A 56,813-nucleotide genomic window follows, 5' to 3' on the forward strand; every position below is an offset into this window, starting at 1 on the left:
CGTCGGGCGAGGTTTTGAAACGCTCGGATTCCAGGCGCTTGAGCCAAAGACAGAAGCCGTTGCGCTCCCAATAGAGGATTTTCACCCGGTTGCGGGAGCGATTCAGAAAAACGAAAAGTACCGGGTCGAAGACGGCCACCTTGATATCCAGCTCGACCAGGGCGGCCAGGCCGTCGATGGATTTTCGGAAGTCCACGGACTTGGGGTAAAGGTAAACTTTTTCGACTTTGGCGTCGGGACGCATCATGAGGTGCTGGCTCCAGAAAGAGATCGGGAGCGCAGCATCGGGCTTCAATGGGCGGCTTTGAATGTGTGGGTGATGGATCGGTTACATCTTTTCCAGGGTGGCGGCTTCGTCGCCTTCGTAGGCGCTGATCTCGATTTCAAAGCAACGGGCGGCGTCGGCGGGGAGGGCGTTGCGCAAGGTGAGGGCGGGCATGGGCGTTTCCTGAGGCGCTGAGCGAGAGGCGCATGATAGACAAACATCGACCCGAGCGACACAGATCCCCTGTGGCGAGCAGGCTTGTTGTGGCGAGCGGGCTTGCCCCGCGTTGGGCTGCGAAGCAGCCCCAAAATCGGCACAGGAGAAATACCCGGCACACCGCATTCAACCTTACTGGGACCGCTGCGCAGCCCAACGCGGGGCAAGCCCGCTCGCCACGATCACCTCAACTGCGATGTCCAAAAACCAGAAAACCCGCCAAAGCGGGTTTTCTAACTACTCAAATCACATCAACTCAGAGCTGGGGCATCAAAACCTCGCCGCTCAATCACCGTAAACACATCCGCCACATCCTGGACCATTATCCGGGCGGTATTGGCAACGGTATTGATATCGTGCTCGGCATAGTCCGACACATTGGAACAGGCCATCAGGTGCAGGTAAGCGAGGGCCGCGTTCAGACGCTCACTGGCGCATGCATGCAGCTCGCTGAGAGGAGCGTCGCTGTCTATTAGCAGGACAGGGTATTCGGTTGCGGTTTGGGACATGGGGGTGAAGCGGCGGGGCGGGTGTTGAGTCGTCATGGTGTAAATCCTCAAGTAAGAAGAATTACCACCGGCTCTGCTGCGAAACAGATTGGGTGGCAGCTGTGCGCGGGTTCGCAGACCGGACGATTTACACCAAAACCCGGCAGACCCGAAGGTCTCCCACGCACAACCGCCATAAAACATTCGGCAGCCGGGAGCCGGCTGGGGTATGTCTGACGGTGTCGGTGTGAATCGTTTTAGGGCTGCGAAACCCTGTCCCCAGTTATAGCTAGTGACGGGGCGAACTATAAAGGGCGTTTCGATAGGACGCAACCTGATTAACTAGGCATCAAACACTAAGAGACTTGAACGATCCGTAGTAGTGACTACTACGGGGTCGTTTTTGATGGTTGTCTACAAGACCGGCTTAGTGATTTTTCAATAATTAATAGGGGTCAATAATGGTTTGTTAAAGTTGTTTTATAAGTATGCATTTCTTAGATTTTATATCGTCTTCGACATGTTTGTATTTTTTAACGGTTGGCTCGGATTCACCATATTTAACAAGGACTTTTGTATTTCTGCCCAGGTCTTTGTACTTTAAGGCTTCCCATGTCTTAACAATGTTTTCAGCTTGTTTTCTGAGCGTGTGCCACACTTCGGTTGCTCGTCCCTTTCCTTCCAGATGGTCAATATTGGTTAAAAATTTATGCGCATAAGACAACGCCTCGTCAGTGGATTTTATATTATTTTCGTGGATCATTATTATAAATAGTACTAGTACGGATTGTGAAGGGTCGACTTTTAGTGCTTTTTCTTCAAATTTCCTCCAGATACGTAGGGCTTTATACGTGTCTGACGAATCACTCTGAAATAGTTTGATGATCGCGGTGTTTGCGCTCTCAATGTCTTCTATATCGACTAATTCAGCTGGGCAGTTTTCACTAAGCTCTTCAAGATATTTAAGCGCCCAAGTGTCATTCGACGAGTTATTGCCGTGAGTAGCCAGGGCTCGATATATCTTTAACTTACTTTCTATCGAAGATGCTTCGTTTAGATAAAATTCCGCGCATAGGTCTAATAGGCCGGCTGCAATTGCTGAAGCTTCATTGTCGTACGCTTCTTCGGCAAGGTTTGTTAATACCCCCGATTCGCTTGCGCTCGCCCTATAAAATTTTTCTTTTATAATGCCTAACAGATTCTTGAACTCTCCGACTCCGTTAAGTTGGTGAGTATTAAGAAGTGCCTTCGCAATTGTAGTCTTGTCGAGTTCAAGAGCGGAGTCTGTTATGCCTGATAGCTCAATTTCATTTTCGTCGATAACTTTTCTGAAGGCGATAAGGCTGGATTTTTTATCTGTTGGTGATTTTTGTTGTGAAAGCTGTGCGATTAATAAGAATGGTTTGTATTGCGTTGGTGCAAGATTTATAGCGTTCTGCAACGCGCTTATTGCATCTTCTTTCTGCTGTAATGCTTCGTAGATTGTGGATTGATGATAATATGCCGTAGATAATGCTATGTTGTCACTGTCGGTCGATGCTTCTAATAGGCTAGAAATTAGTTCTGTAGAGAGTGCTAGCGCTGATATTATATTTTTATCATTTCCGGATTTCAAATAAGCTACTAATAGGTTGAGTTTTGCATTGGTCGCTATAATGCTGTCTTCGCCACTCGAGGCTTCCAGTAGATGGGGGGTGCTTTCAATATATTCTTGGTTGGAGATTAGTGTTGTTCCCCAATGTAATTTAATTGATTGTTTGAGTTTAATGTTGTTAGAGTTTTTATAAGCTAAAGCGAATTGCTCAATTGCTTTTTCACTATCTCCATTCCACATGTAAGCGAGACCGATTTCTACTCGTACAATGTCAGTGATTGAAGCTTTCAGGCTTTCATCGCTAAGAGCTTCTTCGTAATGTTTTACGGCGCTTTCGTAATTGCCCGAAGAGTATGACTCATTACCTAAAATTAGTGGTCCTTTTTGGGCTGCGGTTATCTGCTCTATCCACCTGTCAGAGAGAGCTTCGTCAATTACTCTATTTTTTATTTTCAGCTCGCCATGTTCAATGTTTTTTGTTATGCCTGCGAGGTATAATTTGCTCTTAATTTTGTCGTCGGTAATGTCGGAGCGAGAGTATCGGATTGCAATAATCGCATTTCTTATCTGTGTGTCGGACTCCACTAATGTTCTAATGTGGTCCACGGGAGCTCTATCATATTCGCGCAGATAAAGTTTGTTTACAGTTTGGTCTACGGTTTCTGGAGTTATTAATTCTCCAGCAAGTAGTCTCTCTTCTAATTCTGAACAGATATCCCATGTTATTCTAGGATTTCCATTTGCCCAGTCGAAGACGCATTTGGTAACAGAGGGAGTGATAGATAGTCCAGATTTTTCTAAAAAAGCCTCGAATTCAGAGCTGCTGAAATCCTCAAGATATATTTTCTCTCCGATGTTAAAGGGGGAAATATTTTTGTCTCTTATCAGTTCAGCAGGCTCGGCGACCCCTGAAAGTACGTATGTTAGCCTCGAATATTCTGAATGGTTTACTCTCGAAAAGTACATGCTTCGGATTTGTGCTAAAACAACGTCTGAGTAAGTGCAGCCAACTAAGGAGTCGATTTCGTCCAAGACTATAATTACACGCTTGTCGACAGAGCGTAAAAGTGTGCGAAGATGCCGGTCAAACTCAACGTTTGGCTCGTAATTCGAAACTTCCCTTTGTTGTTCTATTTTTTCTTGTTGTTGGTCAAATGAGTCGGGATATGATTCGATGAGTGAGTCGATAACATTTCTGAACCATTTTCGCGCGCTATCAAATCTGTTAGAAAGATCTAGATATAGAACTATATCGTCACTTCTCTCGTGTTTCATGTTGATTAATAGGTTTGTTTTTCCCATTTGGCGTGCTACCAGAATATAGGCTGGTCGCCCCATGTCATTGATCACAGTCCTAAGCTGCCTGTCGGCAGCTCGTTCTACATATAGGTTGCGTGGGATTATCGTACATGGTTTTAAAGTGCGTGAGCTCATACTGCAAGATCTCTTTCCACGGAATTGATTATTTCTGAAATGGGTCGTAAGGCTCCGATTTCGTTTCGTGTTCTGCGAAAAAACATCTTAATAAATCTTGGAGAGCCACTACTTGAATAAAGTATGGATGCTATATCTTCTGGTTCTAATTTTATAGATAGTGTTTCGGTTATGATTTTGATAAGTTTCTTTGTATCGGTATTTGTCCAGGGTGCGAAATTCATAAATTGAATTTTTTCGTAAAGTTTAGGCGAGCCGGGCTTGATGTCGCTTTTAGGGTCGCGCACTGACGAGAATAATAAAACTATTCTTCCTTGGTTGCTGTATGTTTCGGCGAGAAGTGCTAGTTGGTAGCACAGATCTAAGAAATTTGAATACTCAGAGCCAGAGGGTAGTGGTATTTCCTCAATCAATATTGCTATAGTGTTGCTGGTGATAAGTCGGCCAAATACTTTTTTGAATTCGCCTAATAAATCATGTTTGCTGATGTTTTTGGGTAGTACTTCTTCGGATCCTGTTCTTTCAAGTAGTGAGTTACAGATTTCTCTCATTAAATCGAAAGCTGACAAATCTCTATAGCTGTCGAGGATTATATGTTGGAAGTTCCATTTTGAAGTTGATGCAATTCTTCTGAGTACTGCTGTCTTACCCACGCCAGGAGGGCCACTGATCCAAATGTTAGATGACTGAGCTGCTGATGAGGTTACGTTGTCTTCTTTGCGGGTAACATAATATTCTTCTATTGAGTTTGTGTATGAGTCAAATAGTACATCTTTGCAAGCGAAGCTGAGAGTTTGGCTTGGATTCGCTACAGGTACTATTTTTGAAAAATTTTGAAGAATAAATGTTTTTAGATGTTTGAAGCGCAAGTCATCTAAGTTGATAGGTTTTGTTATGTCAATATGGCCGTGCCCTATAATTGTCTGGAAATTGGAGGCGCCGATATAGGGTAAGGAACTTTCTGGGGGGACGATTGCATCAATTCCACCGACGATACTTAGAACTTTAAGTTCTTGCTCAATTTTTAGAATTATCCAATCTTTGTTCATTCCTGTCAGGAAGTCATTTTTTACTCTGAGTTGTTGGAGGTGGATATGGCGCCAGGATAATATAGATGCGAGTGCCCAGCTAGAGCCAGAAAGTGGGGAGGCATATAGCACAAGGCCGCATATTTTATGTTTTTTATTGGCTTTTGTTGATTCTAAAATGTAATGTCGAGCTATAAGTCCACCTAGGCTATGGGCGACAAGGATTATTTTTTTCTTCTCGCTATAGTGTCCATCTATGTATGACTTTAGTCCGTTAGATATCTCTTGTATGCTCGGCATTTTTTTGCCGAACGGTGGTCGTATCATAGTTGTGGGGTATGTGTAGCAATCATATGCGAAATTATCTAGTTCTCGACACTGAAAGAAAATCTGAAACATCGTATCCCAGGTTCCACTTGAACCGGATAGACCGTGGATGAATATAATGATTTCATCACTTTCGTTTTCTCTTTTGGGGGGTGTCACACTTCTCGCTGCCACACTTGAACTCCTTGTGCAATAGCAGGATGTTTTAACTAATAATTTTATTTTTCTAGCGAATTTTTCACTAGGTCTGAAACGTGAACGTTGCCAATGATGGCGATTTGTCATTCATCTGTCTAGACCTGAGGCTATTCAGCGTCCGATTTTGCATCTTGACGGAGGGGCATGATTTAGGTGTGCCCTATGAAGCCTTTTTGGTCGTTTCTGCCATTTGATTGATCGGCCGTGTTTGGCTGAAAACAGTCCAATTTGCGACAGTGTGGGACACGCCTCGATGTTTAGTTTCGAGGTAGGTCGCAGCCTAGCGCGGTGCTAGCTCGCTCATTGCAAAAAAAGATACTTACCCATTCCCTGAAATCAAAAAACCCGCCAAGGCGGGTTCTCAAATCGATCAAGTTATAGACGGCGGTTTTGTCAAACCCCACCCACCAACTTCCCTCCGTCCATCCGGCGCTTATACGCACTGTCTCGACTCGCCAACCAGAAGTACAACGGCGACGTCACCACCAACCCCACCACCCAGGACAGGTCCGCCCCGTTGATGTGCGCCGAAATCGGCCCCACATACAGCGGCGTGTTCATGAACGGAATCTGCACCACGATTCCCACTGCGTAGGCCAGCAGTGCCTGTGGGTTGTATCGCCCATAGATCCCGCCATCCACGCGGAAGATCGAGGCAATGTCGTACTGGCCTTTGTGGATCGCGTAGAAGTCGATCAGGTTGATCGCTGTCCACGGCACCAACACCACCAGCAGCACCAGCACCATGTCGACGAAGTGGCCGATGAAGTCCTTGGAGGCAAACACCGCCGCAATCGCACAGGCCCCCAGCACCAGGATCGAGATCACCGCGCGGCTTTTGGCGGTGGGAATCCAGCGGTACGCAAAGGTCTGCACCAGGGTGATGATCGACAGCACCGCACCATACAAGTTGAGCGCGTTGTGGCTGATCACGCTGAGCAGAAACAGCACCAGCATCAACGGGCCGATGGCACCGGTGGCGAGTTTGACGGCGTCCATGGTGTCCATGCCGACCGGGGTGGCGAGTACGGCGACGGCGCCGAAGATGAACGACAGGCTGGAGCCCAGGGCCGAGCCGAGGTAGGTGGTCCAGAACGTCGACGCTACGGGCACGTCGGCCGGCAGGTAGCGCGAGTAGTCGGAGACGTAGGGCGCAAATGCGATTTGCCACAGCGCCGCCAGGGACACCGTTGCCAGCCAACCGGCGATGTTGAATTCACCGCGGGTCAGGAAGTCGGTGGTCTGTACATGGGTGAAGATGTAGCCGAACCCCAGCACGATCCCGGTGCCCAGCACCCAGGTGCCGATGCGGTTGAGCACGTGGATGAAGCGGTAACCGATGATGCCGATGATGCCGGAGCCGATGGCGCCGATCACGATGCCCACCGGCACGGGCACGGCGTCGACCACGCCGTGCAGGGACTTGCCCGCCAGCACGATGTTGGAGGCGAAGAAGCCGACGTACATGACGCCGGCAATCACCACCACCAGCAGGGCACCGAGTGAGCCGAACTGGGCACGGCTCTGGATCATTTGCGGGATGCCCATCTGCGGGCCCTGGGCCGAGTGCAACGCCATCAACACGCCGCCGACCAGGTGGCCGACGAGGATCGCGACGATGCCCCAGAGCAGGTTGAGGTGGAACAGTTGCACTCCCAGCGCCCCCGTGACGATCGGCAACGGTGCGATGTTGCCGCCGAACCACAGGGTGAACAGGTCTCTGACCTTTCCATGGCGGTCTTCCGGGGGCACGTATCCAATCGTGTGTTTTTCGATAAGCGGGGCGGAGGATGTTGCAGTGGTAACCATGACGAGCTCCAAGGCAAGGTGAGTACGTTGACGTACTTCGCTGTGCGCCACCTGCGCGGCGCTTTGTTGTTGGCGTGATCATCTGCAATGGGCGCGGGGAGGTAAATTAGTAAGTTTGTTGCTATAGACCTTAAAAAATATAGCTCGCGTCTTGTCGCGCTCCGGTATGTTGCCTACACCTGATTGACGGGCGAAGCCCCACGTTTCTGGAGGTCCCGATGGCTGCCTATAACCTGCGCCAGCTCAGATATTTCGTCACCACGGCCGAGTGCGGCAGCGTCGCCGAGGCGTCGCGCAAGCTGTATATCGCGCAGCCGTCGGTGTCCACGGCGATCAAGCAGCTGGAAGACAGCTTTGGCGTGCAATTGTTTATCCGTCATCACGCCCAGGGCGTGTCGCTGACGCCCAGCGGCGCACGCTTCTATCGCAAGGCGCTGGAGCTGTTGCGGGTGGCCCACGAGTTCGAGCAGAACGCCCTGGCGGACAATGACGTGGTGGCCGGGCAGATCGATATCGGCTGCTTTGAAACCGTGGCGCCGCTGTACCTGCCGCGTCTGATAGCCGGTTTCAAGGCGCGCTGGCCGGGGGTGGAAATCCGTATCCGCGATGGCGAACAACAGGAGCTGGTGCAGGCGCTGACGGCGGGCAGTATCGACGTGGCCATGCTGTTCGAGCACGACCTGGGCGCGACTATCGAAACCACCCCGTTGATGCCGCCGCAGCAGCCCTATGCGCTGTTGCCAGCCGATCATCGCTTTGCGCAACAGGCCAGGGTGTCGCTGGCAGACCTGGTGCTGGAGCCGATGATCCTGCTGGACGTGCTGCCCAGCCGCACCTACTTCGTGAGCATTTTCGAAGAGCGCGGGCTGACGCCGAATATCGTGTTCAGCTCGCCGTCGATCGAGATGGTGAGGGGCATGGTGGGGCGGGGGTTCGGGTTTTCGATTCTGGTGACCAAGCCGTTCACCGAATACACCTACGATGGGCAGAAGGTGGTGTGCGTGCCGTTGGCCGAGACCGTCACCGGTTCCGGCCTGTCGGCAGTCTGGCTGCGCCGCGCACCGCTGACCAAGCCGGTGCAGCTATTTGTCGACTACTGCCGCGAAGAACTTGCCCGCTTGCTCGGCTGACATGATCGTTCTCACGCAGAACGTGGGAAAGAGGGTTGAATGTTTTACATCGTGAATGCTCGCAGGGTACTGGGTGTCTCCTGACCGGACTGCTACTCACAGATGTATCAAATTCGTCCTGAGGATGCGTTTCTTTGCGGCACCAGGGAACAATCAATCTTTATTCTGATGGGGCGTAATTCCTGATGCCGGCCTCATCAAGCTTTTGTTGGAACTCTCGATGGAAATCACTGATTCTCATCTGTAAGGCAAGGCTGAAGCTACCGTCACGTGAGTCAGGTTTGAAACTGAAATGAAGTGTGTTGTACATACCAAACCCGCCACCAAAATCATTGAGATCATAGATGTCAGATTGTTGTTTGACACCGATGTCTTTTGACCTGGCGAGTTCATCGAAGATCTTTTTCGCGCTTTGGTAGTCATGCAGTTGTAGCGTGAAGCGCATCCCGGTTTCGTGCAGCATGTTGTAAGGAGTGCGCACGTGCGACGCCTGATGTGCTCCTTGAAGTGACGAAGGAGTGGAAGATGAATGGATACTTGGCATAATCGGACCTATGAGCTGATGGCGACAATAGGTGGCGACTCAACAGGCTTGGTTCCTGATCATTGGATAAAGCCCCGTTTCAAGTGTTTCATCCTTATTCAGAGGCGGGATACTTCAGCTCGGACGTGCTACAGCAATGTTGCCAGCATCCGCTGCAACATCCGATCACAGCCGTCGAGCTGTTCCACACCCACGAACTCATCCGGCTTATGCCCCTGGTCCATGCTGCCCGGCCCGCACACCACCGTGGGAATGCCCACCGCATCAAACAAACCACCCTCGGTGCCAAACGCCACTGTGCCGAATTCCCGTGAACCGGAAAACGCGGCAATCAATTGCGCCGCCTGGCTGCGCTCATCGGTCGCCAACCCGGGGTAGGCCGACAACTCGGTAAACCGGATTACACTCTGCGCGCTCACCGACTGCATACGCGGCAGCACCTGCTGCTCGGCGTAAGCCTTCAATTCGTCAGCCACCTCAGCCGGGTCCTGCGACGGCAACGCGCGCACCTCAAAATCAAACCGACAATCCGCCGGTACGATGTTCAGTGCTTTGCCGCCACTGATCACCCCGGTCTGCACCGTGCTGAACGGCGGGTCAAACCGCGCGTCCTGGGTATCGCGCAGGCGCTGGCCAATTCGCCCCAGCTCACCGATCAACTCGGCGGCATGTTCAATCGCATTCACCCCATACGGCGCATAGGCGGAGTGACACGCCTCGCCATGCACATCGCAACGCATCGCCAACTTGCCCTTGTGCCCGAGCACCGGCTTGAGTTCGGTGGGTTCGCCGATGATGCACAGCATGGGTTTGACCGGGCGTTGCTCCAGCACCGCGAGCAACGAACGCACACCCAGGCAGCCGACTTCTTCGTCATAGGACAGGGCGATGTGCACCGGCACCCGCAGCGGCGCCGCGACCAATGCCGGCACCAGCGCCAGCACGCAGGCGATATAGCCCTTCATGTCGGCGGTGCCACGGCCAAACAGCTTGCCATCGCGTTCGGTCAGCTCGAACGGCGGCACTGTCCAGGGCTGGCCGTCCACCGGCACTACATCGGTATGCCCCGACAGCACAATGCCGGGCAACTCCACCGGGCCAACGCTGGCAAACAGGTTGGCCTTGCTGCGTTCCGGGTTGTAGACCAACTCGCAGGCCACTCCGAAACCCGCCAGGTAGTCGCGCACGAATTCGATCAGTTGCAGGTTGGATTCACGGCTGGTGGTGTCGAATGCAACCAGCGTCTGCAGCAGTTCGCGGCTGGTATTCATCGGTCATCTCCGGCCACGCCGTAACCGGGGGAGCGGTCCGGGGCGAGGGCGCGGTCGATGTAGTCCTGCACCTGCGGACGGTAGGCGTCCCAGAGTGTTTGCAGTGCAACGATCGGCTGTTCATCGACCCAATCCACCCGCAGGTTGATGATCGGCCAGGTCAATTCGCCCACCACCACCAGCGCGGCCGAATGCACCGGGCCGGCTTCGCCACCGGCGGCAATCGCGGCGTGCATGGCCGCCAGCAGTCGGTCGGCCAATTGGCCTTCGCCCTGCTCGAAAGCGCTGACCATTGCCTCGATCACCGCACGGTCGGCCAGCATGTTGCCCGCCGCCACGCACTGCTCGCCCGATACCGCGTTGTGCGTGCCGAGGGTTTCACTGCCGCTGAAATGCACGCTGCGTCCCAGGTGATCAATCGCCGTCAGTTGCCGGTACTGGCTGTAGCCGTTGCGAGTCAGCGCTTTGTCGAGGGCGTCGGCAGGGGCCAGGCCTTGCTCCAGCAGGTCCAGCACGTCCGGGCCCAACGCCGGCAAGGTGATGTTCTGGGTCGACACCGCGCCCACTCCGGGTCGCAACCAAGGGCAGCGGGCGCCCACGGCAATGCTCGAGGAACTGATGGCAATGCCCAGTTGGCCGGTTTCGGCGCACCGACCGACGATTGAAAAGGTCATGTGTGGCTCCTTACTCGGGAATAACGGCGATCACATCGATTTCCATCAGCCACTGTGGCTGGCCGAGGGCCGACACCACCAGCCCGGTGGAGATCGGGAACACACCCTTGAGCCACTTGCCGACTTCCTGGTACACCGGCTCGCGGTAGCGCGGGTCGATCAGGTAGGTGGTGGTCTTGACGATGTGGCTGAGGTCGCTGCCGGCTTCTTCCAGCAGTTGCTTGACGTTTTTCATCGCTTGCTCGGCCTGGGCGCGTGGGTCGCCAAGGCCGATCAGGTTACCCTCGAAATCGGTGCCGACCTGGCCGCGCACATACACGGTATTGCCGGCGCGCACGGCCTGGCACAGGTCGTTGTCCAGGCTCTGGTTGGGGTAGGTTTCTTTAGTGTTGAACATGCGGATTCGGGTGTGAGTGGGCATCGAGAAAACTCCGGCAATGAAGGCTCAGGCGTTGACAGGGGATGGGCGAGCCAGCGGGGCGGCTTCGCGGTATTCAAGGTATTGACGCTGGATGGCGATGTGGTCGGCGACGTATTTGGCGTCGTGCCACACGCCCCAGATGAACGACGACCCCCGGCGCGACTGCCACGGCAACCCGAGGAAGTAGACCCCGGCCTCGCTGGACACGCCGCGCTGGTGCCGGGGCTTGCCGGCCTCGTCGAAGGCTGCGACTTTCAGCCAGCTGTAGTCCACGGCAAAACCGGTGGCCCAGATAATCGAGGTGACGCCGGCCCTGGCCAGGTCCAGTTCCAGAATCGGGTTCTTGATGCAGTCCGCATCTGGGAAGGCGCGACGGGCTTCGGGCTCCAGGGGCAAGTCCAGGCCGTTGCGTTCGATGTAGGCATCGGCGGCATCCAGCAGGGCCAGGTAGTTTTCATCGCCGCGTGCCAGGTTTTCCACCAGGTTCGGCTGGAACGTGGCGACGCTGCCCTTGAACGCCTGGGTCAGGCCCACCAGGGTCATGCCTTGCTGGGCCAGCTCGCGGAAGTCGATGGTCTTGCCGCCGTGCGCGCCGCTGACCGCAATGGTCACGTGCTCGCGGCCGGGCTTCATCGCCGCCTGGTCCCACTCACCCAGCACCCCCAGCCACCAGCAGAAATCGCGGTTGCGATAGGCGCGGGGCGGGCGGTCGTGGGCGCCGACGGAGAGGTACACCTGGCGCCCGGAACGCTGTAATTCATCGGCAATCTGCACGCCGGATGAGCCGGCGCCCACCACCAGCACGGCGCCGGTCGGCAGTTGCGCGGGGTTGCGATACTCGGCGGAGTGGATCTGGTGCAGGGCCGTATCTTTCGGCGCAATCGCCGGGATCACCGGTTTCTGGAATGGTCCGGTCGCGGCCACCACCCGGTTGGCTTCGATCACACCTTCACTGGTGTGCACGGTGAAGCCGGGGCGGCCGACATTGCGTACCACGGACAGCACCTCGACGCCGGTACGAATCGGCGCGTTGAACTTGCGGGCGTAGGCTTCAAAGTAATCGGCCACGCGTTCCTTCGGCGCAAAGCCGTCCGGGGCGACGGTGTCGAATGCGAGGCCGGGAAAGCGGTCATGCCACGCCGGCCCGTTGGCCACCAGCGAATCCCAGCGCCCGGTGCGCCAGCGCTCGGCGATGCGGCTGCGCTCCAGCACCAGGTGGGGCACGCCTTGCTTGCTCAGATGCTCGCTCATGGCCACGCCAGCCTGGCCGGCGCCCACCACCAGCGTGTCTGTTTTTGTTATTGCTTCAGTCATGTCTCTGTCCTTGCGTAATGCCGTTGGATTCAGCGTTGGCATGACTTCAAGGCTAGGGGGAGGGCGGTTATTAATAAAATATTATTAAGCTGGGAAGTGAGCATAAATATCGGATGCAAGAGTGATTGCTCAGGTCAAATGCATGCCGTTACTTAATGACGGTTACCGGCGCAATGCCAACTGGGGTAGGCTTAACCCAAGGAGAACTGTCATGACCGATTTGAAACGTTTTATCAGCGAGCAGCAGGCAAAAAAACAGTCGCAGGAGCGACATGTCGATTGGGCTCAACGCAAAGCGCGATGGCTGGATGAGCTTGAGCAGCTTTTCGTTCGGATCCGCCTGGCATTGGTCGAAGCCGGGCTTGATGAGTCGGCGTTCACGCCCACCACCCATGCTCTCCAGGAAGAAACCCTTGGCTCATATCAGGTCTGTGGGCTGCGTGTTGAAATGCCGACCGGCGTGGTGCAGTTCACGCCAGTAGCCAGCGTGATCATTGGTGGGTTTGGCCGGGTAGATGTGATTGAGGCGGGGCGTGGCGAGCGGGTCAAGTTGATTGCTCAGCAACCTGACGAGTCACCTGTCGACGACACTCGGCCCCCCTACGATCGAGAGTGGGTGTGGCGGGTCTATCCGGGTGTTGGTGCCCGAGGCGGGTTCGACTTCGACGACAAGGGTCTGGTACGCCTGTTTGAATTGATGGTTGGAGAATGAGTGCTGATGACAGAACGATTTCCCACTATTGATGAAGCCCGGAACTGGTACGTCGTCAGCTTGGACGGCCTGCGACATCTCAAGCGTGTAGTGGATGGGGCCAAACCGCAGCATGTCTCGGAAGAAACGCTGGATCAAATCATGTTCATGACCCAGGAAGAGTGGAAAGCCTTCATTCGCCGTCGGGAAGATGAGCATGAAGCGTTTGCATCATTGGCGTTACTGGCAGCCTGTGAAGGTGGGATTCGCAGGGACTGTGCATGGCGGGGCGCAGACAGTAACAGCGGGAACGTCCATCATCGCAGGTTTCAACGTTTGAATAGCGGCGCAGGTCATATTTCCTTAAGAAGTATCATCGATGCCTGGCAGGGGGCGCTTGGGCGCGATAGCTATTTCAAAAACTATCTGGCCGAACTGCGAGGGCTATACGTTGATCGCAATGCGTTGGCACATGGCCGTGCATCCTTGCAGCAATTCAATTTCGCCTTGATCTATGAGCGCCTGAGTCGGGTCAGATCGAAATGGCGACAAGTTGCCTCGGACTTCAAAGGTTTCTAACCACTATGCCCAGCATCCGTTTCATGACCCCAGCCGACTACGACGCCATCCTCGCCTTGATGCAAGGCACCCCCGGCATCTCCCTGCGCGACGCCGACTCCCGTGAGGCCACCGAGCGCTACCTGGCGCGCAATCCCGAGATGAGTTTTGTCGCCGAAGCCGATGGCCGATTGATCGCGTGCGTGATGTGCGGCCACGACGGGCGTCGCGGTTACCTGCAACACCTGCTGGTAGTGCCGGACTATCGCCGCCAAGGCATCGCCCAGATGCTGACGCAGCGCTGCCTAGGCGCGCTGGAGCAGTTGAGCATCTACAAATGCCACCTCGACGTGTTCAAGAGCAACACCAGCGCCGCCCAGTATTGGCAAGGCCAGGGCTGGACACTGCGCACCGATATCGACCGCTATTCGTTTACCCGCACAGGCGACGAAAACGCCTAGAACTCCCCGGAATACTTGACCGCAGCTGCCGCCCGCGAGGGCACATCCAGCGCGCGCAACAGCGACGACACATGGATACGCACGGTAAACGGCGAGATATCCAGGGCCTTGGCGATTTCCTTGTTGGTCTTGCCCTGGGCGATCAGACGCAGCACGTCTTGCTGGCGGGCGGTGAGGGTATGGGTGTCCAGTGGCAGCAGGCCAGAGGGCGCGAACTTGACCAGTACTTCGCCTTCGCGGATCGCCAGCAGCGCCTGGCCGATCTCTTCGGGGGCAATGTTCTTACCGATGAACCCGTCCGTGCCCAGGGCCATGACTTGGTCGATCAGCGCCGGGTCGTCCACCATCGATACCACGATCAGCGTGGTGCGCCGCAATTGCTGGCGCAGTTCGACCAGTTGGCTCATGCAGGTCAGGCCGGGGAAGCGCAGGTCGAGGATCAGCGTGTCGATCTCGCCGCCGTCGCGGATCAGCGCGAGCACACCGTCGAGGTCGCCGGCTTCCTGCACCAGGGCGTCCGGCAGCAGGCGCTGCACGGTGCGCACCATACCTTCGCGGAACATCGGGTGGTCATCGGCGATGATGATACGGCCGGTCATGGGGGTGCTCCTCCCTGGGGCAAGGTTGTGCCGTTGCATGCTACCTTACCACCGTGCCCAGGGCCTGCCTGCGGTGCGTTAAGGAATTGATGACTGCCGCACAAGGACGTAAACCCATGAGTCTTGAGACTAACTCCGAACTCGACCAGGCCAACCTGCGCATCGTGGTCGCCAGCATTGCAATCGTCTACATCGGTGCATTGGGCTTCCTGCCGGGACAGTCGGTGGACACCTACCTGCCGGTGATCCTGTATATCTTCCTGTTCCTGCTGGCCTCCATTGCCTTGCGCCAAGTCATCGTGCGCTGGCCGGGGCATTACCCGGCGCGGCGCATCTTCGGCATGATCCACGACTACACCGGCACCTCGTTCGGCATGGTGGTGGGCGGTGAAGCGGCGTTGCCGTTGTATGCGGTGATGGTATGGGTCAACCTGGGCAACGGCATGCGCTACGGCTCGCGCTACCTGGCGATCGCCACGGCGCTGGCCTTGCTGGCGCTGCTGATCGTGTATCGGCTGACGCCGGTGTGGCAGGCGCAACCCTTCATGGTGCTGATGTTGATGATCACCAGCACGGTGATCCCGGTGTACGCGCATATCCTGCTGGAGCGCACGCGCAAGGCCTCCGAGCAGGCCATTGCCGCCAACCTGGAAAAATCCCGTTTCCTTGCCCAGGCCAGCCATGACTTGCGTCAACCCATCCATTCCATCGGCCTGTTCACCGCTTGCCTGCGCGAAGCCCGGCTGGGTGATGAAGAGCGGCGCCTGGTCGACAACATCGACCGTTCGCTGCTCAACGTATCGCAATTGTTCCGCTCGATTCTCGATCTCTACACCCTCGACAACGGCCGCGTGTTGCCCAAGTACCAGGCGGTGCACCTGGGCGAGTTCCTGGCCGACCTGGTGCGCCAGAACGCCGAGGCCGCGCGTTGGGCCGGGGTGGAGCTGCGCCTGCGGCCCTGCACGCATTGGGTGCTGGTCGACCCTGCGCTGCTGGCGACCATGGTGCAGAACGTGCTGTCCAACTGCTTCAAATACGGCGCGCAACGGCCTGTGCTGATCGGCGTGCGCGTTCGCGACGGCGGCTTGGCGGTGGAGATTCATGACCGGGGCCGGGGGATTGCCGAGGAGCATCTATCAAAGGTCTTCGAGGAGTTTTATCGAGTGCGCCACCTGCGTGACAAGGACGTCGAAGGCGTCGGCCTTGGACTGTCCATCGTCAAGCGCCTGGGGCAGTTGATGGGAGTGCAGGTAGGCCTGCGCTCACGGGTGGGCCATGGTACTTCTGTAAGCCTGTATGGTTTGACCCTGGCCTCTGCGCCACGTGCCACGGCACCGCGCGACGACACGCGCCAGGCCGGGCTGCTGACCGGGTTGAAGGTGTGCCTGGTAGAAGATGACCACAACGTGCTGCTCGCCACCCAGGCCCTGCTGGAGCGCTGGGGTTGCGAGGTACAGGCGGAGTCTTCGGGGCGTGCTCTGGTCAGTGACTGCGACATCATCGTCGCCGACTACGACCTGGGCAACCACGCTACTGGTATCGAATGCATCGATGCCCTGCGCGAGCAACGCGGCTGGGCCGTCCCTGCGCTGATCCTCACCGGGCATGACGTGGAGAGAATCCAGGCCGCCTTGCACGACCGCCGGATCGCCATTCTCTCCAAGCCGGTGCGTCCCGCCGAACTGCGCGGGACCTTGCGCGACCTGAGCCAGCAGACGGTTACTGGGTGAAGCCCTGCAGTGGGTTGCCGCGTGCACCTTTGGGTTGGCAGTAGGCCGCAGGCTTCATCATGCCAAAGCTGGCCACGGCGAACATACCGCCGCTGGCACCGCTGGGCACTGAGCAGTTGTACTCGCCGGAGGCGGCACTGGCGACGTAGTAGGTGGTCATCGAGTCGCTGCGCACATTGGAAATACGCTTGACCGGTTCGCCCAGGTTGGTCTCCGACAGCGTCTTGAGGTGATCTTCGGTAGGTTTGATGTTGCTGCAGCCGGCGACGCCGATGATCAGGGCGCCCAGCAGGGTGAGGCGGGTAACGGAGGATTGCAGTTTCATGGTGCTTCTTCCTTGGGGTTGTTATGGTTTTTCCAGCGCACAACGCGCCCACGCGCAAGAAATGCACGGTGCCGGAGGAGCGCTGGAAGTGCCGGGGAATATAGCGCCGCAGGGGGGAGGGGTCGATTAGCACAAGTGTGCTAATGGCACGATGATTTCATGGAAGGAGCGTGAAATGCTGGAGATAAAACGGGCTACCCCAGAACACGCCCAGGTGGCGTTCGACATCCGCTTGCAGGCCATTCGCGGCCAATGCATCGGCGCTTACACGCGCGAGCAAATGCTGCTGTGGACGCGGGGCAAGGCCGAGGATGGTTACAGTGCGCTGATGGATAAACCGTTTTACCTGGGGTGGCTGAACGGTAGGGCGGTCGTCACTGGAATGCTTGATCTGGACAACAATGAAGTCGGCGCACTGTTCGTATTGCCCGAGTGCACCGGGCGCGGATATGGCAAGGCGATGCTCGATCACCTTGAGACGGTTGCGCGGGAGATGGCGGTTAAGACCGTGGTGCTGGATGCGACGTTGAATGCGGCGAGCTTTTACCGGGCGTGTGGCTATGCGGGGGATGAACAGGCGGTTTATTACTCGCCGTCGGGGCTGACGTTGGCGTGTATCCCGATGACAAAACAACTGATCCCCTGAGACCACTCGTCATTGACCCGCAAACGCTACGCGCAGCCTCTCAATGACTTGATGCACCGTGTCTCCCTGGACCTGCGGTGGCGTGAGGCGTTCTCCAAACTCACGCCATACAAACAGCGTCAACTCAGCCCCATCGGTCGATGTTTGCGCCAGTTCCTGTGTTCCAAAACCCTGCAGCACCCGATAACGCTCATCACGCCAAAACGCCGCCTCTACCCAGTCATACACGGGGATGAAATGAAAGTGCAGCGGGAAGCCCGGCATGTGCCCATACCGGCTGATGTACAGCCATTTCGGCTCCAGCTGCGCCTCCATTACCCGCTGGACCTTCGCGAGCAACCCGCCCAACTCGGCCAGCGCCGGTTCCGGCATGTCAGCCAGGGAGTGGATCGGCGCCTTGGCCGCCAGCATCAGGTAGCCGGGCAACGCAGATGCCAGATGATGGTTGAGCCGCCAGTGTTCGGTTTCGTGAAGGATGTAGGCAGGGTCGATCTGCATAGGCGTGTCCGTGAGCTCTTTGCGGGCAGGATACCCGTATCTCATAAAACGGGTCGATCTGTGTCTACCGTCCACCGTGTCTTGTGAATAGCCTCAAGTCACATCAATCAACGCGAGCGCTCGCCATGGATCTCACTGCTGTTCCTTTTGGCACCACCGACTGGTCCACGGTCGAACCGGTGATTCACCCAGGCATCACTGGCAATGCCCTGTGGCGCACCTGCCATTTCGGCACAACACGTGTGCGGATGGTCGAATACACGCCTGGCTACCTGGCGGACCATTGGTGCTGGCGGGGGCATGTGCTGTTATGCCTGGAAGGCGAGTTGCACACGGAACTGGAAGACGGCCGTCAGTTTACGCTGACGGCCGGGATGAGTTACCAGGTGGGCAATGACATGGAAGGGCATCGATCTTCGACGAGTGCCGGGGCAAGGCTATTTATCGTGGATTGAGGCGGGTGCGCACGTCTCAATGCATCTTGCCATGGTCCATCTTGCTATGGTCCATCCCATCCAGGCCACGCACCGGCGCCTTCACTTCAATCGCCTGCTTTTCGCCCTTGGCGTTCTGCACCGTCAGGGTCAGCGGCACCTGGTCGCCTTCCTTGATCTGGCCGGTCAGGCCCATCAGCATCACGTGGTAACCGTCGGGGTCGAGGGTCACGGCCTTGCCGGCCGGCAGGGCTACCGAGTTCACCGGGCCCATGCGCATCACGTCGTCCTTCATGCTCATTTCATGGATCTGCACGTCCTTGGCCACCGGCGAGGCCACGCTCAGCAACTTGCTGTCGCTGTCGGCGGTGACGGTCATGAACGCGCCGCTGGACGGTTGGCCCGGCACAGTGGCACGTACCCAGGCGTCGGTGACTTGTACCTGGGCGCTGGCGTGAGCGGCCAGGCCCAGCAGGGTCATGCCGATAAGGGTGCGCTTGAGGTGTTGAACGGCAGTCATTAGCAGACCTCCATGACGGTGAGCAGGTCTTCTGCGCACTCTTTAGCGGTAAGGGATGCCTGCAGGCCCAGGCGCAGGTTGCCACGGGTGTCGAACACGAAACTGGTGGCGGTGTGGGACAGGGTGTAGGTGTCGCCGGCGGGGATCTTTTCATAGAAGATCCCGAACTCCTTGGCGGCCACGGCGATTTCTTCCGGGGTGCCGTACAGCGCTTCGAAACTGGGGTCGAAGGCCTTGACGTACTTGTCGAGAATCTCGGGCGTGTCGCGTTCCGGGTCCAGGGTGATGAACACCACCTGCATGATTTCGCCGTCGCGGCCCATCAGCTTCTTGGCCTGGGCGGCGCGCGCCAGGGTGGTCGGGCACACGGCCGGGCACTGGGTGAAACCGAAGAACACCACCGGCATCAGGCCACGGTACGAGCTGAGGGTGACGGTCTCGCCGTCGGTGTTCTTGAGCTTGAAGGTGCGGCCCATGATCTTGTCGCTCAAGTCCTTGCCGTACTTGAAGTTCAGCTTGGGGCTGTAGTCACAGCCGCCCAGCAGGCTGCCCAGGCCCAACAGGCCCATACCGGTCAGCACCTTGCGGCGGGTGAATAACGTACTCATCAACTGTGCATCCTGTGAAGCGCCTGCATTGCTCTGGATCAATACGTCAGGCTTTGAGGGCGCCCAGTCTACCAACCCTGGGAAGCGCACGTAATCTGCGACGTTCTGCCACAGGGGCATGTCGCGCTTCATCCTTTTGCGGCGCGGGTGGTAGAGTCGCCGCCATGAAATCGAGCCACCCCGACCGTTCGCTGATCGCCTGGGCCCTGTACTTCTGCGTGCTCATGAACCTGTTCGTCTGCGGTTTGGGGCATGGGCAGATGACGGGGCAGGCGCTCAATGGCATCGGTGGGGCGTTCTGTTCGGTGAGCGGCAACCAGGCGCCACTTTCCGACAAAGGGTTGGGTAGCCCATCTTCCAGCAACATCTCGAACTACTTTGCCTGCCCGGTCTGCAACGCACTGACCGTTGCGCTGGTGTTTCTGGTCGGCCTGGCCTGGCTGCTGGGCATGGGACACCCCCCGCGTCCGGCCCATGAACGGCGCAACAAGGCGCCGCCACGATATTCCTGGCCGTCGGCCAACCCCCGCGCTTCCCCTGCATTCTGACGTTTGCCTTGGGCCTCCTGAAACCGGGAGGCGTCCCATCGTCATGACTGTGAGTGCGTTTCATGAACCACCTGTTGCCCACAGGCGCCAACCGCCTGGTCAGCAAGGCGTCCCGCCGCCTGCACGCGGAGCCGGCGCCGCCTGAATACCCCAGCAATTCCCGCAGTTTCGTGCACTTGGATGCTCGCCTGCTGCCGTATTGGCACACCCTGTTCGATATCTGCCCGGCGCTGCTCAAGCTGGACCCGCCCGAGGGCCTGAACCTGTTTCGCAGCTTCATGACCTGGGCCTATCGCCACCGGCCGCCGCTGGATTGGACCTACCACGTGAACGTCTGCCGCTGGCTGCTGGGCTCGGAGTATCGGGCGCAGATCGATGACGAACCCATCGAGGCGTTCATGGCGGCGGCTGCCGCGCGTTGGGTGCAGACGGATAAAAGCCAGGCCAGGGGTGTGGTCCTGGCCTGGCAGGGCGCAACGCTGTTTGATTGGAAGGGCTCGCCGTACGCGATGGTTGAACGCCAGGCATTGCCCCCTGCGCAAACGGACTTCGCCTGGTGCCCGTTGAACAGCCGGGGTGAATTCAGTCGATGGTTGCCGGTGCCCTGAGGTGTTGGCGGATCCACGTGACAACGTCCGTCATCCTCAGGCGCGGCAGCACTTCGACAGTACTTGATCAGGGAAACAGGCGTTCCTTGAGAAAGTCGATAAACACCCGCAACTTCGGCGACGGGTGCCGGCTCGACGGCCACATCATGCGGAAGCTGCCGTGCTCGGTGCAGTCAGGCAGCACCTGCAGCAATTGCCCGCTGTCGAGGGCCTCGCGGATGGCGAAGTCCGGCAGGTAGGCGATACCAATGCCGTGCAGTGCAAAACATACCCGGGCCTCGAGGTTGTTGCAGATCATCGCTGCCGGCAGGTGCTGGTCGAGTTCGACGCCTTGTGCGTGCAACGGCCAACGCTGCAACTTGCCGGTATTCGGGAAGCGGAACAGGATACAACTGTGCTGGGCCAGGTCGCTGGAGCGCTGCGGTGTGCCGTGACGCTCGAGGTAGGCGGGGGCCGCCACGACGATCATCCGATAATCCCCCACCAGCCGTGAACTCAAGCGCGAGTCCGGCGCCTCGCCGCTGCGCAACACCGCGTCGTAGCCTTCCTCAACCACATCCACGCGGCGGTCGGTGAAGCTCAGGTCCAGCTCGACGTCGGGGTAGGCCTGCTTGAAGTCGGCCAGCACCGGCAAAAACGGATGGCCCACCAACGGCAGGCTGACCTTGAGGCGACCACGGGGCGCCTGGCTGACTTGGGACAACTCCGCCTCGGCTTCCTCGATTTCCCGCAGGATGCGCCGGCTGCGCTGCAAAAACAGCTCGCCCTCGGCAGTCAGCGTCACGCTGCGCGTACTGCGGTGGAACAGTCGCACACCCAGGCGCTCCTCCAGGCGCGCAACGCTCTTGCCGACCGCCGACGCCGTCACCCCCAACACCCGCCCGGCGGCGACAAAGCTGTGAGTGTGTGCGACCTGCACAAAGGCATTCAGGGTCGTGAGGTTGTCCATCTGATGCACCGATTGCCGACGGGAATTGCCCGATACCCTAACGCAATTGCCAGCATTGCGGAATGAAAGCTCCGCAGACCCAGGAATCGCCCCCTACTTAATCCCGTGGAGCGAGGTTCTTATCCTTGCGCAAAACCCTCACGAGAGACCTGAACATGACTGACTTGATGCAACGCTGGGAAATCCCGACCTTTGGCCTGCATACCTTGCGCCTGGCCCGTGTGCCGCGACCGCTGGCCAAGGCCGGGGAGGTGCTGGTGCGCGTCGCGGCGGTGTCGCTCAACTACCGTGACGCCGAGGTAGCGGAAAACGGCATGGGCGCCAGCCTGCAATTCCCTTTCACCCCGGCGTCCGACATGGCGGGCACGGTGGTGGCAGTGGGGGAGGGTGTGAGCCGGTTCAAGGTGGGCGATAAGGTGCTGTCGAGTTTCTTCGCCGGCTGGGTCGACGGCAGGCCGTTGTCCTGGGCCGACGCGCCACCGCAAGGCGGCCCGATCCCCGGCATGCTTGCCGAGTACGTGGCCACCCCCGCCGAATGGTGCGTGCTCGCGCCGCGCTCGTTGAACGCCACCCAGGCCAGCACTTTGCCGGTGGCGGCATTGACGGCCTGGATGGCGCTGATCGAACTCGGTCACTTGCATGCCGGCCAGACTGTGGTGGTGCAGGGCACCGGTGGCGTCTCGCTGTTTGCCGTGCAACTGGCGGCGGCCCATGGCGCCCGTGTGATCATCACCAGCAGCAGCGATGAAAAAATCGCCCGTGCCGTCGAACTGGGCGCCACCCATGGCATCCACCGTGGCCGGGTGCCGGACTGGCACCACGCCGTGCTGGAACTGACCGGCGGACGCGGCGCCGAGCACGTGCTGGAAATGGCCGGTGGCGACAACCTGGCGCGTTCACTGCAAGCGGTGAGCAACGGTGGGCGTGTCTCAGTGATCGGCCTGCTCGAGAGCGACCAGTTGAGCGCGTCGCTGATGAGCCTGCTGGCCAAGCGCGCCGCCATCGTCGGTGTAGCGGTGGGGCCACGGCGTGCCCTTGAAGACCTGGTTCGCATGGTGGAGCGACACAGCCTCGAACCGGTGATCGACCACACCTACCGCTTTGCCGAAGCGCCCCGGGCCTTCGCCCATTTGCAGCGCGGCGCCTTCGGTAAAGTCGTGATCGAGGTCGGCCCGTGATCTACATCATCCTGGGGTTGTTCGGCCTGTATACCCTGGAGTTTGGTGTGGTCGGCATCCTGCCGATGATCGTCGAGCGGTTTGCGATCAGCGTATCCCAGGCCGGGTGGTTGATGGGTTTGTTTGCGCTGATAGTGGCGGTGTTGGGGCCGTTCCTGGTGCTGCTGGCCTCGCGGGTAGTGCGCAAGAAAATCCTGGTGGGTGCCTTGGTGGCGTTCTCGATCAGCAGTGTGTTGTCGGCGTTTGCGCCGAACTTCGAGACACTGATGGCGCTGCGCGTGGTGCCGGCCATGCTCCACCCGGTATTTTTTGCCGCCGCGTTTTCCACGGCGGTGTCGCTGTACCCCCGCGAACGAGCGGCCCATGCCACAGCGCTGGCGGTGGTGGGCACCACGCTTGGGCTGGTGTTGGGCGTGCCTCTGACCACGTGGGTGGGGGCGAGTCTTTCCTATGAGGCCTCGTTCTATTTTTGCGCCGTGGCAACGGCAGTGGCGGCGTTGGGCTTGTGGCTCAAACTGCCCGATCACCCGCGTTCGGCACCCCTGAGCTTCGGCAAGCAACTGGCGGTGCTGCGCAGCCTCTCGGTGTGGTTGGCGATCCTCGCTACCGTGTTGGTGTTTACCACGATGTTTTCGGTGTACAGCTACGCCGCCGAATACCTCAAGACCCAGGTCGGTATGGATGGCCGGACTATCAGCGTCATGCTGGTGATCTTCGGCATCGGCGGCGTCGTCGGTAACCTATGGGTGGGGCGCGCGCTCAGCCGGCATTTGGTTGTGACGGCCGTGCTGTATCCGGTGGTACTGGCGGCGGCATACCTGGTGTTGTATGCCTTTGGCAGCCTGTCGTGGGCGTCGATGAGTGTGATCGTGTTGCTCTGGGGCGCGGCGCATACCTGCGGCCTGGTAGTCACGCAAGTCTGGCTCACGTCTTCGGCACCCGAGGCGCATGAGTTCGCCACCAGCCTGTATGTGTCATCGGCGAATGCCGGGGTGGTGATCGGGTCATCGGTGGGCGGGCTGTTCATCAATGCCTTCGGCACCAGCGGGGTGATTGGCTGCGGGCTGATCTTTGCCGGGTTGTCGCTGTTGGTGATCGGCTGGAAGGCCCTGGCATTTGGAGGGACCAAGACCGTGCCTGTACTGGCCTGATCAGCGCAAGGTATAACCGCCGTCCACCACCCAATCCTGGCCGAACACGCTGCGTGCGCCCTGGCCCAGCTGGAACAGGATCACATCGGCCACGGCGCCCGGCTCCAGGAACTGCCCGTTGAGCAGGCGGGCGTTGACGGTCTTCGCCACCGAGCCCAAGGCTTCGTCATTGAGCCCCAGGGTGCTCCAGATCGGCGTGGCGGTGGGGCCGGGAGATACCATGTTCAGGCGGATGCCGTGGGGCGCCAGCTCCACCGCAAGGGTGCGCACCTGGGCGCGCAGGGCGGCTTTGGACGCAATGTAGGCGGCCAGGCCGGGAAAGGTCACTTGCTCCAGGAACGTGCCGATGAACACCACCGATGCCTGCGCCGCCAACTGCCCGCGCAGGCTGCCCAAGGTGTTCAACGCGCCGGCCCCATTGACCGCCCACTGCCGGTCGAAGGCGGCCAGGTCCAGGCCATCGGCCAGTTGGGCAATGCCCGCATTCGGCACCAGCAAATCCACTGGCCCCATCGGTGCCGCCACCTGCGCCAGGCGCGCAAGGTCGGCTGCCTCGGTCACATCCCCGGCCAGCCACCTGAGCTGCTCGCCAAACTGCTCGGCCAACACGCCAAGCCCGCCCAGTTGGCGCGACATCGCGACCACCTTCGCGCCGCGTTCGAGCAAACGTTGGGTCACGGCCAGGCCGATGCCTGAACTGGCACCGGTGACGACGGCGAGGCGCTGGTTAAATTCATTGCTCATGGTGATCTCTCTGTGGGTTTCGACGATTTGTCCTGCCCATTTCCGAGTCAGAAATCATGCCAATGAATAACGTTATGAAAATCAGTCGGTTGCGATTTTTGTTGTCGTTATGACTCTGGCGTCCTGTAGTCGCTATGACCCGATGTAGTCGTTATGACTCAACAGCGCTGAGCAACGGGCGGGTCTTCAGCACAGCCTTATGGTCGGCGAGCACCTCCGGCAGGGAGCTGCGCAGGTACTCCACCCAGGTTTTGATTTTTGCGTCCAGGTAATGCCGGGAAGGGTAGATGGCGTACAGGCTCAGCTCCTCCAGGCGGTACTCGGGCAGTACGCGCACCAGGCTGCCGCTGCGCAGCCCCTTGATCGCCGCATGCACGGGCAGGATGCCGACGCCCATGTCATTGCTGATGGCGGTTTTCATCGCGTCAACCGAATCCACCAGGAAGGGCGAGTGGCTGATGATCACGTTTTCCTTGCCATTGGGGCCGTCGAAGGTCCAGTCCTCGAGAGGGATCACCGGGCTGACCAGGCGCAGGCAAGCGTGGTCGAGCAGGTCCTTGGGAACCTGTGCGATGCCGTGGCTTTTTACGTAGGACGGTGATGCGCAAACGATGCTGTAGGTGCTGCCGAGCTTCTGCGACACATGGCTGGAGTCAGGCAGGTCGATGGCCAGCACGATCGATACGTCGAAGCCTTCGTGCACCAGGTCCGGCGTACGGTTGCTCATGCTCAGGTTGAAGGTCACATCCGGGTAGTGCTGGCGATAACGAGCGATGGCGTCCACCACGTAATGCTGGCCGATACCGGTCATCGAATGCACCTTGAGCTGGCCGATGGGGCGGGTATGGGCGTCGCCGGCTTCTACCTCCGCTTCTGCGATCGAATGCAGGATCTGCTCGCATCGCACCAGGTAGCGTTGGCCCGATTCGGTGAGGGCGATGCGGCGTGTGGTGCGATTGAACAGGCGCGTGCGCAGGTGGGCTTCCAGGTTGGAAATGGAGCGGGATACATGGGTGGTGTTGGTGTTCAGCCGCGCCGCCGCGCCGGTAAAACTGCCGGCTTCGGCGACGCAACGGAAGATGCGCATGTTCTGCAGAATGTCCATCGATGGCTACCAGGGATAACGGATTTTTCCAGTGTGGCATGAAGTCGCGGGCCGCTGTAAACGCTATTTATTGTGGTATTTCGCGTAACAGTCATTCACGTTCTGGATGACTTACCGACCCTGGCGCAACCGCCTAAAGTCGCCGGCCTTGTGTGCCAGCCAGCTTGTCGGGAGTCCCTGTTTCGTGCAACCGCTCACTGATTTTTCACGCCGGCTCAGAGCACTGCCCTGGCGCCGGGGTTTCCTGGAATGGGCGCGCACCGACGGGGTGATGTGGGTCTACCTGTTCAAGGTGTTGATCGCTTCGTACCTGGCCTTGTGGCTGTCGATGCGCCTGGAGTTGCCGCAGCCCGGCACGACGATCACCACGGTGTTCATCGTGATGCAGCCCTATAGCGGGCATGTCCTGGCCAAAAGCGTCTACCGCGTGATGGGTACGCTGGTGGGGTCGTCGTTCATGGTGCTGTTGATGGCGCTGTTCGCCCAGAACACCGAGCTGTTCCTGGCCGGGCTGGCCGCGTGGGTGGGCGTGTGCTCATATGGCGCGGCGCGCAATCGTCATTTTCGCGCCTATGGGTGGGTGCTGGCGGGGTATACCGCGGTGATGGTCGGCTTGCCGGTGGTGGGGCACCCGGAGCAGGTGTTCATGGCGGCGGTGTGGCGGGTGTTGGAGATCACCCTGGGCGTGCTGTGCGCCACCGCGATCAGCGCAACGCTGCTGCCCAGCACGGCGGGCGCCGCCATGCGCAATACCCTGTACCAACGCTTTGGTCGTTTCGCCGGATTTGTCGTGAGCGGTCTGCGCAGTACCCACGACCAGGCGGCGTTCGAGGTCGCCAACCTGCGCTTCATCGCCGAGGCTGTGGGCCTGGAAGGGATGCGCAGCGTCAGTGTGTTCGAAGACCCTTACATGCGCCGACGCAAGGGGCGGCTGGATCGGCTCAACGTCGAGTTCATGGCCATCACCACGCGTTTCAATGCCCTGCATCAGTTGCTCGACCGAGTGCAGATGCGCGGTGCCACGGCGGTGCTGGAAGCTGTGGGCCCGACACTCAAGGCGCTGGTCAATGTGCTGGAACCGTTCGCCGGGCAGGTACTCACAGACCTGGATGCGGCACATTTGTCGACACGCCTGAAGCGTTATATCCACGGGCTGCCGGGCCAGGTCCGCCACCGGCGCGCCGAGTTGGCGCAGGCGCATCCGCCCGCCGATGACCTGCTGGATTTTCACACGGCCTGCGAGTTGCTTTATCGCTTCGTCGACGAGTTGTACAGCTACGCCCAGACCCATGCTTCCCTGACCGATCACAGCCACCGGCGTGAGCGTTGGGCCGAGCCTTTTCAGCCACAGACCCACTGGCTGGCAGCGGTAGGCGCCGGCCTGCGTGCCGCAGTGGTGCTGTTGGTGTTGTGTGCGCTGTGGATCGCTACCAGCTGGCCCAGTGGCGCGGCGATGACCCTGGTGTCCGCGCTCACGGTGGGGCTCTCGGCGTTCTCCCCCAACCCCCGGCGCATGTCGTTCCAGATTGCCTGTGGGACAGTGTTGGCGGCGGTCATCGGGATTTTCGAGGTGTTCTTCGTCTATCCCCGGATCGATGGGTTCCCGTTACTGTGCCTAGTGATTGCGCCGGTGATCATGCTGGGGTCGTTTTGGTTGGCCAAACCACAGTGGGCGGGCTACGGTCTGGGCATGCTGGTGTTTTTCGGCACCAGCTCGGTGCCCGGCAACCTCACGCTCTACAACCCTTATGGCTTGATCAATGACTACCTCGCCATGGTGTTCGGCATGCTGGTGTGCGCGGCAGCAGGGGCGATCATTCTGCCGCCCAACAGCCCCTGGTTGTGGCGTCGGTTGGAACAGGACCTGCGCCGGCGGGTCGTGTTCGCCCTCCACGCACCCTTGCCGGCGCTGGGCTCGGGTTTCGAAAGCGGCACCCGTGACCTGCTTAACCAGGCCCATGGCTTGTCCGCCGGCCAGCCGCAGGTGCAACACCGCCTGCTACGCTGGACGTTCGTGGTGCTTGACGTCGGCCATGCCCTGATCGAACTGCGCCGTGAGCAGGCGCAGTTGCCGGCGCTGGCCTGCTACGCCGAAACCACCGCGTGGCGCCAGGCGCTACGTGCCATGGGGCGGGCGTTGGCACGCCTGTTCACCCAGCCGGGGCATGCACGGTGGCAACGTGCACTGGCACGCGTCGAACACGCAATCGAGTGCGTGCAGGACACCGTCGAACCTTTCGAAGCGCACTTTGAGACCTCGGCCTTGCGCCGGGTGGAAAGTTACCTGCACTTCATCCGTACCTCACTGCTGGACACGCGCTCGCCATTCGCTGGATTGTTACCCAAACTGAAAAAGTGATTGGCGGTTTTGCCGGCTTTTTCCCGGCCACGCAACGCTATACCGTGCGCGCTCCCGTTGACTGCAGCCCCCCTGGCACAACAAAAACAGCGCTGCGACGGGGCGCCTCAATCACTTCTCGGAGCCTTCATGAACCACAAGACTTGCCTGGCGCTCGCCGTCTCCATCGGCGCTGCGCAGCAGGCGGCTGCATCGGGTTTTATCGATGACAGCAAAGCCAGCCTCGACCTGCGCAACTTCTACTACAACCAGGACACCCGCAACGCCAAGGCCGCCTCGGACAAGGAATGGGGCCAGGCCTTTATGTTCAACTACCAGTCCGGTTTCACCGAAGGCACGGTCGGCTTGGGTCTGGACCTGCAAGAGTGGTACGGCCTGCGCCTGGACGCCTCCGGCCGGGCCGGCAAGTCCGGTGCCGACAACACCCCCGGCAGCGTCTTCCCGCTGGACGATGGCAAGGCCGCCCATGACTTCAGCAAGACCGGCGTCACCGGCAAACTGCGCATTGCCCAGACCCAACTCAAGGCCGGCAGCCTGACGCCCAGGCTGCCGGTGCTGACCACCGAAGACGGGCGCCTGTTGCCCCAGACTTTCCGCGGCTATCAGGTGGAGTCCAGGGACTTCAAGGACATCAACCTGATCGCGGGCAAGATCGAGCAGGTCGTGGACCGCAATTCCAGCAACGGCCAAGGCCTGTCGATTGCCGGCGCCAATGACCCGGTCAAGGGCAAGTCCAGTCACCAGTTCTACTACGGCGGCGTGGATTACACCGTCAGCAAGCAACTGCAGGTGCAGTACTACTACGCCAGCCTGGAGAACTTCTACCAACAGCACTTCCTGGGCCTGGTGCACAACTGGCAACTGCCGGTGGGGCAGCTCAAGAGCGACCTGCGGTATTTCTACAGCACCGCCGACGGTAAGAACGGCAGTGCGTCGGGCCGGAGCGAAGGTTATGTCGGCTCGGGCTACTACGCGCCCGGCGTCACCACAGGCAAGGTCGACAACCGCTTGTGGAGCGCACTGTTCACCTATGGCTTGAGCGGGCATTCGCTGAGCCTGGGCTACCAGAAAACCACCGGGCAAAGTGACTTCCCGCACATCAACCAGGGGCAGGGCCGTTCGCTTTACCTGATCACCAACTCCCAGTCGCTCAAGTTTGTGAATGCCGGCGAACAGGCCATGGTGGGCAGTTATGCCTATGACTTTGCCAGCCTGGGCGTACCGGGGTTGCGCTCCAGTGTGACTTACATTCACGGCAGCCATATCCGCACCGCCGGCCGCGACAACAGCGAATGGGAGCGCGACCTGCGCCTGGACTACGTGATCCCCACCGGTGCCTTGAAAGGGCTGGGCTTTACCTGGCGCAGTGCGGTATTGCGCGGCAATGACACGGCGGACAAGGACGAGACGCGGCTGATTGTCAGCTACAGCATCCCGTGGCTGTAACGGGCTTGACCGACGTCAAGGCGCGCAAGCCTCCAGGCCGCCACACTGTCGCCTCGACGCCACCTGCGAGGCCACCATGCTTTACCTGCTGTTTCTGCTGGCCCATCTGTTCGCCGCGCTGATCTTCATCGGCACGGTGTTTTTCGAAGTGCTGATCCTGGGCGGTCTGCATCGGCAATTGCCGGCGCGGGTGATGCTGCAGGTCGAGCAAGGCATCGGTGTGCGTGCCCGGGCGCTGATGCCGTGGGTGTTGCTGGTGCTGTTCGGCGCCGGGCTGGGCATGGTCGGCTTGCGTTACCTGCCGGTGTTGGCCGCGCCGTTCGCGTCGTCGTTCGGCACCCTGTTGACCCTCAAGCTGATCCTCGCCGCCAGTGTGCTGCTGCACTTTCTGCTGACGATGCTGCGCATGCGCCGTGGCCGGGTGAGTGCGGCTTACCTGCGGGTTATCCATCTGAGCCTGTTCGGGCATATGGTCGCCATCGTGCTGTTGGCCAAGAGCATGTTTTACCTGACCTGGTAAAGCCCTTGATGCACATCAAGGTACGCCGTGGCGTCGCACCGATGAGGGTTTCACGGTGCACGGTGATTGCAGCCGCATTGGTCTGGGTCTGTTCGGCTGACACTAGCGGGACGTGCCCTCGGCAAACTCGATCTTGTTGACCCGCTGGTGCAGGCGCACGCACAGCGTGCCGAGCAAGGCGAACTTGCTCCGAGGTTAATCCGGTTGCCCTTGGCGCAGCTTGATCTGCGACAAGGGCAAGATGCGCACACCGGCGCACCATCGGCGCAGTGATAAATTCAGGAGCCCTGCCATGCACGTACTGGATCGACGCAAGGCCATGTCGATTACCCCGCTGTTTCGCCTGGCCTTCCGGCCGTTTTTCCTCGGTGCCTGCCTGTTGGCCGCGCTGGCGGTGCCGCTGTGGCTGCTGGCCCTGGGCGGCATGACCGGCAGTTGGCAACCGGCCGGCGGCTGGCTGGCCTGGCATCGGCATGAACTGCTGTTCGGCTTTGGCCTGGCGATCATCGCCGGTTTCTTGCTGACGGCGGTGCAGACCTGGACCGGTCGTCCCGGACTCAGCGGAGCACCGTTGGGCGCACTGGCGGCGCTGTGGCTGGCGGCGCGCGTGGGCTGGTTGCTCGACCTCCCGCTGCCATTGCTGGTGGTGCTGGAACTGAGCTTCCCGCTGGCTGTGGCGGGCGTGATGGGATGGACGCTGTGGCAGGTGCGGCAGACGCGCAATTATCCGATTGTGCTGGTGCTGGTATTGCTGGCGGTGGCCGATGGCTTGTCACTGTATGACCAGGGCCTGCAGCGCCAGGCGGTGTTGACCGGCCTCTGGCTGGTGGCGGCGATGATGGGGCTGATCGGCGGGCGGGTGATCCCGTTTTTCACCCAGCGCGGCCTGGGTCGGGTCGCGGCGGTCAAGCCCTGGCCCTGGTTGGATCACCTGCTGTTGGGCGGTTCGATTCTAGTGGGGCTGTTGTATGCCGGTGGGGTGGCCTTGTTGCCACGGGCCTGGATCGGTGTGCTGTTCGCGCTGCTGGGCGTGGGCCACCTGCTGCGCCTGGCGCGTTGGCATGATCGCGGCCTGTGGCGGGTGCCGCTGCTGTGGTCCCTGCACCTGGCCTATGCCTGGCTGGCGCTGGCGTGCCTGGGCATGGCGCTGTGGCATTTTGGCGTGCCGCTCAACCCGAGCCTGGCGGTGCACGCCTTGACCATCGGCGCCATGGCCGGGTTGATCCTGGCGATGATCGCGCGGGTCAGCCTGGGCCATACCGGCCGGCCATTGCAGCCGCCCTCGGGGATGACCCTGGCCTTTGCGCTGCTGAACCTGGCGTGTGTGTGCCGGGTGCTGCTGGTGCTGGTGTGGCCGGTGGCGGCGTTGTGGCTGGCCGCGCTGTGCTGGTCCGTCGGCCTGGGGCTGTACCTGTGGCGCTACGGGCCGATGCTGTGGCAGGCGCGTGTCGACGGGCATCCGGGTTAGGAGAGATCCATGTATTCAGTGCTATTGATGGTTCATCTGCTGGCGGCCAGCGCGTTCATCGGCACGCTGTTTTTTGAAGTGGTGATCTGGCACAGCGCCCGGGAGGAGTTGGCCTGGTCCGCGCAGTTCACCTGCGACCAGGCGATTGCCCGGCGCTCGCGACGGGTGCTGCATCTGGTGGTCATCGTGCTGTACGGCGCGGGCCTGGGGCTGGCCTGGCACTACTGGGGCGTGCCGTGGAACAGTCGTTTTGCGTGGCTGCTGAGCCTGAAAATCCTGCTGGCCCTGAGCATCATCGGGCACTACCTGTTGCTGGCGTACTGGCTGGGTAAACAGCGCCTGAGCGCCAAGCGTGCACGGTGGATTCGGCGCAGCATCCTCGCGCACATGGTGCTGATCGTGATCATCGCCAAGTCGTTGTGGTAAGCGGTATGCGGCGTCATGCCGCGGCCGATTGTTGATCGCGGTCAAGGGATAACGGTGCGCCAGTTCCCACACTGTGGCGAACTTTCTGGAGGACCGCGCCATGCCCCTGTCCCTTGCGCAATTGCGCCGCAACTACACCCTCTACGGCCTTCGCGACGACTGCCCGCAGGCCGACCCGCTGGAGCTGTTCGGCCAGTGGCTGGACCAGGCCCGCAAGACCGAAGTGCCGCCGGCCGAGGCCAACAGCATGGCCCTGGCCACGGTGGACGGCCAGGGGCATGCCCACTGCCGCATCCTGCTGCTCAAGGGCTTCAGCGCCGACGGGTTTTTCTTTTTTGGTAATTACCAGAGCGCCAAGGGCCATGAACTGGCGGACAACCCCCATGCCGCCATGACGTTCTTCTGGCCGGGCCTGGAGCGCCAGGTGCGTATCGAAGGCCCGGTGGTGAAGGCCGATGCCGAGCTGTCGGACGACTACTTCGATGCCCGCCCGGCCGCCAGCCAGTTGGGCAGCTGGGCCTCGCCCCAGAGCCAGCCCCTGGCCCATCGCAGCGAGTTGGAAGGGCGCCTGCGCGAGGTCACCGAGCGTTTTGCCGGGCGCCAGCCGCCCCGGCCCGAGCACTGGGGCGGCTACTGCCTGCAACCCCGGCGCATTGAGTTCTGGCAAGGCCGGCCAGACCGCTTGCACGACCGCCTCGACTACCGCCTGCATGACAGCGGGTGGCAGCGCACGCGCCTGGCCCCCTGACGGCATACCTCCTTCGAGGAATAGGCCCTGCGCCCGATGCGGCGCAGGCTGGACGCATCTTTTCAACGCCTGGAGCCTGGATCATGGCCCATCTGACCCAATGCAGTTTCGTTTCCCTGAACATCGCGGTGCTGACCATCAGCGACACCCGCACCTACGACACCGACACCTCCGGGGACACGCTGGTGGACCGCCTGCAACGTGCCGGCCACATGCTGATCGACCGGGGCATCGTGATGGATGACATCTACCAGATCCGCGCACGCGTCTCGCAATGGATCGCCGACCCGCAGGTGCAAGTGGTGCTGATGACCGGCGGCACCGGCTTCACCGCGCGCGACAACACGCCCCAGGCGGTGTTGCCGCTGCTGGACAAACAGGTGGATGGCTTTGGCGAGTTGTTCCGCCAGGTATCGCTGGCGGAAATCGGCATGTCGACCCTGCAATCCAGGGCCCTGGCCGGTTTCAGCAACGGCGTGCTGGTGTGCTGCATGCCCGGTTCGCCGGGGGCCTGTCGTACTGCCTGGGACCAGATCCTGGTTGGCCAGTTGGACAGCCGTACCGGCCCGTGCAATTTTGCGCCGCACCTCAAGCCGCAACTCGATCAGAGCCTCGCTGCCTGTGAGGCACGCTCATGAGTACCTGCGACAGCGGCGACCTGCTGCCGGTAGAGGAGGCCATCGAGCAGTTGCTGGCCCAGGCGCCGCCGCCACCGGCCACCGAAATGCTTGCGTTGGCCCAGGCCCTGGGCCGGGTGACCGCCGAAGAGGTGTTCTCGCCCCGCGACCTGCCGGGTTGGGACAACAGCGCCATGGACGGCTACGCCCTGCGCGCGTTTGACGTGCCGGAGCAGGGCGGCTACCTGGAAGTGGTCGGGCGGATCGCCGCCGGGCACAGCACGGATGTGCCGTTGCAGCCCGGGCAAGCCGTGCGCATCTTCACCGGCGCGCCGCTGCCGCCGGGCGCCGATAGCGTGGTGCCGCAGGAACGCTGCCGGGTGTATGGCCAGCGCATCTGGTGCCCGCCGTTGCGCCTGGGCGAACACGTTCGCAAGCGCGGCGAAGAGCTGCAACGCGGGCAACGGGTACTGAGCACCGGCAAACGCCTGCGCGCCCAGGAGCTCGGCCTGCTGGCGGCGGCGGGCATTCCCCGGGTCAAGGTCTACCGGCCACTGCGCGTGTGCCTGCTCAGCAGTGGCGATGAACTGCGCGAGCCGGGCGAGTCGCTGGCGCCGGGGCAGATCTACAACAGCAATCGCTACCTTGTGGCGGCGTTGCTGCGTGGCTGGGGCGTGGAGGTACACGACTACGGCGTGATGGCCGACGCCCTGGCGGCCAGCCGCGATGCGTTGATGCTGGCCTCGTCTGAGTGCGACCTGCTGCTGACCACCGGCGGCGTGTCGGTGGGTGAAGAGGACCATCTCAAACAGGCGATCCAGGCACTGGGCAAGGTCGAGTTCTGGCGCCTGGCGATCCAGCCCGGCAAACCCCTGGCGTTCGGCCAAGTGGCCGGCAAACCCTGGATCGGCCTGCCGGGCAACCCCACCGCCGCGCTGGTCACCACGCTGATCGTGGTGCGCCCGTTCCTGCTGCGCGCCCAAGGTGTGGAGCGGGTGTTGCCGGTGCCTGTCAGCGTGCCGGCGGCCTTCGAGTGGCTCAAACCCAACAAGCGCCGCCAGTACCTGCGTGCGCGCTTGAGCCCCGACAGCGATGGGCAGCTGCGCGCCATCCTGCACCCCCAGCAAAGCTCGGCGATGCTCGCCGCCGCCTGCTGGGCCGATGGCCTGGTGATCGTCGAGCGCGAGCAGCAGGTGCTCAAGGGTGCCGCCGTGCCGTTCCTGTCGTTTGCCGATTTTCAATAAGGAGCCACCATGCAACTGGTCTGCCCGGCAGGCAACCTGCCTGCGCTGAAAGCCGCTGTACGCCAAGGCGCCGACGCGGTGTACGTGGGTTTTCGCGATGACACCAATGCCCGGCACTTCGCCGGGCTGAACATGGACGACAAGCAGTTCGACGCTGCTGTCGCCCATATCCGCCAGCACCAGCGCAAGCTCTACGTGGCGGTCAACACCTACCCGCAACCGAAAATCTGGTCGCGCTGGCAACGCGCCGTGGACCGTGCCGCCGACCATGGCGTGGACGCCCTGATCGCCGGCGACCCCGGCGTGCTCGGCTACGCCGCGCAACGTCATCCACAGCTGGCGTTGCACCTGTCGGTGCAGGGCTCGGCCACCCATGCGGCGGCGTTGAAATTCTATGTGGAGCGCTACGGCATCCGGCGCGCCGTGTTGCCTCGGGTGTTGTCGTTGGCCCAGGTCAAGCAGGTGGCGGCCAGCGGCACGGTGCCCATCGAGGTGTTCGGCTTTGGCAGCCTGTGCATCATGGCCGAAGGGCGTTGCCATCTGTCCTCCTACATCACCGGCGAATCCCCCAACCTGTGCGGCGTGTGTTCGCCGGCCAAGGCGGTGCGCTGGAGCGAGGACGCCGATGGCCTCAGCGCACGCCTGAGCGAAGTGCTGATCGACCGCTACACCCCGGACGAACCCGCCGGCTACCCGACCCTCTGCAAGGGCCGCTTCCTGGTGGGCGGCAAGCGCTTTCATGCGCTGGAAGAGCCCACCAGCCTCGACACCCTGGACCTGTTGCCCGAACTCAGTGCCATCGGCGTGGAAGCGGTGAAGATCGAAGGCCGGCAACGCAGCCCGGCCTATGTGGAGCAAGTTACCCGCGTATGGCGCGCCGCCCTCGACGCCCATCGCAGCAGCCCGGCCCATTTCGCGGTCCAGGACCAATGGCGCCAGGTGCTTGCCGGGCTTTCCGAAGGCAGCCAGACCACCCTGGGGGCTTACCATCGTGCATGGCAATGAGGACACACACATGAAACTCAGCCTGGGACCGGTGCTGTTTTATTGGGACAAGGAACAGTTGGGGCGCTTCTACGCCGACATGGCCGCCTTGCCCCTGGACGTGATTTACCTGGGGGAAACCGTGTGCGCCAAACGCCGCGCGCTGAACCTGGATCAATGGCTGGGCCTGGGGCGTGAGTTGCAGGCGTGCAGCCCGGCGCAGATCGTGCTGTCGAGCCTCACCCTGATCGAAGCCGCCTCCGAACTCTCCAGCCTGCGCCGCCTGTGCGACAACGGCGAGTTGCTGGTGGAGGCCAACGACATGGGCGCCGTGCAGTTGCTAATCGAGCGCAAAGTGCCCTTTGTCGGTGGCCCGGCGCTCAACCTCTACAACGGCCACGCTCTGGTGCAACTGCTCGACGCAGGCATGCAACGCTGGGTGCCGCCGGTGGAATGCTCCCACGGGCTGATCGCCGATGTGCTGGAGCAGGTCCGCGAACTGGGGCGGCCGCTGCCCGAGGTGGAGATCTTCGCCTACGGCCATTTGCCCCTGGCGTACTCGGCGCGCTGCTTCAGCGCCCGTGCGGAAAACCGGCCCAAGGACGACTGTCAGTTCTGTTGCATCAATTACCCGGATGGCATGGCGTTGACCAGCCAGGAGGGGCAGGCGCTGTTTACCTTGAATGGGATTCAGACGATGTCCGCCGAGGTGACCAACTTGCTGGCGGACTATCCCGGTCTGGTGGCCTGTGGCGCCGACCTGTTGCGCCTGAGCCCACGGGCCGAGGGCATGGCCGAGGTGGTGCGTGCCTTCGACGAGGTGCGCCAGGGGGCCACGCCGCCGTTGGTGGTGAGTGGCTGCAACGGTTACTGGCATGGGCAGGCCGGCATGTTACGGGTCGAGGAGGTGGGGTTGTGTTGAGTCGCAAGCAATGGTTGCTCAAGGGCGCTGACCGGGTATTGCCGCTGGTTCGCCGTGTGCCTTTCGCAGTGCAGCGCCTGGCGTTGCAACAGGGGCTCAACCGCTGCCTGGCCGAGCCGCTGCGCGACGGCGGTTTTGACCTGCTGCGCGGGCGCTGGCTGTGCCTGCGGATTCCGGACCTGGGTTTGTGCTGGTACCTGACATTGACGCGGGACGGGTTGCGGATTGCGCAGAAGGCGCAGGCCCAGGTGACCATCAGCGGCAATTGGCGCGAATTTCTATTGCTGGCCAGTCGGCAGGAAGACCCGGATACGTTGTTCTTCCGGCGGCGCCTGGTGATCGAAGGGGACACGGAGCTGGGGTTGGGTTTGAAGAACCTGATCGACAGCCTCGACTCGGAGGTCTTGCCGCCCTGGTTGTGGCGCAATCTGGAGCGGGCCGGGCGGGGGCTTGCGACCTGACGGCATCTGCGCCCTGGGGGTTGGGGTATGCCTCGTTGGGGGGGCTCGGTGGGCATATGTCGGTGGGCATATCCGTTTCTTCGGTAACGGCCGCCTATGGTTCCGCCCTTACGGCGGATCACTTTTGAAAAGAGCCGAAAAGTAACCAAACCAGGATGAACGCGGCGACCTCACTGTTTTTGGGGGCTGCTTCGCAGCCCGACGCGGGGCAAGCCCGCTCGCCACAGTAAGTGTGGGTTACACAGCATAAAAAGCGTATCTGCGATGCGCAGCGAGTCGCTCTTGCTTTTGATCTTCGGCGCCCCGTCAACCCTGTGTCCGGTCCATACAGCGCTCTTCCAAAAGTGACCCGCTGTAAGAGCGGAACCGTCAGCAGCCGTTACCTAAATAACGGATATGTACTCACACCCCTCAACCTCAAAAAAACTCACCCGACCTGCCTCAAATGCTCCATCGCCCAAACCGCCGCTTCCACCCGCGACCTCAACCCCAGCTTATGCAGCAAATTCTTCACATGCACCTTCACCGTCCCCTCGGTAATCCCCAACTTATGCCCGATCACCTTGTTGCTGTAGCCACTGGCAATCGTCTTCAACACCTGCCGCTCCCGCTCGGTCAATTCCACCGCCGCATGGGGTTGCGGCGAGCGCAACGCCTGGGCCAGGACCCTGGTCAAGCCAGGGCTGATCACCAAAGCGCCATGCAACGCATCACGGATAAACTCGACCACCAATTCCGGCTCCATGTCCTTGAGCAGATACCCATTGGCATCCAGGCGCAGCGCATCGCGAATATCGTCTTCGGCGTCGGACACGGTAAACAGCAACACCTTGCCCGCGTAGTCCATGGCCCGCAGGCGGCGCAGGGTTTCCAGGCCGTTCATCTGCGGCATGTTGTTGTCCAGCAGCACCAGGTCCGGTTGCAGGCTGGCGATCCGGTCGAGGGCTTCCTGGCCGTTGCCGGCCTCGCCGACCACGTGCAGGTCATCTTCCAGTTCGAGGATCTGGCGCATGCCGTGGCGCATCATCGGGTGGTCGTCGACCAGCAGGATCCGGTGACGAAGAGGGACGTTCATGAGGTGCTGCCTTGTAGGGTGTGGCCGAGGAATTCCGGCTGGAAACGCAGTTGCACGCGGGTGCCCTGGGGCTCGCGTGGGCTGATCTCAAGCAGGCCGTGCAGGCTGCGGGCGCGTTCGTCCATGATGGTCAGGCCGTGGTGTTCGCGCTGGTCGACGGCGCCGCAGAAGCCCCGGCCATCATCTTCGATGCTCAGGCTCACGGTTTCGCCGACCTGGCGCAGTTGCAGCCAGGCATTCTGTGCATGGGCGTGGCGCAGGCAGTTGGACAGCGCCTCGCGGGTGATCTGCAGCATGTGAATCTGCTCGCTGGCCGACAGCTGGAAGGCCAGGGCGTCCGCGTGCAAGTGCACCTGGAATTCGCCGCGTCGGGAGAATTCTTCGGCGGTGTCCTGCAGCTCCTGCACCAGCCCGGCGTCGTGGATCTGCAGGCGGAAGGTGGTGAGCAATTCGCGCAGTTGGCGGTAGGCGTTGTTCAGGCCATCGCGCAGTTCGCTGGTGACGGAGGCCAGGGTTTCCACCGGCTCGCCACGGCGGATCAGGGTTTGCATGCGGCTCACTTGCAGCTTCATGTAGGACAGCGCCTGGGCCAGGGAGTCGTGCAGTTCGCGGGCGATGATGGTGCGCTCGTCCAGCAGCAACAGGCGGTGGTCCTGCTCGCGCTGGCGCTTGAGCGACAGCGAGGTGCCGATCAGGTTGGCCAGGGCCTGGATCAGTTGTTTTTCCCAGTCCTGGGGCGGGTGGCCATCGAGGAAGTGCGCCTTGAGTTCGCCCAGTTCCGTGCCCTGGTTACTGATACTGAACACCTGCGGTGGTGCGGCCTTGTGTTTCTGGCAGGTGGCGCAGTCGCCGATGGCGCACACGTTGCGGCTGTTCTCGCCGTGCAGGGCCAGCATCTGCTGGGCCGGGGCAAGGAAGTGACCTTGCAGGCACAGCGACAGGCGCAGGCCCGGCAGGCGTTTCTGGAAGCGCCGGATCAGTTCATCCAGGCCCTCGGCGTTGGCCAGGCGCGTGGCCAGGCTGCGGCTGCTCTGGTAGAGCAGTTCGAGGGCGGCGTTGGCTTGTTGCAGGTTGAGGGTCTTGAGCTGTACCTGGGTTTCCAGGGTGCGATGGGAGGCCTCGATGGTCTCGGCCATGGCGTTGAAACTCAGGGCCAGTTGACCCAGTTCATCCTCGGAGCGGTGGTTGACCCGGGTCTTGAAGTCGCCGTCGCGAAAACGCCGGGTGGCGTGCACCAGTTCTTCCAGCGGGTTGACCACGCCGTACTGCAACTCGTACAGACCGAGCAGCAGGATGATCAAGGTGCTGAACAATGCCAGGCCCTGGATGCCTTGCTGCCAGCTCTGCTTCTGTTCGCTCTGTTGCTGCAACAGGCTGACGAACTGGTTCAGTTGCTCGACGAACGCCGGCGCGCGGGCCTGGAACAAGTCGGCATCACCGCGGATTACCGCCGGGCGCAGTTCGGTGTCCCAGCGTTGGCGGATCTGCTGGTAACTCTGCAACAGGGCGCTTTGCGGACCGTCTTCCAACGCCGCCTTGAGCGAGGGGCTGTCGAGCCGGCGTTGCAGGCTCTGGCTGACCTCGGCGACCTCATCCGCGCGCGCGCCGGCCGCCAGCTTCCAGCTGAGGTGGTAGGTCTCCATGCGCACCGAGCCTGCGGTGTTGATCGCTGCGGCGTCGCCCTGGCTGAACCAGGCGATCAGCCCGGCGCTGAGGGAGCTGGCCAGGGCCAGGATCGCGATCAGGATCACCGCCAGGCCGGCGCGGGCGGGCAGGGAGCTGCGCAGCCAGTCAAGCATGACGGTGCAGTCGGAGTGGATGGCAGAGCAGCATGGTCGCACCTGGAGCGGGAAAGGGGGGTGTCAATGGCCTTCCCTGGCGCACTACCTCTAAAGAATTGCCGGCAAACCCTCCCACGGACAAAAGCCGGCACAAGAGAACAATCCATTGATAAATAAAGGCTTTCTCTTGTTCTGGTGCCTACCTCCTTGGAGGTAGACGCGGCGAGCATAGCCCCATACCCACCCGGCGGACGTTGACCTGGGTCAAGTTCCACCCAAGTGCCGCCCCTAACCTGCGCCCATGGAATCACTTTCTGGAGCGCATACCGTGACTCAACCCCGTATAAGACAAGGCCTGGTGCTGGGCATGAGCACCCTGGCCTTCACCGTCTGCTTTATGGTGTGGATGATGTTCGCCGTGCTTGGCGTGCCCATCAAGGAGCTGCTGCAACTCAACGAAACCCAGTTCGGCCTGCTGGCCGCTACGCCGGTATTGACCGGCTCCCTGGTACGCCTGCCACTGGGGCTGCTCACCGACCGTTTCGGCGGGCGCATCGTGTTCTTCCTGCTGATGCTCGCCTGCGTGTTGCCGCTGTACCTGATCACCTACGCCACCGCCTACTGGCAGTTCCTGGTGCTGGGCCTGTTTGTCGGCCTGGCCGGCGGCTCGTTTTCGGTGGGCATCGCCTACGTCGCCAAATGGTTCGACAAGCACAACCAGGGCTTCGCCATGGGCGTGTTCGGCGCCGGCAACGCGGGGGCGGCGGTGACCAAGTTTCTCGCGCCCGGCCTGATCGCCCTCGGCACCTGGCACCTGGTGCCCAAGGTATTCAGCGCAATCCTGTTTATCACCGCGCTGCTGTTCTGGTTCCTCACCAGCGAAAACAAGGCCCACCGCAGCGCCGGCGGCGCCACCTTGCGCCAGCAGTTGCTGTGCCTCAAAGACCCGGCCGTGTGGCGCTACTGCCAGTACTACTCGATTGTGTTCGGCGGCTATGTGGCGCTGGCGCTGTGGGTGACCAAGTACTACGTGCAGGAATACGGTTTCAGCCTGCAAAGCGCCGCGCTGCTGGCCGCGTGTTTCTCGCTGCCCGGTGGTGTGCTGCGCGCGGTGGGTGGCTGGATGTCCGACCGCTGGGGCGCGCAGAGCGTGACCTGGTGGGTGCTGTGGGTGAGCTGGGTGTGCCTGTTCCTGCTCAGTTACCCGCAGACCCAGTTGCAGGTGATGACCGTCAACGGCCCGCTGGATTTCCACATCGGCCTCACCCCTGCGCTGTTCACCGTGCTGCTGTTCGTGATGGGCATCGCCTTCGCGTTCGGCAAGGCCTCGGTGTTCAAGTACATCGCCAATGACTACCCGCAAAACATGGGCGCGGTGTCCGGCATCGTCGGCCTGGCCGGTGGTCTGGGTGGCTTTGTGCTGCCGATTATGTTCGGCGCCCTGGTGGACCTCACCGGCGTGCGCTCTTCCTGCTTCATGTTGATGTACGGCGTGGTCTGGGTGTCCCTGGCCTGGATGTACTTCAGCGAAATCCGCAAACAACCGCTGCTCGGCAAGCCCGCGCTCCAAGGAGAATGATCATGTCCATTGCGCAAAAGCCCACCTCGGGCCCGGTGATCCATGACTGGCGCCCCGAAGACCCGGCGTTCTGGGGCGCCAGCGGCAAGAAGACCGCCACCCGCAACCTGTGGATCTCGATCCCCGCGCTGTTGCTGGCCTTTGCCGTGTGGATGGTGTGGAGCACGGTGATCGTGCGCCTCAACGCCATCGGCTTCAGCTTCAGCACCGACCAGCTGTTCTGGCTGGCGGCACTGCCGGGCCTCTCTGGCGCGACGTTGCGGGTGTTCTACTCGTTCATGGTGCCGATCTTCGGCGGGCGCCGCTGGACCGCCCTGAGTACCGCGTCGTTGCTGCTGCCGTCGCTGTGGATGGGCTTCGCGGTGCAGGACCCCGACACGCCGTACAGCGTGTTCGTATTGATCGCGTTGCTCTGCGGTTTCGGCGGCGGCAACTTCGCTTCGAGCATGTCCAACATCAGCTTTTTCTACCCCAAGGCGCAGCAGGGCACCGCCCTCGGTTTGAACGCCGGCCTGGGTAACCTGGGCGTGTCGGTGATGCAGTTCTGCGTGCCGCTGGTGATCACCTTCGGGGTGTTCGGCCTGATGGGCGGGCAACCGCAAACCCTGGCCGACGGCAGCCAGCTGTGGTTGCAGAACGCCGGTTTCATCTGGGTGCCGTTCATCCTCACCGTCACCGTGGCCGCGTGGTTCGGCATGAATGATCTGTCCAGCGCCCGCGCGTCGTTCAGCGACCAGGCGGTGATCTTCAAACGCAAGCACAACTGGCTGATGTGTTGGTTGTACCTCGCGACCTTCGGTTCATTCATCGGTTTTTCGGCGGCGTTCCCGCTGCTGATCAAGACCTCGTTTCCCGAGGTGGTCGCGCTGAAATTCGCCTTCCTCGGCCCGTTGGTGGGCGCGTTGGTACGCCCGCTCGGCGGCTGGCTGGCAGACAAATTGGGCGGTGCGCGGGTGACCCTGTGGAATTTCGTGCTGATGATCGTGATGGTGTTCGGCGTGCTGCACTTTCTGCCGCAGAACGGGCAGGGCGGCAGCTTCTACGGCTTTCTCGGCCTGTTCATGCTGTTGTTCATCACCACCGGCATCGGCAACGGCTCCACCTTCCGCATGATCCCGGTGATCTTCCGCACCGTTCACGAGAAGGCCAGTGCCGGCAGACCCGCTGCGGTGCGTGAACAGGCCCTGAAGGACGCCGGCAAGGAATCTGCTGCGGTGCTGGGGTTCAGCTCGGCCATGGGCGCGTTCGGCGCGTTCTTTATCCCTAAATCCTTCGGCAGTTCCATGGCCGCCACCGGCAGCCCGGCCATGGCCTTCTACATGTTTGTCGGTTTCTACCTGAGCTGCATCGTCGTGACCTGGTGGTGGTACGCCCGCAAGGGCTGCGCCACACCCTGCTAGTCCGACCTGAATTCGCGGGGCAACGCACCCCACGGCACGCCTGATGAGGAAAGCACCATGAGTCACTTACTGGATCAACTGCGGTTCTTCAACCGCAAGCAAGACGAGTTCTCCGAGGGGCACGGCGAGACCCGCAAGGAGTCCCGCGACTGGGAAAACGTCTACCGTTCGCGCTGGCAGTACGACAAGATCGTGCGCTCCACCCACGGGGTGAACTGCACCGGCTCCTGCTCGTGGAAGATCTACGTGAAGAACGGCCTGATCACCTGGGAAACCCAGCAGACCGACTACCCGCGCACCCGCAACGACCTGCCCAACCACGAACCCCGTGGCTGCCCGCGTGGCGCCAGCTACAGCTGGTACATCTACAGCGCCAACCGGCTCAAGTACCCGAAGATCCGCAAGCCGTTGCTCAAACTGTGGCGTGAAGCGCGCCTGACCATGGCTCCGGTGGAGGCCTGGGCGAGCATTGTCGAGGACAAGGCCAAGGCCGAGTCGTACAAGAGCAAGCGCGGCATGGGCGGTTTCATTCGCTCCAACTGGGAGGAGGTCAACGAGATCATCGCTGCCTCCAACGTCTACACCATCAAGCAATACGGGCCGGACCGCATCGTCGGCTTCTCGCCGATCCCGGCCATGTCCATGGTCAGCTACGCCGCCGGCTCGCGTTACCTGTCGCTGCTGGGCGGGGTGTGCCTGAGTTTCTATGACTGGTACTGCGACCTGCCACCGGCCTCGCCGATGGTGTGGGGCGAGCAGACCGACGTGCCGGAATCGGCCGACTGGTACAACTCCAACTACATCATTGCCTGGGGTTCCAACGTCCCGCAGACCCGTACGCCGGACGCGCATTTCTTCACCGAGGTGCGCTACAAGGGCACCAAGACCGTGGCCATCACCCCAGACTATTCGGAAGTGGCCAAGCTCACCGACCTGTGGCTCAACCCCAAGCAGGGTACCGACGCGGCGTTGGCCCAGGCCTTCAATCATGTGATCTTCAAAGAGTTCCATCTCGACCACCCGAGTACCTATTTCACCGACTACGCCAAGCGCTTCACCGACCTGCCGGTGCTGGTGATGCTCAAACCCATGACCGGGTTTGCCCCCGGCGCCGGCTTCCAGCCCGACCGCTTCCTGCGCGCCTCGGACCTCACCGGCAACCTGGGCCAGGACAACAACCCGGAATGGAAAACCATCGCCCTCGATGAGAGCGGTGAGCTGGTGTCGCCACAAGGTTCCATCGGCTACCGCTGGGGCGAGAAGGGCAAGTGGAACATTCTCGCCAAAGAGGGCGGCGAAGGCCGTGCCATCGACCTCAAGCTCAGCCTGATCGGCGCAGACGTGGCCGAAGTCGGCTTCCCGTACTTTGCCGGTGAAGCCCACGAACACTTCCAGCACGTGGCCGGTGACGCGGTGCAGTTCCGCCGCGTGCCGGTGCTCAACGTGACGTTGGCCGATGGCAGCGTGGCCAAGGTCGCCACGGTGTTCGACCTGTCGGCGGCCAACCTGGCCATCGACCGTGGCCTGGGCGGCAGCAACGTGGCCCGGGACTACGACGACGCCAGCGTACCGGGCACCCCGGCCTGGCAGGAAGCGATCACCGGCGTCAGCCGCGAGAAAGCCATCCAGATCGCCCGTGAGTTCGCCGACAACGCCGACAAGACCAAGGGGCGCTCAATGATCATCGTCGGCGCGGCGATGAACCACTGGTACCACATGGACATGAACTACCGCGGGCTGATCAACATGCTCATGCTCTGCGGTTGCGTCGGCCAGACCGGGGGCGGCTGGGCCCACTATGTCGGCCAGGAAAAACTGCGCCCGCAATGCGGCTGGTTGCCCCTGGCGTTCGGCCTGGACTGGAGCCGCCCGCCACGCCAGATGAACGGCACCAGCTTCTTCTACGGCCACAGCTCGCAGTGGCGCCACGAAAAAATGAACATGCACGACGTGTTGTCGCCGATGGCGGACAAGTCGCAGTTCCCCACCCATGCACTGGACTACAACATCCGCGCCGAACGCGCCGGCTGGTTGCCCAGCGCGCCGCAACTGAACACCAACCCGCTGCATATCTGCCGGGACGCGGCCGCCGCCGGCATGGAGCCCAAAGACTACGTCATCAAGGCCTGGCAGGACGGCACCTTGCGCTTTGCCTGCGAGCAACCGGACAGCCCGGTGAACTTCCCGCGCAACATGTTCATCTGGCGTTCCAACCTGCTCGGTTCGTCGGGCAAGGGCCATGAGTACATGCTCAAGTACCTGCTCGGCACCAAGAACGGCGTGATGAACGAAGACATTGGCTTTGGCGGCGAAAGCAAGCCCACCGAAGCCGAATGGGTCGACGACGGCGCCATCGGCAAGCTCGACCTGGTGACCACCCTGGACTTCCGCATGTCGTCCACCTGTGTGTACTCCGACATCGTCTTGCCGACCGCCACCTGGTACGAAAAAGACGACATGAACACCTCGGACATGCACCCGTTCATCCACCCGTTGTCGGCAGCCATCGACCCGGCGTGGGAGTCGCGTTCCGACTGGGAAATCTACAAGGGCATTGCCAAGGCGTTCTCGGCCATGGCGGTCGGGCACCTGGGCGTCGAGCAGGACCTGGTGACCGTGCCGCTGATGCACGACAGCGTCGGCGAACTGGCCCAGCCGTTCGGTGGCACCGACTGGAAAAGCGCCGGTGTGGCGCCTGTACCCGGCAAGAACGCGCCGAACATGGCGGTGGTGGAGCGTGACTACCCGAACATCTACAAGAAATTCACCTCCCTTGGGCCCTTGCTGGAAAAACTCGGCAACGGCGGCAAGGGCATCAACTGGAACACCGATGACGAGGTGGCCTTCCTCGGCGAGCTGAACCATCACGAAGGCGACGCGGGCATCAGCCATGGCCGGCCGAAGATCGATACCGCCATCGATGCGGCCGAGGTGATCCTGTCCCTGGCCCCGGAAACCAACGGCCATGTGGCGGTCAAGGCCTGGGCGGCGCTGTCGGCCTTCACCGGCATCGACCACAGCCACCTGGCGCTGCCCAAGGCGCATGAGGCGATCCGCTTCCGCGACATCCAGGCGCAGCCGCGCAAGATCATCTCCAGCCCCACCTGGTCGGGCCTGGAAGACGACCACGTGAGCTACAACGCCGGCTACACCAACGTCCACGAAAACATCCCATGGCGCACCATCACCGGCCGCCAGCAGTTCTACCAGGACCACCCGTGGATGCAGGCGTTCGGCGAACAACTGATGAGCTACCGGCCACCGGTCAACACCCGCACCATCGAAGGGGTGAAGGGCAAGCGCAGCAATGGTGAGACCGAGATCGTGCTGAACTGGATTACCCCGCATCAGAAATGGGGCATCCACAGCACCTACAGCGACAACCTGCTGATGCTCACCCTGAGCCGTGGCGGGCCGATCGTGTGGCTCTCGGAGATCGACGCGAAACGCGCCGGCATCGAGGACAACGACTGGATCGAATGCTTCAACGTCAACGGCGCGCTGACCGCCCGCGCGGTGGTCAGCCAGCGCGTGAAGGAGGGCATGGTGATGATGTACCACGCCCAGGAACGCATCGTGAACGTGCCCGGTTCGGAGACCACCAAGACCCGTGGCGGCCATCACAACTCGGTGACCCGCGTGGTGCTCAAGCCGACCCACATGATCGGCGGCTACGCCCAGCAGGCCTACGGCTTCAACTATTACGGCACGGTCGGTTGCAACCGCGACGAGTTCGTCGTGGTGCGCAAGATGGCCAAGGTCGACTGGCTCGACGGTGCCACCGGCGATGACTTGCCGCGCCCCTTGCCGACCGATATCGAGGAGAACTGAGATGAAGATTCGCTCACAGATCGGCATGGTGCTGAACCTGGACAAATGCATCGGCTGCCACACCTGCTCGATCACTTGCAAGAACGTGTGGACCAGCCGCGAAGGCATGGAGTACGCCTGGTTCAACAACGTCGAATCCAAGCCCGGCATCGGCTACCCCAAGGAGTGGGAAAACCAGGACAAATGGAAGGGCGGCTGGGTGCGCAACGCCAACGGCAGCATCAACCCGCGTATCGGCGGCAAGTTCCGCGTGCTGGCGAATATCTTCGCCAACCCGGACCTACCGAGCCTGGACGACTACTACGAGCCGTTCGACTTCGATTACCAGCACCTGCACACCGCGCCGTTGGGCGAGCACCAACCGACCGCGCGGCCGCGCTCGGTGGTGTCGGGCAAGCGCATGCAGAAAATCGAGTGGGGCCCGAACTGGGAGGAAATCCTCGGCACCGAGTTCGCCAAGCGCCGCAAGGACAAGAACTTCGACCAGATCCAGGCCGATATCTACGGCGAGTACGAAAACACCTTCATGATGTACCTGCCGCGCCTGTGCGAGCACTGCCTCAACCCGGCGTGCGCGGCGTCGTGCCCCAGTGGTGCGATCTACAAGCGTGAAGAAGACGGCATCGTGCTGATCGACCAGGAAAAATGCCGCGGCTGGCGTATGTGCATCAGCGGTTGCCCGTACAAGAAAATCTACTTCAACTGGAAGAGCGGCAAGTCCGAGAAATGCATCTTCTGCTACCCGCGAATTGAGGCCGGCATGCCCACCGTGTGTGCGGAAACCTGCGTCGGGCGCATCCGCTACCTCGGCGTTCTGCTCTACGACGCCGACCGCATCAGCGAAGTGGCGAGCACGGCCAGCGAGCACGACCTGTATGAAAAGCAACTGGAGATCTTCCTCGACCCGAATGACCCGGCGGTGATCCGCCAGGCCCTGGCCGATGGCGTGCCGCAGTCGGTGATCGACTCGGCGCAGCGTTCCCCCGTGTACAAAATGGCCGTGGACTGGAAGCTCGCACTGCCGCTGCACCCGGAATACCGCACCTTGCCGATGGTCTGGTACGTGCCGCCGCTGTCGCCGATCCAGAACGCTGCCGCTGCTGGCACCGTGGGCATGAACGGGGTGATTCCGGACGTGGACAGCCTGCGCATTCCGCTGCGCTACCTGGCCAACATGCTCACCGCCGGCGATGAGAAACCGGTCAAGCGTGCCCTCAAACGCCTGCTGGCGATGCGGGCTTTCAAGCGCTCGCAGCAGGTGGACGGCGTGCAGGACCTGCAAGTGCTCGAAGACGTGGGCCTGAGCGTGCCGCAGGTGGAAGAGATGTACCGCTACCTGGCGATTGCCAACTACGAAGACCGCTTTGTGGTGCCGAGCGCGCACCGTGAGGACGCCATGAGCGACGCCTTCGCCGAACGCTCCGGTTGCGGCTTCAGCTTTGGCAGCGGTTGCAGCGGCAGTTCCGACACCAACATGTTCGGTGCCAGGAAAGCCAACCGTCGCGACGTGCTGAAAACCGTCCAGATCTGGGAGGACTGAGCCATGCGCATTCTTAAAGTGATTTCGTTGCTGCTGGACTATCCCACCGAGGCCCTGGTGAATGGCCGCGATGAACTGGAGCAGGCAATTATCGAGTCGCGGGAAATCAGCCCCAAGCAACGCGGCGCGTTGTTCGAGCTGTTGGAGCTGATCTGCGCCAATGACCTGATGGATGGCCAGGAACACTACGGCGCGTTGTTCGGTCGTGGTCGTTCGCTGTCGCTGCTGCTGTTTGAACACGTGCACGGCGAGTCCCGGGATCGTGGCCAGGCGATGGTCGACATGATGGCCCAGTACGAGGCCGCGGGGTTTGCCATCGGCGTCAAGGAGCTGCCGGACTATATCCCGCTGTACCTGGAGTTCCTCTCCACCCGCGAAGACATCGAAGCCCGCGAAGGCCTGGCGGATGTGGCGCACCTGTTGGCGTTGCTTGCGGCGCGCCTGGAAGAGCGTGAGAGCGCCTACGCCAGTTGCATGCGTGCGCTGTTGCAGATCGCCGGCACCGAGCCGCACCAGGCCGTGGCCGAGGTGCGCGCCCAAGTGGCGGCCGAGCCACGCGACGACTCCCTCGAAGCCCTCGACAAGGTCTGGGAAGAGGAGGCCGTGGACTTTATGCAGGCCGAGCAGCAGGACCGTTGCAGCGCGATGCCAAGCGCACCCGGCAAGGCACGGGAAGAAAGCGCCGTGCCGCTGCATTGGGTGGATTTTCAGCAAGCAGCGCCGGCCGCCATGCCGGCCGGGGAGGTGGGTAATGTCTAAGTGGAATTTGCTGGTATTCGGGGTGTACCCCTATGTGGCCCTGGCGGTCTGTCTGCTGGGCAGTTGGGCGCGGTTCGACCTGTCGCAGTACACCTGGAAGGCCGGCTCCAGCCAGATGCTGAACAACCGTGGCATGCGCGTGGCGAGCAACTTTTTCCATATCGGCGTGCTGTTTGTGCTGGCCGGGCATTTTGTCGGCCTGCTCACACCGGCGTCGGTCTATCACCACGTAATCAGCACTGAAAACAAGCAACTGCTGGCGATGGTCTCCGGCGGATTCTTCGGCCTGCTGTGTCTGGTGGGGTTACTGATGCTGGTCAAGCGTCGCTTGAGCGACCCGCGGGTACGCGCCACATCGAGTGCGTCGGACATCCTGGTCCTGCTGGTGCTGCTCGCGCAGTTACTGCTCGGTTTACTGACCATCGTCGCCTCGACCGGGCACATGGACGGCTCGGTGATGGTGATGCTCGCCGACTGGGCGCAGAACGTGGTGTTGCTGCGGCCGGTGCAGGCGGCGGAATCGATTGCGCCGGTGTCGCTGATCTACAAGGCCCACGTGGCACTGGGCTTGACCCTGTTCGTGCTGTTCCCGTTTACCCGCCTGGTGCACATGGTCAGCGCGCCGATCTGGTACCTGGGGCGGCGCTACCAAATCGTGCGGCAGAAGTCGTGAGGAGCGCGTGATGACCCAGCCTGAATTGATTGCCAGCAGTGAACAGGAATGGCCCATCGTCAGCGTCAACGGCGTGTCGATCACGCCCGAGGCGATGGCCCTGGAGTTGCAATACCACCCGGCCGAAAGCCGCGAAGCAGCGGTGTACCTGGCGGCCCGCGCCCTGGTGATTCGCGAGTTGCTGCAACAGCGCATTGCCGAGCTCGGCCTGACGGTGGACATCGCCCCCGGCGAGAACGAAGAGGAAGCGGCCACGCGCTTGCTGCTGGAGCGTGAAATCAGCGTGCCGCAGTGCGACGAAGCGACATGCCGGCATTACTTTGAGAGCAATCGCGGGCGCTTCCACAGCGCGCCGTTGCTGGCGGTGCGGCACATCCTGTTCGAGTGCGCGCCAGACGATGCCGAGGCGCGCCAGATGGCCCATGTGCAGGCGCAAATCCTGTTGCTGAGCCTGGCACAGACCCCCGGCGGTTTCGCCGAGCTGGCGCTGAAGTATTCGGCGTGCCCCTCCAAGGCCCAGGGCGGTTCGCTGGGCCAGATCAGCAAGGGCCAGACCGTGCCTGAACTGGAGCGCCAGCTGTTCACCCTGGCACCGGGCCTGGCCGACAAACCGTTGGAAAGCCGCTATGGCTGGCATGTGATCAGCATCGACCAGCGTATCGAAGGGCAGCCGTTGCCTTATGAAGCGGTGGCCGGGGCGATTCGCACCCAGCTGCAACAAGGCGTGTGGCAGAGGGCATTGGTGCAGTACCTGCAAACCCTGATCGGCGCGGCGGACATTCGTGGCCTTGCGCTGCAGGGCGCCGACTCGCCGCTGGTGCAGTGACATGAGCCTGGTGGATGGGCTCGGCCGTACCATCGATTACCTGCGCTTGTCGGTGACCGACCGGTGTGATTTTCGCTGTGTGTACTGCATGGCGAAGACCATGACCTTCCTGCCGCGCCAGCAGGTGTTGAGCCTGGAGGAACTGGAGCGCCTGGCCCGGCTGTTCGTGGGCCAGGGCGTGCGCAAGATCCGCCTGACCGGCGGTGAGCCGCTGATCCGGCCGGGGATTGTCGGGCTGTGCCGCAACATCGCGGCGCTGCCGGGCTTGCGTGAACTGGTGATGACCAGCAACGGCTCGCAACTGGCGCGATTGGCGCGCCCCCTGGTGGACGCAGGGGTCAAGCGCATGAACATCAGCCTCGACAGCCTGGACCCCGAGCGGTTTCGGGCGATCACCCGCAACGGTGACCTGCGCCAGGTACTGGACGGTATCGAGGCGGCGCGGGATGCGGGGTTCGAGCGGGTCAAGCTCAATTGCGTGGTGATGAAAGGGCGCAATTTCGACGAGGTGCCGGGGTTGGTGCGGTATGCGATCAAGCACGGGATCGATATCAGTTTTATCGAGGAAATGCCCTTGGGGGATGTGGGGCGTTCGCGCGGGGAGACGTTCTGTGCCAGTGATGACGTGCGTGGGGTGATTGCCCGTGAGCATGTGTTGCTCGACAGCACCGAGAGCAGCGGTGGGCCGGCCAGGTATGTGCGGTTGGTGGGGCATCCGCGGACGCGGATCGGGTTTATTTCGCCTAATTCGCAGAGTTTTTGCGGCAGTTGCAATCGGGTGCGGATGACGGTGGAGGGGCGGTTGTTGTTGTGTCTGGGGCAGGAGGATGCGCTGGACCTGCGTGGGTTGCTCAGGCGCTATCCCTTGGAGGATGGGCCGTTGGTTGAGGCGTTGCATCGGGCATTGCGGGGGAAGCCTTTGGGGCATGATTTTACGGGGGCGGGGGAGGTGCAGGTGGTGAGGTTTATGAGCGTGAGTGGGGGGTGATCGTGGGTTGTTTGGTCGTCGTGTACATATCCGTTTCTTCGGTCACGGCGGCTTATGGTTCCGCCGCAATGGGCCATCCATGGCCCAGTGCGGCTAACCCGGCGTCCTGCCGGGTTACCCACGGATTCAAGCCTGCGTTCGGCCAGCGTGTTTGACGGGGCGATCCCAGATCAAAAGCAAGAGCGCGGCGGCCTTAGAGCCGACCGGATTGTATGGCCGGTACTCGGTCAAAGTGTGGGAGGGGGCTTGCCCCCTCCCACAGTTTGATCTCCATACATCAGTTAGATATCCGCCTGCTTTTGATCTGGCTTTTGATTTTGATCTTAGGCGGCCCCCCAAATCACTGTCGAATTACGGGTACACCGAGCCTAAGCGAGGTGCCGAGTGTTAGGGCAAGAGCGTTTTGCTTACTTTTGCGCTTTTCAAAAGTGAGCCGCCGTTACCGAAGAAACGGATATGCCTCCGATCTGAAAAACCTTGACCCCGATCAAGGGCACCCAAGGCCAATCTTCGTAATATCACCGCATATTGTGTTTAAAGACTAAAAAATACCTATATGTAGTGTTTGGAGCCTCCCCAATGCAAACCACGCTCACCCCCCTGGCCAGCACCCGCCTGCACAAACGCGACGGCACGCTCGTCCCCTTCGACGCCGAAAAAATCCGCCAGGCCCTGATCGCCGCCGGCACCGCCACCGGCGAATACCAGCCCCCCGACGTCGACCTGCTGCTGGGCGCCGTTCTGGCCCGCCTGAGGGGCATCGACCAACTGGACGTCGAACAAATCCAGGACAGTGTCGAACGCGTGTTGATGGACGCCGGCTACTTCCTGTCGATGCGCGCCTACATCGTCTACCGCGAACAACACGGCCGCCTGCGCCGCGACCGCAAGACCCTGGTGGAAGTCGCCACCTCCATGAACGAATACCTCGACCGCGAAGACTGGCGCGTGCAGGCCAATGCCAACCAGGGCTACTCCCTCGGTGGACTGGTGCTGAATGTGGCGGGCAAGGTCACCGCCAATTACTGGCTGGATGAGGTCTACAGCGAGCAGATCGGCCGTGCGCACCGCGAAGCCGACCTGCATATCCATGACCTGGACATGCTCGCCGGTTACTGCGCCGGCTGGTCCCTGCGTTCGTTGTTGCACGAAGGCCTCAATGGCGTGCCGGGGCGTGTGGAGGCCGGGCCGCCCAAGCACTTGAGCAGCGCGCTCGGGCAGATGGTCAACTTCCTCGGCACCCTGCAGAACGAATGGGCCGGTGCACAGGCGTTCAGTTCCTTCGACACCTACCTGGCGCCCTATGTGCGCAAGGATCAACTGAGCTATCCGCAAGTGCGCCAGGCGGTGCAGGAGTTCATCTACAACCTCAACGTGCCGTCACGCTGGGGCACCCAGACGCCGTTTACCAACCTGACGTTCGACTGGGTTTGCCCCGAAGATCTGCGTGAACAGGTGCCGGTGATCGGCGGCGAGGAAATGCCGTTTGCCTATGGCGACCTGCAAGCCGAAATGGCGTTGATCAACCGCGCCTACATCGAAGTGATGCAGGCCGGGGATGCCAAGGGCCGGGTGTTCACCTTCCCGATCCCGACCTACAACATCACTCATGATTTTCCCTGGGACAGCGACAACGCCGATCGCCTGTTCGAGATGACCGCACGTTACGGCCTGCCGTACTTCCAGAACTTCCTCAATTCAGACATGCAGCCCAACCAGGTGCGCTCGATGTGCTGTCGCCTGCAACTGGACGTGCGCGAATTGCTCAAGCGTGGCGGCGGGCTGTTTGGCTCGGCGGAGCAGACCGGCAGCCTGGGGGTGGTGACCATCAACTGCGCGCGCCTGGGCTACCTGTTCAAGGGTGACCCCTCGGGCTTGCTGCAACGCCTGGACAGCCTGATGGACATGGCCATGGAGAGCCTGGAGGTCAAGCGCAAGGTGATCCAGCATCACATGGACGCCGGTCTCTACCCCTACACCAAGCGCTACCTGGGCACGCTGCGCAACCACTTCTCCACCATCGGCCTCAATGGCATGCACGAGATGCTGCGCAATTTCAGCGGCGATGAACAGGGCATGCACACCGAGCAGGGCCGCGCCTTTGCGCTCAAGTTGCTCGACCATGTGCGCGCCACCTTGCTGCGCTTCCAGGAGGACACCGGCCATCTCTACAACCTGGAGGCGACGCCGGCCGAAGGCACCACCTATCGCTTCGCCAAGGAAGACCGCAAGCGCTACCCCGACATCCTGCAGGCGGGCAGCGATGTCGCGCCGTACTACACCAACTCGTCGCAACTGCCGGTGGGCTTTACCCAGGACCCGTTCGAAGCCCTGGAACTGCAAGACGAACTGCAATGCAAATACACCGGCGGCACCGTGTTGCACCTGTACATGGCCGAGCAGATTTCCTCGACCCAGGCCTGCAAGCAGTTGGTGCGCAAGGCGCTGGGGCGCTTCCGCCTGCCGTACCTCACGGTGACGCCGACGTTTTCGATCTGCCCGGTGCATGGCTATCTGGCCGGTGAACACGAGTTCTGCCCCAAGTGCGATGAAGTGCTGGCAGCCGCTCGTTAAACCAAGCTTTTCAACCCCAAGGAGATTCACCATGCAAGTATCCCAGCCACAACGTCAGCGCTGCGAAGTCTGGACCCGGGTGATGGGTTATCACCGGCCGGTGTCGGCGTTCAACCCCGGCAAGCAGTCCGAGCACAAGGAGCGCGTGCACTTCACCGAAACAGCTGCGGCGGCCGGGCGTCAATGAGCCGAGCGCTACGGGTCGGGGGCCTGGTGCCCCTGACCACCCTCGACTACCCCGGCATGCTCGCCTGCGTGCTGTTCTGCCAGGGCTGTGCCTGGCGTTGCCGTTATTGCCATAACCCGGACCTGATCCCGCCGCGCGCCAGCACGCAAGTGGATTGGCGCCGGGTGCTGCTGTTTCTGCAACGGCGCCGGGACCTGCTCGATGCCGTGGTGTTCAGCGGCGGCGAGCCGACCTTGCAGGAAGGCTTGCCGGCGGCGATGGATGAAGTGCGGGCGATGGGTTTTCACATCGGCTTGCACAGCGCGGGGATCAAACCGGCAGGGTTTGCCAATGCGTTGCGTCATGCCGACTGGGTCGGGTTCGACGTGAAGGCCCTGGCCGAAGACTGCCAGTCGATCACCCAGGTCAAGGGCAGCGGCGCCGCCAACTGGCGCAGCCTCGACACTTTGCTCGCCAGTGGCGTGGACTATGAATGCCGCACCACGGTGCATTGGCACTTGATCGACCCACCCCGGTTGTTGCTGCTGGCCCAGCGTCTGCAAGCCACCGGTGTGCAGCGCTTCGCCGTGCAAATGGTGCGCACCGTCAGCATGCTCGACCGGCAATTGCCGAGTGCGCCGGCACAGGCCGCGTTACCCGAGCTGTGGGGCCGTTTGCGCGAGTTGTTTCCCGCGTTTGTCTTGCGCGGGTGATCACCCTACGCCTTGCACGACCTGGCTGGCCCTCAGCCACGCACCGCAGCAGTGCGCGGGTTGGCAAATGTGGGAGGGGGGCTTGCCCCCGATGACGCAGTATCAGTGACAGATGGACTGGCTGACCCACTGCCATCGGGGGCAAGCCCCTTCCCACAGTTTCAATCCTGGCAGGTTCTGATATAGCGCTTGCTTCAGTGAGCCCAGCCCCAGAACTGCAGCCACCAGCCATAGCCGATCAACCCGGTACTCATCAGCATGCATAGGAACGCCCGTCCGCGAGGCAGTCCCTCGAGTCGTTGCCACGCCAACCACAGGCACCAGCCGATCGCCGCCATCAAGATCCCCGCTCGCAGCGGTTGCACCCACGCCAATACCAAGCCTTCATACCGCAACAGCTTCACCGTGGTCGCCGACAACCCCAGGAACAATCCTGCGCCCGCCAGGGGCGTCAACGTCAATGCCAGGGGCCGAAACATTGCGCCATCACTCGCCCAGCGCGCAGCCAGGTGCAACAACAGCCAGCACCCGCCGCCCACCACCAGCGAACTGGCGGCCAGATACAGCACGATGCACGCCCCATCCAGCCAACTGAAACTGTCATTGAGTTGCGGATAATGGGTGAGCAACCACCAGGGGGCGTTGTCTTGCAGCGGCCATAGCCAGTCGCGGCTCACCATCCACTCGGCCAGGTGTTGCTTGAGGGCGATGAACCAGGGGCTCAGCGTCCACTGAAACGCGCCCATGGCCAGGCCGATCACGCCGAACAGCAGCAGGCGTACGTCCCAGGCCGAACCGTGTTGCAACGGAGCCTGCAGAATTTCCTGGTTGCATGAGCGGGCGATCAATTGCACCGCGCCGCGTTGCCCGCTGCAGCGGCCGCAGGCGTGGCATTCGCTGGCGCCTTGCAGGCGACGGATGTCCAGCAGCGGCGCGCAGTTGGGCAACGGCAGGCGCGGCGCGGCGTTGGCCTTCCAGCGTTGTTCATCCACGGCGAAGTACACCGGCGCCAGGCGGGCGAGCAGGGCGAAGACGCCGCTGACCGGGCACAGGTAGCGGCACCAGACGCGTTTGCCGCGCACGAACAGCAGGCCCACCACAACCGCCGCGAGAGTCGAGCCACCGAGGATCAGCAGCGCGGCCGGGGCGTAGTCGTACACGCTGATCAACTGGCCATAGAGCGTGGTCAAGCAAAAACCCAGGGTCGGCCAGCCGCCCCAGCGTAGCCAGCGCGGAATGCCCAGGCCGCGTCCGTGCTGGCTGGCCCATTCGCTCAAGGCACCTTCCGGGCAGAGCACGCCGCACCACAGGCGCCCGAACAGCACCATCGACAGCAACACGAAGGGCCACCAGAGGCCCCAGAAGATGAATTGTGCAAGCAGCGTGAGGTTGTTGAGCAGGCGCGCCTGGCTGTCCGGCAGGGGCAGCAGCGTCGGCAACACCAGCAGCACGGCGTACACCAGCACCACCATCCATTGCACGATTCGGATCAGCCGCCCATGGCGGCGCATGCCATCGCCCAGTCGCTGTAGCCAGCTCATGCGGCTTGCCGTGACCGGCGCAGGCCGTTACCCACCAGCAGCCAATAGCCGAGCAACACCATTACCGTGATCAGGCTGGGCGCGGCACGGTAGCCGGCGAAGTCTG

The 56,813-nt window shown here is 61.3% G+C and carries 54 protein-coding genes and 2 pseudogenes (1 of these 56 running past the window's edge); 33 read left to right on the forward strand and 23 right to left on the reverse strand.

Translation table 11 applies throughout. From position 1 onward, the window contains the following. The 6 genes and pseudogenes from tnpB to BM026_RS27165 all read right to left on the reverse strand — a co-directional run. Positions 1-247: IS66 family insertion sequence element accessory protein TnpB (gene tnpB / locus BM026_RS27140; protein WP_256575561.1), on the reverse strand; the 247-nt coding region annotated here is incomplete at its 3' end. 84 nt (positions 248-331) lie between these two features. After that, positions 332-439 (reverse strand): annotated as a pseudogene (locus BM026_RS27145) (GNAT family N-acetyltransferase); the annotation flags it as partial. Between the two features lie 293 nt (positions 440-732). Continuing rightward, positions 733-1,026, reverse strand: a complete 294-nt coding sequence (locus tag BM026_RS27150; protein ID WP_093530728.1) for a fructose-bisphosphate aldolase — start codon at positions 1,024-1,026, stop codon at positions 733-735. A 412-nt stretch (positions 1,027-1,438) separates the two neighbouring features. After that, the gene (locus BM026_RS27155) at positions 1,439-3,997 is read right to left on the reverse strand and encodes an AAA-like domain-containing protein (protein ID WP_093530730.1); all 2,559 of its coding nucleotides are present in this window, start codon (positions 3,995-3,997) and stop codon (positions 1,439-1,441) included. Then, positions 3,994-5,526 (reverse strand): alpha/beta fold hydrolase, encoded by a 1,533-nt coding sequence (locus tag BM026_RS27160; protein ID WP_175507982.1) that lies wholly within the window; start codon positions 5,524-5,526, stop codon positions 3,994-3,996. The genes BM026_RS27155 and BM026_RS27160 overlap by 4 nt, the downstream gene beginning before the upstream one ends. A 417-nt stretch (positions 5,527-5,943) precedes the next feature. Next, entirely contained in the window at positions 5,944-7,359 is a 1,416-nt protein-coding gene (locus BM026_RS27165; RefSeq protein ID WP_093530734.1) for a purine-cytosine permease family protein, read from the reverse strand. 218 nt (positions 7,360-7,577) lie between these two features. Here BM026_RS27165 and BM026_RS27170 point away from each other — a divergent pair, with 218 nt between their 5' ends. Continuing rightward, complete coding sequence (locus tag BM026_RS27170; protein ID WP_071491725.1) at positions 7,578-8,489, forward strand: LysR family transcriptional regulator; 912 nt, start codon at positions 7,578-7,580, stop codon at positions 8,487-8,489. 160 nt (positions 8,490-8,649) lie between these two features. On the opposite strand, the gene BM026_RS27175 is transcribed toward BM026_RS27170, so the two are convergent. From BM026_RS27175 to BM026_RS27195, 5 genes are all read right to left on the reverse strand, one after another. Then, positions 8,650-8,970, reverse strand: a complete 321-nt coding sequence (locus BM026_RS27175) for a hypothetical protein (RefSeq protein WP_102668296.1) — start codon at positions 8,968-8,970, stop codon at positions 8,650-8,652. A gap of 191 nt (positions 8,971-9,161) precedes the next feature. Continuing rightward, positions 9,162-10,304: an acetylornithine deacetylase gene (gene argE / locus BM026_RS27180; protein ID WP_093530736.1), complete on the reverse strand. Its 1,143-nt coding sequence runs from the start codon at positions 10,302-10,304 to the stop codon at positions 9,162-9,164. Further along, positions 10,301-10,978 carry a DUF1028 domain-containing protein gene (locus BM026_RS27185; RefSeq protein WP_093530738.1) on the reverse strand — a complete coding sequence of 226 codons (678 nt, stop codon included), beginning with the start codon at positions 10,976-10,978 and terminating at the stop codon, positions 10,301-10,303. Before BM026_RS27185 ends, argE begins: the two co-directional genes overlap by 4 nt. Positions 10,979-10,988: 10 nt before the next feature. Next, positions 10,989-11,399, reverse strand: coding sequence for a RidA family protein (locus BM026_RS27190; RefSeq protein ID WP_016969085.1), 411 nt, complete (start codon positions 11,397-11,399; stop codon positions 10,989-10,991). Positions 11,400-11,423: 24 nt separating this feature from the next. Then, positions 11,424-12,755: a flavin-containing monooxygenase gene (locus BM026_RS27195; RefSeq protein WP_371914425.1), complete on the reverse strand. Its 1,332-nt coding sequence runs from the start codon at positions 12,753-12,755 to the stop codon at positions 11,424-11,426. Between the two features lie 169 nt (positions 12,756-12,924). Between BM026_RS27195 and BM026_RS27200 the strand changes: the two genes are divergently transcribed. The 3 genes from BM026_RS27200 to BM026_RS27210 are packed head-to-tail and all read left to right on the forward strand — an operon-like array spanning position 12,925 to position 14,423. Beyond that, positions 12,925-13,425 (forward strand): hypothetical protein, encoded by a 501-nt coding sequence (locus BM026_RS27200; RefSeq protein WP_092245344.1) that lies wholly within the window; start codon positions 12,925-12,927, stop codon positions 13,423-13,425. A gap of 6 nt (positions 13,426-13,431) precedes the next feature. Further along, a complete protein-coding gene (locus BM026_RS27205; RefSeq protein WP_092245346.1) occupies positions 13,432-13,983 on the forward strand; it encodes a hypothetical protein in 552 nt (183 codons plus the stop codon). A gap of 5 nt (positions 13,984-13,988) precedes the next feature. After that, entirely contained in the window at positions 13,989-14,423 is a 435-nt protein-coding gene (locus BM026_RS27210; protein ID WP_092245349.1) for a GNAT family N-acetyltransferase, read from the forward strand. Here the strand turns inward: BM026_RS27210 and BM026_RS27215 are convergent. Then, positions 14,420-15,022 (reverse strand): LuxR C-terminal-related transcriptional regulator, encoded by a 603-nt coding sequence (locus BM026_RS27215; RefSeq protein WP_093123539.1) that lies wholly within the window; start codon positions 15,020-15,022, stop codon positions 14,420-14,422. The genes BM026_RS27210 and BM026_RS27215 overlap by 4 nt on opposite strands. A 116-nt stretch (positions 15,023-15,138) precedes the next feature. On the opposite strand from BM026_RS27215, the gene BM026_RS27220 reads away from it, so the two are divergent. Beyond that, positions 15,139-16,752 carry an ATP-binding response regulator gene (locus BM026_RS27220; RefSeq protein WP_071491719.1) on the forward strand — a complete coding sequence of 538 codons (1,614 nt, stop codon included), beginning with the start codon at positions 15,139-15,141 and terminating at the stop codon, positions 16,750-16,752. On the opposite strand, the gene BM026_RS27225 is transcribed toward BM026_RS27220, so the two are convergent. Then, positions 16,742-17,077, reverse strand: coding sequence for a hypothetical protein (locus tag BM026_RS27225; protein ID WP_033896666.1), 336 nt, complete (start codon positions 17,075-17,077; stop codon positions 16,742-16,744). The genes BM026_RS27220 and BM026_RS27225 overlap by 11 nt on opposite strands. Before the next feature lie 175 nt (positions 17,078-17,252). Between BM026_RS27225 and BM026_RS27230 the strand changes: the two genes are divergently transcribed. Further along, positions 17,253-17,723 (forward strand): GNAT family N-acetyltransferase, encoded by a 471-nt coding sequence (locus BM026_RS27230; RefSeq protein WP_071491718.1) that lies wholly within the window; start codon positions 17,253-17,255, stop codon positions 17,721-17,723. A 9-nt stretch (positions 17,724-17,732) separates the two neighbouring features. Here the strand turns inward: BM026_RS27230 and BM026_RS27235 are convergent, their stop codons facing one another. Then, on the reverse strand, positions 17,733-18,221 hold the full coding sequence (locus BM026_RS27235) for an HIT family protein (protein WP_093123535.1): 489 nt from the start codon (positions 18,219-18,221) through the stop codon (positions 17,733-17,735). A gap of 125 nt (positions 18,222-18,346) precedes the next feature. Here BM026_RS27235 and BM026_RS27240 point away from each other — a divergent pair, with 125 nt between their 5' ends. Beyond that, positions 18,347-18,676, forward strand: coding sequence for a DHCW motif cupin fold protein (locus BM026_RS27240; protein ID WP_092245360.1), 330 nt, complete (start codon positions 18,347-18,349; stop codon positions 18,674-18,676). 16 nt (positions 18,677-18,692) lie between these two features. Here BM026_RS27240 and BM026_RS27245 read toward each other — a convergent pair whose 3' ends face one another. Together BM026_RS27245 and BM026_RS27250 are read right to left on the reverse strand one after the other, a co-directional pair. Next, entirely contained in the window at positions 18,693-19,175 is a 483-nt protein-coding gene (locus tag BM026_RS27245; RefSeq protein WP_093512663.1) for a copper chaperone PCu(A)C, read from the reverse strand. Further along, positions 19,175-19,783, reverse strand: coding sequence for an SCO family protein (locus BM026_RS27250; RefSeq protein WP_034106413.1), 609 nt, complete (start codon positions 19,781-19,783; stop codon positions 19,175-19,177). Before BM026_RS27250 ends, BM026_RS27245 begins: the two co-directional genes overlap by 1 nt. Before the next feature lie 164 nt (positions 19,784-19,947). On the opposite strand from BM026_RS27250, the gene BM026_RS27255 reads away from it, so the two are divergent. After that, on the forward strand, positions 19,948-20,331 hold the full coding sequence (locus tag BM026_RS27255) for a DUF2946 domain-containing protein (RefSeq protein ID WP_093512661.1): 384 nt from the start codon (positions 19,948-19,950) through the stop codon (positions 20,329-20,331). 62 nt (positions 20,332-20,393) lie between these two features. Then, complete coding sequence (locus BM026_RS27260; protein ID WP_093512659.1) at positions 20,394-20,939, forward strand: putative natural product biosynthesis protein; 546 nt, start codon at positions 20,394-20,396, stop codon at positions 20,937-20,939. A 67-nt stretch (positions 20,940-21,006) separates the two neighbouring features. On the opposite strand, the gene BM026_RS27265 is transcribed toward BM026_RS27260, so the two are convergent. Then, positions 21,007-21,888 (reverse strand): LysR substrate-binding domain-containing protein, encoded by an 882-nt coding sequence (locus BM026_RS27265; RefSeq protein WP_093530740.1) that lies wholly within the window; start codon positions 21,886-21,888, stop codon positions 21,007-21,009. Between the two features lie 155 nt (positions 21,889-22,043). Between BM026_RS27265 and BM026_RS27270 the strand changes: the two genes are divergently transcribed. Continuing rightward, positions 22,044-23,066: a zinc-dependent alcohol dehydrogenase family protein gene (locus BM026_RS27270; protein ID WP_093512655.1), complete on the forward strand. Its 1,023-nt coding sequence runs from the start codon at positions 22,044-22,046 to the stop codon at positions 23,064-23,066. Next, positions 23,063-24,217 carry an MFS transporter gene (locus BM026_RS27275; protein WP_093530742.1) on the forward strand — a complete coding sequence of 385 codons (1,155 nt, stop codon included), beginning with the start codon at positions 23,063-23,065 and terminating at the stop codon, positions 24,215-24,217. The genes BM026_RS27270 and BM026_RS27275 overlap by 4 nt, the downstream gene beginning before the upstream one ends. Here the strand turns inward: BM026_RS27275 and BM026_RS27280 are convergent, their stop codons facing one another. Both BM026_RS27280 and BM026_RS27285 read right to left on the reverse strand, forming a co-directional pair. Next, positions 24,218-24,961 (reverse strand): SDR family NAD(P)-dependent oxidoreductase, encoded by a 744-nt coding sequence (locus BM026_RS27280; RefSeq protein WP_093123503.1) that lies wholly within the window; start codon positions 24,959-24,961, stop codon positions 24,218-24,220. Between the two features lie 151 nt (positions 24,962-25,112). After that, positions 25,113-26,066, reverse strand: coding sequence for a LysR family transcriptional regulator (locus BM026_RS27285; protein WP_058423936.1), 954 nt, complete (start codon positions 26,064-26,066; stop codon positions 25,113-25,115). Positions 26,067-26,250: 184 nt separating this feature from the next. Between BM026_RS27285 and BM026_RS27290 the strand changes: the two genes are divergently transcribed. From BM026_RS27290 to BM026_RS27340, 11 genes are all read left to right on the forward strand, one after another. Next, entirely contained in the window at positions 26,251-28,425 is a 2,175-nt protein-coding gene (locus tag BM026_RS27290) for an FUSC family protein (RefSeq protein WP_371914426.1), read from the forward strand. 129 nt (positions 28,426-28,554) lie between these two features. Continuing rightward, on the forward strand, positions 28,555-29,871 hold the full coding sequence (locus tag BM026_RS27295; RefSeq protein ID WP_092245389.1) for an OprD family outer membrane porin: 1,317 nt from the start codon (positions 28,555-28,557) through the stop codon (positions 29,869-29,871). 76 nt (positions 29,872-29,947) lie between these two features. After that, on the forward strand, positions 29,948-30,391 hold the full coding sequence (locus BM026_RS27300) for a CopD family copper resistance protein (RefSeq protein ID WP_092245392.1): 444 nt from the start codon (positions 29,948-29,950) through the stop codon (positions 30,389-30,391). A gap of 292 nt (positions 30,392-30,683) precedes the next feature. Then, entirely contained in the window at positions 30,684-31,859 is a 1,176-nt protein-coding gene (locus tag BM026_RS27305; protein ID WP_093530746.1) for an NnrS family protein, read from the forward strand. Positions 31,860-31,868: 9 nt separating this feature from the next. Further along, entirely contained in the window at positions 31,869-32,285 is a 417-nt protein-coding gene (locus BM026_RS27310; RefSeq protein WP_092245398.1) for a hypothetical protein, read from the forward strand. Between the two features lie 100 nt (positions 32,286-32,385). Next, positions 32,386-33,033 (forward strand): pyridoxamine 5'-phosphate oxidase, encoded by a 648-nt coding sequence (pdxH, locus tag BM026_RS27315; RefSeq protein WP_092245401.1) that lies wholly within the window; start codon positions 32,386-32,388, stop codon positions 33,031-33,033. Positions 33,034-33,116: 83 nt separating this feature from the next. Next, the gene (gene moaB / locus BM026_RS27320) at positions 33,117-33,671 is read left to right on the forward strand and encodes a molybdenum cofactor biosynthesis protein B (protein ID WP_093512647.1); all 555 of its coding nucleotides are present in this window, start codon (positions 33,117-33,119) and stop codon (positions 33,669-33,671) included. Continuing rightward, positions 33,668-34,894 carry a molybdopterin molybdotransferase MoeA gene (gene glp, locus BM026_RS27325; protein WP_093530747.1) on the forward strand — a complete coding sequence of 409 codons (1,227 nt, stop codon included), beginning with the start codon at positions 33,668-33,670 and terminating at the stop codon, positions 34,892-34,894. Before moaB ends, glp begins: the two co-directional genes overlap by 4 nt. 9 nt (positions 34,895-34,903) lie before the next feature. Continuing rightward, positions 34,904-35,899, forward strand: coding sequence for a ubiquinone anaerobic biosynthesis protein UbiU (locus BM026_RS27330; RefSeq protein WP_092245410.1), 996 nt, complete (start codon positions 34,904-34,906; stop codon positions 35,897-35,899). 10 nt (positions 35,900-35,909) lie between these two features. After that, positions 35,910-36,800 carry a U32 family peptidase gene (locus BM026_RS27335; RefSeq protein ID WP_092245413.1) on the forward strand — a complete coding sequence of 297 codons (891 nt, stop codon included), beginning with the start codon at positions 35,910-35,912 and terminating at the stop codon, positions 36,798-36,800. After that, positions 36,794-37,261 carry a ubiquinone anaerobic biosynthesis accessory factor UbiT gene (locus BM026_RS27340; RefSeq protein WP_093530749.1) on the forward strand — a complete coding sequence of 156 codons (468 nt, stop codon included), beginning with the start codon at positions 36,794-36,796 and terminating at the stop codon, positions 37,259-37,261. Before BM026_RS27335 ends, BM026_RS27340 begins: the two co-directional genes overlap by 7 nt. 427 nt (positions 37,262-37,688) lie before the next feature. On the opposite strand, the gene narL is transcribed toward BM026_RS27340, so the two are convergent. Together narL and BM026_RS27350 are read right to left on the reverse strand one after the other, a co-directional pair. Further along, entirely contained in the window at positions 37,689-38,336 is a 648-nt protein-coding gene (gene narL / locus BM026_RS27345; RefSeq protein WP_092245419.1) for a two-component system response regulator NarL, read from the reverse strand. After that, a complete protein-coding gene (locus BM026_RS27350) occupies positions 38,333-40,135 on the reverse strand; it encodes a HAMP domain-containing protein (protein WP_093512644.1) in 1,803 nt (600 codons plus the stop codon). The genes narL and BM026_RS27350 overlap by 4 nt, the downstream gene beginning before the upstream one ends. A gap of 310 nt (positions 40,136-40,445) precedes the next feature. Here BM026_RS27350 and BM026_RS27355 point away from each other — a divergent pair, with 310 nt between their 5' ends. The 11 genes and pseudogenes from BM026_RS27355 to BM026_RS27405 all read left to right on the forward strand — a co-directional run bounded on the left by BM026_RS27355 (position 40,446) and on the right by BM026_RS27405 (position 55,166). Continuing rightward, positions 40,446-41,696 (forward strand): MFS transporter, encoded by a 1,251-nt coding sequence (locus BM026_RS27355; RefSeq protein WP_081049362.1) that lies wholly within the window; start codon positions 40,446-40,448, stop codon positions 41,694-41,696. A gap of 2 nt (positions 41,697-41,698) precedes the next feature. Beyond that, on the forward strand, positions 41,699-43,096 hold the full coding sequence (locus BM026_RS27360) for a NarK family nitrate/nitrite MFS transporter (protein ID WP_093530751.1): 1,398 nt from the start codon (positions 41,699-41,701) through the stop codon (positions 43,094-43,096). Between the two features lie 57 nt (positions 43,097-43,153). After that, positions 43,154-46,927 (forward strand): nitrate reductase subunit alpha, encoded by a 3,774-nt coding sequence (locus BM026_RS27365; protein ID WP_093512638.1) that lies wholly within the window; start codon positions 43,154-43,156, stop codon positions 46,925-46,927. 1 nt (position 46,928) lies between these two features. Continuing rightward, positions 46,929-48,467 carry a nitrate reductase subunit beta gene (gene narH, locus BM026_RS27370; protein WP_092245433.1) on the forward strand — a complete coding sequence of 513 codons (1,539 nt, stop codon included), beginning with the start codon at positions 46,929-46,931 and terminating at the stop codon, positions 48,465-48,467. Positions 48,468-48,470: 3 nt separating this feature from the next. After that, on the forward strand, positions 48,471-49,226 hold the full coding sequence (gene narJ, locus BM026_RS27375) for a nitrate reductase molybdenum cofactor assembly chaperone (RefSeq protein WP_092245436.1): 756 nt from the start codon (positions 48,471-48,473) through the stop codon (positions 49,224-49,226). Beyond that, entirely contained in the window at positions 49,219-49,899 is a 681-nt protein-coding gene (gene narI / locus BM026_RS27380; protein ID WP_093123456.1) for a respiratory nitrate reductase subunit gamma, read from the forward strand. The genes narJ and narI overlap by 8 nt, the downstream gene beginning before the upstream one ends. Positions 49,900-49,909: 10 nt before the next feature. Then, positions 49,910-50,725, forward strand: coding sequence for a peptidylprolyl isomerase (locus BM026_RS27385; protein WP_092245442.1), 816 nt, complete (start codon positions 49,910-49,912; stop codon positions 50,723-50,725). A gap of 1 nt (position 50,726) precedes the next feature. Next, positions 50,727-51,713 carry a GTP 3',8-cyclase MoaA gene (moaA, locus tag BM026_RS27390; protein WP_093123450.1) on the forward strand — a complete coding sequence of 329 codons (987 nt, stop codon included), beginning with the start codon at positions 50,727-50,729 and terminating at the stop codon, positions 51,711-51,713. Between the two features lie 565 nt (positions 51,714-52,278). Continuing rightward, a pseudogene (locus BM026_RS27395) lies at positions 52,279-54,287 on the forward strand (ribonucleoside triphosphate reductase). Positions 54,288-54,318: 31 nt separating this feature from the next. Next, entirely contained in the window at positions 54,319-54,474 is a 156-nt protein-coding gene (gene nrdD / locus BM026_RS27400) for an anaerobic ribonucleoside-triphosphate reductase (protein ID WP_093123442.1), read from the forward strand. Further along, positions 54,471-55,166 (forward strand): anaerobic ribonucleoside-triphosphate reductase activating protein, encoded by a 696-nt coding sequence (locus tag BM026_RS27405; RefSeq protein WP_092245454.1) that lies wholly within the window; start codon positions 54,471-54,473, stop codon positions 55,164-55,166. Before nrdD ends, BM026_RS27405 begins: the two co-directional genes overlap by 4 nt. 194 nt (positions 55,167-55,360) lie before the next feature. On the opposite strand, the gene BM026_RS27410 is transcribed toward BM026_RS27405, so the two are convergent. Together BM026_RS27410 and BM026_RS27415 are read right to left on the reverse strand one after the other, a co-directional pair. Then, positions 55,361-56,707, reverse strand: a complete 1,347-nt coding sequence (locus BM026_RS27410; protein ID WP_092245456.1) for a 4Fe-4S binding protein — start codon at positions 56,705-56,707, stop codon at positions 55,361-55,363. Continuing rightward, a protein-coding gene (locus tag BM026_RS27415; RefSeq protein WP_093530755.1) for an FTR1 family iron permease crosses the window boundary here: on the reverse strand, positions 56,704-56,813 show its 3' end. Its footprint extends 730 nt past the window's final position; the window shows 110 of its 840 coding nt (coding positions 731-840); its start codon lies beyond the right edge, outside the window — the gene reads right to left on this strand; it ends in the stop codon at positions 56,704-56,706. Before BM026_RS27415 ends, BM026_RS27410 begins: the two co-directional genes overlap by 4 nt.

It is taken from the genome of Pseudomonas sp. NFPP24, from assembly GCF_900112095.1.
Classification (GTDB): domain Bacteria; phylum Pseudomonadota; class Gammaproteobacteria; order Pseudomonadales; family Pseudomonadaceae; genus Aquipseudomonas; species Aquipseudomonas extremorientalis.

Bases quoted from the DNA above. Each gene is read 5' to 3' on its own strand.
- BM026_RS27150 (WP_093530728.1), bottom strand. From the start codon at position 1,026: ATGACGACTCAACACCCGCCCCGCCGCTTCACCCCCATGTCCCAAACC.
- BM026_RS27155 (WP_093530730.1), bottom strand. From the start codon at position 3,997: ATGAGCTCACGCACTTTAAAACCATGTACGATAATCCCACGCAACCTA.
- BM026_RS27165 (WP_093530734.1), bottom strand. From the start codon at position 7,359: ATGGTTACCACTGCAACATCCTCCGCCCCGCTTATCGAAAAACACACG.
- BM026_RS27170 (WP_071491725.1), top strand. From the start codon at position 7,578: ATGGCTGCCTATAACCTGCGCCAGCTCAGATATTTCGTCACCACGGCC.
- argE (WP_093530736.1), bottom strand. From the start codon at position 10,304: ATGAATACCAGCCGCGAACTGCTGCAGACGCTGGTTGCATTCGACACC.
- BM026_RS27185 (WP_093530738.1), bottom strand. From the start codon at position 10,978: ATGACCTTTTCAATCGTCGGTCGGTGCGCCGAAACCGGCCAACTGGGC.
- BM026_RS27190 (WP_016969085.1), bottom strand. From the start codon at position 11,399: ATGCCCACTCACACCCGAATCCGCATGTTCAACACTAAAGAAACCTAC.
- BM026_RS27195 (WP_371914425.1), bottom strand. From the start codon at position 12,755: ATGCCAACGCTGAATCCAACGGCATTACGCAAGGACAGAGACATGACT.
- BM026_RS27200 (WP_092245344.1), top strand. From the start codon at position 12,925: ATGACCGATTTGAAACGTTTTATCAGCGAGCAGCAGGCAAAAAAACAG.
- BM026_RS27205 (WP_092245346.1), top strand. From the start codon at position 13,432: ATGACAGAACGATTTCCCACTATTGATGAAGCCCGGAACTGGTACGTC.
- BM026_RS27210 (WP_092245349.1), top strand. From the start codon at position 13,989: ATGCCCAGCATCCGTTTCATGACCCCAGCCGACTACGACGCCATCCTC.
- BM026_RS27215 (WP_093123539.1), bottom strand. From the start codon at position 15,022: ATGACCGGCCGTATCATCATCGCCGATGACCACCCGATGTTCCGCGAA.
- BM026_RS27220 (WP_071491719.1), top strand. From the start codon at position 15,139: ATGAGTCTTGAGACTAACTCCGAACTCGACCAGGCCAACCTGCGCATC.
- BM026_RS27225 (WP_033896666.1), bottom strand. From the start codon at position 17,077: ATGAAACTGCAATCCTCCGTTACCCGCCTCACCCTGCTGGGCGCCCTG.
- BM026_RS27230 (WP_071491718.1), top strand. From the start codon at position 17,253: ATGCTGGAGATAAAACGGGCTACCCCAGAACACGCCCAGGTGGCGTTC.
- BM026_RS27235 (WP_093123535.1), bottom strand. From the start codon at position 18,221: ATGCAGATCGACCCTGCCTACATCCTTCACGAAACCGAACACTGGCGG.
- BM026_RS27240 (WP_092245360.1), top strand. From the start codon at position 18,347: ATGGATCTCACTGCTGTTCCTTTTGGCACCACCGACTGGTCCACGGTC.
- BM026_RS27245 (WP_093512663.1), bottom strand. From the start codon at position 19,175: ATGACTGCCGTTCAACACCTCAAGCGCACCCTTATCGGCATGACCCTG.
- BM026_RS27250 (WP_034106413.1), bottom strand. From the start codon at position 19,783: ATGAGTACGTTATTCACCCGCCGCAAGGTGCTGACCGGTATGGGCCTG.
- BM026_RS27255 (WP_093512661.1), top strand. From the start codon at position 19,948: ATGAAATCGAGCCACCCCGACCGTTCGCTGATCGCCTGGGCCCTGTAC.
- BM026_RS27260 (WP_093512659.1), top strand. From the start codon at position 20,394: ATGAACCACCTGTTGCCCACAGGCGCCAACCGCCTGGTCAGCAAGGCG.
- BM026_RS27265 (WP_093530740.1), bottom strand. From the start codon at position 21,888: ATGGACAACCTCACGACCCTGAATGCCTTTGTGCAGGTCGCACACACT.
- BM026_RS27270 (WP_093512655.1), top strand. From the start codon at position 22,044: ATGACTGACTTGATGCAACGCTGGGAAATCCCGACCTTTGGCCTGCAT.
- BM026_RS27280 (WP_093123503.1), bottom strand. From the start codon at position 24,961: ATGAGCAATGAATTTAACCAGCGCCTCGCCGTCGTCACCGGTGCCAGT.
- BM026_RS27285 (WP_058423936.1), bottom strand. From the start codon at position 26,066: ATGGACATTCTGCAGAACATGCGCATCTTCCGTTGCGTCGCCGAAGCC.
- BM026_RS27295 (WP_092245389.1), top strand. From the start codon at position 28,555: ATGAACCACAAGACTTGCCTGGCGCTCGCCGTCTCCATCGGCGCTGCG.
- BM026_RS27300 (WP_092245392.1), top strand. From the start codon at position 29,948: ATGCTTTACCTGCTGTTTCTGCTGGCCCATCTGTTCGCCGCGCTGATC.
- BM026_RS27305 (WP_093530746.1), top strand. From the start codon at position 30,684: ATGCACGTACTGGATCGACGCAAGGCCATGTCGATTACCCCGCTGTTT.
- BM026_RS27310 (WP_092245398.1), top strand. From the start codon at position 31,869: ATGTATTCAGTGCTATTGATGGTTCATCTGCTGGCGGCCAGCGCGTTC.
- pdxH (WP_092245401.1), top strand. From the start codon at position 32,386: ATGCCCCTGTCCCTTGCGCAATTGCGCCGCAACTACACCCTCTACGGC.
- moaB (WP_093512647.1), top strand. From the start codon at position 33,117: ATGGCCCATCTGACCCAATGCAGTTTCGTTTCCCTGAACATCGCGGTG.
- glp (WP_093530747.1), top strand. From the start codon at position 33,668: ATGAGTACCTGCGACAGCGGCGACCTGCTGCCGGTAGAGGAGGCCATC.
- BM026_RS27330 (WP_092245410.1), top strand. From the start codon at position 34,904: ATGCAACTGGTCTGCCCGGCAGGCAACCTGCCTGCGCTGAAAGCCGCT.
- BM026_RS27335 (WP_092245413.1), top strand. From the start codon at position 35,910: ATGAAACTCAGCCTGGGACCGGTGCTGTTTTATTGGGACAAGGAACAG.
- narL (WP_092245419.1), bottom strand. From the start codon at position 38,336: ATGAACGTCCCTCTTCGTCACCGGATCCTGCTGGTCGACGACCACCCG.
- BM026_RS27350 (WP_093512644.1), bottom strand. From the start codon at position 40,135: ATGCTTGACTGGCTGCGCAGCTCCCTGCCCGCCCGCGCCGGCCTGGCG.
- BM026_RS27360 (WP_093530751.1), top strand. From the start codon at position 41,699: ATGTCCATTGCGCAAAAGCCCACCTCGGGCCCGGTGATCCATGACTGG.
- BM026_RS27365 (WP_093512638.1), top strand. From the start codon at position 43,154: ATGAGTCACTTACTGGATCAACTGCGGTTCTTCAACCGCAAGCAAGAC.
- narH (WP_092245433.1), top strand. From the start codon at position 46,929: ATGAAGATTCGCTCACAGATCGGCATGGTGCTGAACCTGGACAAATGC.
- narJ (WP_092245436.1), top strand. From the start codon at position 48,471: ATGCGCATTCTTAAAGTGATTTCGTTGCTGCTGGACTATCCCACCGAG.
- narI (WP_093123456.1), top strand. From the start codon at position 49,219: ATGTCTAAGTGGAATTTGCTGGTATTCGGGGTGTACCCCTATGTGGCC.
- BM026_RS27385 (WP_092245442.1), top strand. From the start codon at position 49,910: ATGACCCAGCCTGAATTGATTGCCAGCAGTGAACAGGAATGGCCCATC.
- moaA (WP_093123450.1), top strand. From the start codon at position 50,727: ATGAGCCTGGTGGATGGGCTCGGCCGTACCATCGATTACCTGCGCTTG.
- nrdD (WP_093123442.1), top strand. From the start codon at position 54,319: ATGCAAGTATCCCAGCCACAACGTCAGCGCTGCGAAGTCTGGACCCGG.
- BM026_RS27405 (WP_092245454.1), top strand. From the start codon at position 54,471: ATGAGCCGAGCGCTACGGGTCGGGGGCCTGGTGCCCCTGACCACCCTC.
- BM026_RS27410 (WP_092245456.1), bottom strand. From the start codon at position 56,707: ATGAGCTGGCTACAGCGACTGGGCGATGGCATGCGCCGCCATGGGCGG.